46 protein-coding genes (2 of these 46 cut by a window edge) are annotated in these 57,177 nt (G+C 71.3%); 10 read left to right on the top strand and 36 right to left on the bottom strand.

Annotated features, from left to right (window positions below; all coding sequences use genetic code 11):
- Together CBQ26_RS16470 and kamA are read right to left on the bottom strand one after the other, a co-directional pair.
- Nucleotides 1–1,000, bottom strand: partial view of an acetyl ornithine aminotransferase family protein gene (locus CBQ26_RS16470; protein WP_088249717.1) — the 5' portion only. Its footprint begins 362 nt before the window's first position; 1,000 of the gene's 1,362 nt are visible here — the first part of the coding sequence; it begins with the start codon at nucleotides 998–1,000; its stop codon lies off the left edge, out of view.
- Between the two features lie 158 nt (nucleotides 1,001–1,158).
- The gene (kamA, locus tag CBQ26_RS16465; RefSeq protein ID WP_088249716.1) at nucleotides 1,159–2,577 is read right to left on the bottom strand and encodes a lysine 2,3-aminomutase; all 1,419 of its coding nucleotides are present in this window, start codon (nucleotides 2,575–2,577) and stop codon (nucleotides 1,159–1,161) included.
- 166 nt (nucleotides 2,578–2,743) lie between these two features.
- On the opposite strand from kamA, the gene CBQ26_RS16460 reads away from it, so the two are divergent.
- Together CBQ26_RS16460 and CBQ26_RS16455 are read left to right on the top strand one after the other, a co-directional pair.
- Nucleotides 2,744–3,205 carry an Lrp/AsnC family transcriptional regulator gene (locus tag CBQ26_RS16460; protein WP_143342178.1) on the top strand — a complete coding sequence of 154 codons (462 nt, stop codon included), beginning with the start codon at nucleotides 2,744–2,746 and terminating at the stop codon, nucleotides 3,203–3,205.
- A 27-nt stretch (nucleotides 3,206–3,232) separates the two neighbouring features.
- Nucleotides 3,233–3,676 carry a DinB family protein gene (locus CBQ26_RS16455; protein ID WP_088249715.1) on the top strand — a complete coding sequence of 148 codons (444 nt, stop codon included), beginning with the start codon at nucleotides 3,233–3,235 and terminating at the stop codon, nucleotides 3,674–3,676.
- 200 nt (nucleotides 3,677–3,876) lie between these two features.
- Here CBQ26_RS16455 and trpD read toward each other — a convergent pair whose 3' ends face one another.
- From trpD to CBQ26_RS16405, 10 genes are all read right to left on the bottom strand, one after another.
- Nucleotides 3,877–4,881, bottom strand: coding sequence for an anthranilate phosphoribosyltransferase (gene trpD, locus CBQ26_RS16450; RefSeq protein WP_088249714.1), 1,005 nt, complete (start codon nucleotides 4,879–4,881; stop codon nucleotides 3,877–3,879).
- Nucleotides 4,878–5,531, bottom strand: coding sequence for an anthranilate synthase component II (locus CBQ26_RS16445; protein ID WP_088249713.1), 654 nt, complete (start codon nucleotides 5,529–5,531; stop codon nucleotides 4,878–4,880). Before CBQ26_RS16445 ends, trpD begins: the two co-directional genes overlap by 4 nt.
- Before the next feature lie 154 nt (nucleotides 5,532–5,685).
- Nucleotides 5,686–7,131 carry an anthranilate synthase component I gene (gene trpE, locus CBQ26_RS16440; protein WP_088249712.1) on the bottom strand — a complete coding sequence of 482 codons (1,446 nt, stop codon included), beginning with the start codon at nucleotides 7,129–7,131 and terminating at the stop codon, nucleotides 5,686–5,688.
- A gap of 233 nt (nucleotides 7,132–7,364) precedes the next feature.
- Complete coding sequence (locus tag CBQ26_RS16435; protein ID WP_244898063.1) at nucleotides 7,365–11,795, bottom strand: SNF2-related protein; 4,431 nt, start codon at nucleotides 11,793–11,795, stop codon at nucleotides 7,365–7,367.
- A 174-nt stretch (nucleotides 11,796–11,969) separates the two neighbouring features.
- Nucleotides 11,970–12,251: a YiaA/YiaB family inner membrane protein gene (locus tag CBQ26_RS16430; RefSeq protein ID WP_055362347.1), complete on the bottom strand. Its 282-nt coding sequence runs from the start codon at nucleotides 12,249–12,251 to the stop codon at nucleotides 11,970–11,972.
- 314 nt (nucleotides 12,252–12,565) lie between these two features.
- Nucleotides 12,566–13,891: a 3-phosphoshikimate 1-carboxyvinyltransferase gene (aroA, locus tag CBQ26_RS16425; protein ID WP_088249711.1), complete on the bottom strand. Its 1,326-nt coding sequence runs from the start codon at nucleotides 13,889–13,891 to the stop codon at nucleotides 12,566–12,568.
- A 401-nt stretch (nucleotides 13,892–14,292) separates the two neighbouring features.
- Nucleotides 14,293–15,291, bottom strand: a complete 999-nt coding sequence (locus tag CBQ26_RS16420; protein ID WP_088249710.1) for a 3-oxoacyl-ACP synthase III family protein — start codon at nucleotides 15,289–15,291, stop codon at nucleotides 14,293–14,295.
- Nucleotides 15,288–16,592 (bottom strand): F390 synthetase-related protein, encoded by a 1,305-nt coding sequence (locus CBQ26_RS16415; protein WP_088249709.1) that lies wholly within the window; start codon nucleotides 16,590–16,592, stop codon nucleotides 15,288–15,290. Before CBQ26_RS16415 ends, CBQ26_RS16420 begins: the two co-directional genes overlap by 4 nt.
- A complete protein-coding gene (locus tag CBQ26_RS16410; RefSeq protein WP_088249708.1) occupies nucleotides 16,589–17,401 on the bottom strand; it encodes an MBL fold metallo-hydrolase in 813 nt (270 codons plus the stop codon). The genes CBQ26_RS16415 and CBQ26_RS16410 overlap by 4 nt, the downstream gene beginning before the upstream one ends.
- A complete protein-coding gene (locus tag CBQ26_RS16405) occupies nucleotides 17,398–18,366 on the bottom strand; it encodes an NAD-dependent epimerase/dehydratase family protein (RefSeq protein WP_088249707.1) in 969 nt (322 codons plus the stop codon). The genes CBQ26_RS16410 and CBQ26_RS16405 overlap by 4 nt, the downstream gene beginning before the upstream one ends.
- Before the next feature lie 131 nt (nucleotides 18,367–18,497).
- Here CBQ26_RS16405 and CBQ26_RS22020 point away from each other — a divergent pair, with 131 nt between their 5' ends.
- Nucleotides 18,498–18,923, top strand: a complete 426-nt coding sequence (locus CBQ26_RS22020) for a hypothetical protein (RefSeq protein WP_088249706.1) — start codon at nucleotides 18,498–18,500, stop codon at nucleotides 18,921–18,923.
- Between the two features lie 273 nt (nucleotides 18,924–19,196).
- Complete coding sequence (locus CBQ26_RS16395; RefSeq protein ID WP_088249705.1) at nucleotides 19,197–21,680, top strand: glycoside hydrolase family 3 C-terminal domain-containing protein; 2,484 nt, start codon at nucleotides 19,197–19,199, stop codon at nucleotides 21,678–21,680.
- Between the two features lie 185 nt (nucleotides 21,681–21,865).
- Here CBQ26_RS16395 and CBQ26_RS16390 read toward each other — a convergent pair whose 3' ends face one another.
- The 7 genes from CBQ26_RS16390 to CBQ26_RS16360 form a co-directional block, all read right to left on the bottom strand.
- On the bottom strand, nucleotides 21,866–22,555 hold the full coding sequence (locus tag CBQ26_RS16390) for an HAD family hydrolase (RefSeq protein ID WP_088249704.1): 690 nt from the start codon (nucleotides 22,553–22,555) through the stop codon (nucleotides 21,866–21,868).
- A 100-nt stretch (nucleotides 22,556–22,655) separates the two neighbouring features.
- On the bottom strand, nucleotides 22,656–23,783 hold the full coding sequence (locus tag CBQ26_RS16385) for an XdhC family protein (protein WP_088249703.1): 1,128 nt from the start codon (nucleotides 23,781–23,783) through the stop codon (nucleotides 22,656–22,658).
- A 188-nt stretch (nucleotides 23,784–23,971) separates the two neighbouring features.
- On the bottom strand, nucleotides 23,972–26,350 hold the full coding sequence (locus CBQ26_RS16380; RefSeq protein WP_216360379.1) for an aerobic carbon-monoxide dehydrogenase large subunit: 2,379 nt from the start codon (nucleotides 26,348–26,350) through the stop codon (nucleotides 23,972–23,974).
- Entirely contained in the window at nucleotides 26,347–26,922 is a 576-nt protein-coding gene (locus CBQ26_RS16375) for a (2Fe-2S)-binding protein (protein WP_088249702.1), read from the bottom strand. Before CBQ26_RS16375 ends, CBQ26_RS16380 begins: the two co-directional genes overlap by 4 nt.
- Nucleotides 26,919–27,800 (bottom strand): FAD binding domain-containing protein, encoded by an 882-nt coding sequence (locus tag CBQ26_RS16370; RefSeq protein WP_088249701.1) that lies wholly within the window; start codon nucleotides 27,798–27,800, stop codon nucleotides 26,919–26,921. Before CBQ26_RS16370 ends, CBQ26_RS16375 begins: the two co-directional genes overlap by 4 nt.
- 421 nt (nucleotides 27,801–28,221) lie before the next feature.
- Nucleotides 28,222–29,841, bottom strand: a complete 1,620-nt coding sequence (locus tag CBQ26_RS16365; RefSeq protein ID WP_088249700.1) for a catalase — start codon at nucleotides 29,839–29,841, stop codon at nucleotides 28,222–28,224.
- A gap of 160 nt (nucleotides 29,842–30,001) precedes the next feature.
- Entirely contained in the window at nucleotides 30,002–30,499 is a 498-nt protein-coding gene (locus CBQ26_RS16360) for a hypothetical protein (protein WP_229843942.1), read from the bottom strand.
- 55 nt (nucleotides 30,500–30,554) lie between these two features.
- Here CBQ26_RS16360 and CBQ26_RS16355 point away from each other — a divergent pair, with 55 nt between their 5' ends.
- A complete protein-coding gene (locus CBQ26_RS16355; protein WP_088249699.1) occupies nucleotides 30,555–31,772 on the top strand; it encodes a saccharopine dehydrogenase family protein in 1,218 nt (405 codons plus the stop codon).
- A gap of 79 nt (nucleotides 31,773–31,851) precedes the next feature.
- On the opposite strand, the gene CBQ26_RS16350 is transcribed toward CBQ26_RS16355, so the two are convergent.
- Complete coding sequence (locus CBQ26_RS16350) at nucleotides 31,852–33,537, bottom strand: GMC family oxidoreductase (protein ID WP_088249698.1); 1,686 nt, start codon at nucleotides 33,535–33,537, stop codon at nucleotides 31,852–31,854.
- A 210-nt stretch (nucleotides 33,538–33,747) separates the two neighbouring features.
- On the opposite strand from CBQ26_RS16350, the gene CBQ26_RS16345 reads away from it, so the two are divergent.
- The gene (locus tag CBQ26_RS16345) at nucleotides 33,748–34,479 is read left to right on the top strand and encodes a class I SAM-dependent methyltransferase (RefSeq protein ID WP_088249697.1); all 732 of its coding nucleotides are present in this window, start codon (nucleotides 33,748–33,750) and stop codon (nucleotides 34,477–34,479) included.
- Between the two features lie 36 nt (nucleotides 34,480–34,515).
- Nucleotides 34,516–34,812, top strand: coding sequence for a YciI-like protein (locus CBQ26_RS16340; RefSeq protein WP_088249696.1), 297 nt, complete (start codon nucleotides 34,516–34,518; stop codon nucleotides 34,810–34,812).
- Between the two features lie 3 nt (nucleotides 34,813–34,815).
- Here the strand turns inward: CBQ26_RS16340 and CBQ26_RS16335 are convergent, their stop codons facing one another.
- From CBQ26_RS16335 to CBQ26_RS16305, 7 genes are all read right to left on the bottom strand, one after another.
- The gene (locus CBQ26_RS16335) at nucleotides 34,816–36,507 is read right to left on the bottom strand and encodes a putative ABC transporter permease subunit (protein ID WP_229843941.1); all 1,692 of its coding nucleotides are present in this window, start codon (nucleotides 36,505–36,507) and stop codon (nucleotides 34,816–34,818) included.
- Nucleotides 36,504–37,292, bottom strand: coding sequence for an ABC transporter ATP-binding protein (locus CBQ26_RS16330; protein ID WP_088249695.1), 789 nt, complete (start codon nucleotides 37,290–37,292; stop codon nucleotides 36,504–36,506). The genes CBQ26_RS16335 and CBQ26_RS16330 overlap by 4 nt, the downstream gene beginning before the upstream one ends.
- A 74-nt stretch (nucleotides 37,293–37,366) precedes the next feature.
- The gene (locus CBQ26_RS16325; protein ID WP_088249694.1) at nucleotides 37,367–38,653 is read right to left on the bottom strand and encodes a glucose-1-phosphate adenylyltransferase family protein; all 1,287 of its coding nucleotides are present in this window, start codon (nucleotides 38,651–38,653) and stop codon (nucleotides 37,367–37,369) included.
- Between the two features lie 72 nt (nucleotides 38,654–38,725).
- Nucleotides 38,726–39,454, bottom strand: coding sequence for a nucleotidyltransferase domain-containing protein (locus CBQ26_RS22605; protein WP_229843940.1), 729 nt, complete (start codon nucleotides 39,452–39,454; stop codon nucleotides 38,726–38,728).
- Between the two features lie 62 nt (nucleotides 39,455–39,516).
- Nucleotides 39,517–40,038, bottom strand: a complete 522-nt coding sequence (locus tag CBQ26_RS16315) for a DUF402 domain-containing protein (RefSeq protein WP_088249693.1) — start codon at nucleotides 40,036–40,038, stop codon at nucleotides 39,517–39,519.
- Between the two features lie 304 nt (nucleotides 40,039–40,342).
- Nucleotides 40,343–42,961, bottom strand: a complete 2,619-nt coding sequence (locus CBQ26_RS16310; protein ID WP_229843938.1) for a U32 family peptidase — start codon at nucleotides 42,959–42,961, stop codon at nucleotides 40,343–40,345.
- A gap of 77 nt (nucleotides 42,962–43,038) precedes the next feature.
- The gene (locus tag CBQ26_RS16305) at nucleotides 43,039–43,530 is read right to left on the bottom strand and encodes a universal stress protein (RefSeq protein ID WP_088249692.1); all 492 of its coding nucleotides are present in this window, start codon (nucleotides 43,528–43,530) and stop codon (nucleotides 43,039–43,041) included.
- 107 nt (nucleotides 43,531–43,637) lie between these two features.
- Between CBQ26_RS16305 and CBQ26_RS16300 the strand changes: the two genes are divergently transcribed.
- The 3 genes from CBQ26_RS16300 (at nucleotide 43,638) to CBQ26_RS16290 (ending at nucleotide 48,554) form a co-directional block, all read left to right on the top strand.
- Nucleotides 43,638–44,426, top strand: a complete 789-nt coding sequence (locus CBQ26_RS16300) for a TIGR00282 family metallophosphoesterase (RefSeq protein ID WP_088249691.1) — start codon at nucleotides 43,638–43,640, stop codon at nucleotides 44,424–44,426.
- A gap of 50 nt (nucleotides 44,427–44,476) precedes the next feature.
- Nucleotides 44,477–46,969, top strand: a complete 2,493-nt coding sequence (locus tag CBQ26_RS16295; protein WP_088249690.1) for a phosphoenolpyruvate carboxylase — start codon at nucleotides 44,477–44,479, stop codon at nucleotides 46,967–46,969.
- Nucleotides 46,970–47,099: 130 nt separating this feature from the next.
- Entirely contained in the window at nucleotides 47,100–48,554 is a 1,455-nt protein-coding gene (locus tag CBQ26_RS16290) for an alpha-amylase family glycosyl hydrolase (protein ID WP_088249689.1), read from the top strand.
- Between the two features lie 202 nt (nucleotides 48,555–48,756).
- Here CBQ26_RS16290 and CBQ26_RS16285 read toward each other — a convergent pair whose 3' ends face one another.
- From CBQ26_RS16285 to CBQ26_RS16245, 9 genes are all read right to left on the bottom strand, one after another.
- On the bottom strand, nucleotides 48,757–49,158 hold the full coding sequence (locus CBQ26_RS16285) for a hypothetical protein (RefSeq protein WP_088249688.1): 402 nt from the start codon (nucleotides 49,156–49,158) through the stop codon (nucleotides 48,757–48,759).
- Nucleotides 49,159–49,548: 390 nt separating this feature from the next.
- The gene (locus tag CBQ26_RS16280; RefSeq protein WP_088249687.1) at nucleotides 49,549–49,899 is read right to left on the bottom strand and encodes a hypothetical protein; all 351 of its coding nucleotides are present in this window, start codon (nucleotides 49,897–49,899) and stop codon (nucleotides 49,549–49,551) included.
- Between the two features lie 49 nt (nucleotides 49,900–49,948).
- Nucleotides 49,949–53,260 (bottom strand): AAA family ATPase, encoded by a 3,312-nt coding sequence (locus CBQ26_RS16275; protein ID WP_088249686.1) that lies wholly within the window; start codon nucleotides 53,258–53,260, stop codon nucleotides 49,949–49,951.
- A gap of 83 nt (nucleotides 53,261–53,343) precedes the next feature.
- Nucleotides 53,344–53,895 carry a GerMN domain-containing protein gene (locus CBQ26_RS16270; RefSeq protein ID WP_308430578.1) on the bottom strand — a complete coding sequence of 184 codons (552 nt, stop codon included), beginning with the start codon at nucleotides 53,893–53,895 and terminating at the stop codon, nucleotides 53,344–53,346.
- Entirely contained in the window at nucleotides 53,892–55,268 is a 1,377-nt protein-coding gene (locus CBQ26_RS16265; protein ID WP_088249685.1) for an N-acetylmuramoyl-L-alanine amidase, read from the bottom strand. Before CBQ26_RS16265 ends, CBQ26_RS16270 begins: the two co-directional genes overlap by 4 nt.
- A complete protein-coding gene (gene smpB / locus CBQ26_RS16260; RefSeq protein ID WP_088249684.1) occupies nucleotides 55,265–55,687 on the bottom strand; it encodes an SsrA-binding protein SmpB in 423 nt (140 codons plus the stop codon). Before smpB ends, CBQ26_RS16265 begins: the two co-directional genes overlap by 4 nt.
- A gap of 103 nt (nucleotides 55,688–55,790) precedes the next feature.
- Entirely contained in the window at nucleotides 55,791–56,519 is a 729-nt protein-coding gene (locus tag CBQ26_RS16255) for an SDR family oxidoreductase (protein WP_088249683.1), read from the bottom strand.
- Between the two features lie 75 nt (nucleotides 56,520–56,594).
- On the bottom strand, nucleotides 56,595–56,867 hold the full coding sequence (locus tag CBQ26_RS16250; RefSeq protein WP_143342176.1) for a hypothetical protein: 273 nt from the start codon (nucleotides 56,865–56,867) through the stop codon (nucleotides 56,595–56,597).
- 226 nt (nucleotides 56,868–57,093) lie between these two features.
- Nucleotides 57,094–57,177, bottom strand: partial view of a hypothetical protein gene (locus tag CBQ26_RS16245; RefSeq protein ID WP_229843937.1) — the end only. Its footprint extends 435 nt past the window's final position; only the last 84 of its 519 coding nucleotides appear in the window; its start codon lies beyond the right edge, outside the window; its stop codon occupies nucleotides 57,094–57,096.

Here is a 57,177-nt window from a genome sequence, read left to right as displayed (position 1 = left end):
CGTGCGCGGCGGCGGCCGCCACGGGGTTCCCGCCGTACGTGCTGCCGTGCGACCCGACCGGCCACGTCATCACGCTCTCCCTGGCCAGCATCGCGCTGATCGGCATGCCGGACGCGATGCCCTTGGCGACCGTGATGATGTCCGGCTGCACGTCCGAGTGCTGGAACGAATACATCTTCCCCGTGCGCCCCATACCGGCCTGCACCTCGTCGAAGATCAGCATGATGCCGTGCCGGTCGCACAGGGCGCGCAGCCCCGGCAGGAAATCGGCGGGCGGCACGATGTACCCGCCCTCGCCCTGCATCGGCTCGATGATGATGGCCGCCACCTCGTCCGCCGGGATGACCGTCTGGAACAGGCCCTCGATGTGATCCAGGACCGCCTGACCGCAGGTTTCCGGCGTGCTGCCCAGCGGCGGACGGAACGGGTTCGGGTACGGCACGTGCGACACGTTCGGCAGCAGCGGCCCGAAGCCCCGCTTGTACTTCGTCTTGCTGCCCGTCAGCGTGATCGCCCCGTACGTGCGCCCGTGGAACGACCCGATGGTGCTGATGATATGCGACCGCCCCGTGTGGTTCCGGGCCAGCTTCACGGCCGCCTCGACGGCCTCCGCACCGCTGTTCCCGAAGAACACCCGCCACTTCTCACCGGGCTTCTCGACGTGCCTGACCATGCGCTCGGCGAGGCTGGTCGTGATCTCCTGCGGGTAATCCGTGAGACACACGTGCGTAAATTTCGTGATCTGCTCCTGCACGGCCTTCACCACATGCGGATGCGCGTGCCCGGTCGTGCTGACCGCGATGCCCGCAAAGAAATCCAGCATGGTGTTGCCGTCCACGTCGGTCAGCCACACGCCCTCCCCGTGATCCGGCACGAACGGGTAAGGCCGCATGTAGGACGTGGAGAGGTGTAAGGCGTCGCGGGCCATGATCGCGGCGGTCTTGGGGCCGGGAAGGGAGGTCTTGAGGTCGGGCTGACGGGGTTTGGGAAGGGTGGTCATGGATGTTCTCCTGGGGGTGGGACGGCAGAGTCGCGGGCGACCCCTCCGCCCCTTCGGGGCACCTCCCCTCAAGGGGAGGCTGGTGATTCCTGGCTCCCCTCAAGGGGAGATGGCCGCGCAGCGGACTGGCTGGCACAGCTGAGGGGTTGCCCTTGCGTTCAGTCGCCGCTGACGGGTTGCGCGGCCTGCAGCATGCCGTCGGGCGCGGTGTCGGTCACGGCCACATCCAGGCCGATGCCGTGGGCGGCCCATTTGTCTTCGCGGCTGTTCAGGCGGTGTTTGGTCGCGCCGGGGCGGTTGCGGCTCTCGCTGAATTCCTTGGGCTCGATGGAGATGCGTTCGCCTTCCATGAGGCCGTAGATGCCGCTCTGGCCGGGTTCCTTGCGTTGCCACTCGCTGGGCACAGCCATGTCGGGGCCGGTGTAGTCGGTGGGTTCGCTGTACGCGGCGATGTAGCCTTCAAAGTTCCGGAGGATGAGTTTTTCGGGGCTGTGGCTCAGGACGTAGTTGGGCGCGACGGGGATCTTGCCGCCGCCGCCGGGCGCGTCGACGACGTAGGTGGGCACCGAGTAGCCGCTGGTGTGGCCGCGCAGGCTTTCCATGATTTCCAGGCCCTTGGACACGGTGGTGCGCAGGTGCCCGGCGCCGTGGACGAGGTCGCACTGGTAGATGTAGTAGGGGCGCACGCGGATCTTGACGAGTTCCCGCACGAGTTTCTGCATGATAACGGGGTGGTCGTTCACGCCGCGCAGCAGCACGCTCTGGTTGCCCAGCGGCACGCCGGCGCGCGTCAGGCGGTCGCAGGCGTCAGCGACTTCGGGGGTGATCTCGCGGGGGTGGTTGACGTGGATGTTCATCCAGACGGGGTGGTTCTCGGCGAGGACGTCGCAGAGTTCCTGCGTGACGCGCATGGGCATGAACACGGGCACGCGCGTGCCGATGCGGATGATCTCGATGTGTTCGATCTTGCGGAGTTCCGCGAGCAGGCGGCCCAGGACTTTCGGGGCGAGCGTGAGGGGGTCGCCGCCACTGAGCAGCACGTCGCGCACCTGGGGAGTGTTGCGCAGGTAGTTCAGTTGCGCCTCGTACTCGGCGGGGTTGAAGGTCTCGCTGGGGTCGCCGACGATGCGGCTGCGGGTGCAGTAGCGGCAGTAGCTGGCGCACTGGGTGGTGACCAGCATCAGCACCCGGTCCGGGTAGCGGTGCACGAGGCCGGGTACGGGGCTGTGCTTGTCCTCGGCCAGGGAGTCTTCCATCATGGACGTGAACGGTTCGAGTTCGTGGTGGGTGGGGATCACCTGTCGCCGGACGGGGCAGGTGGGGTCGGTGGGGTGCATCAGGGACGCGAAGTACGGCGTGATGTCCAGGCGGAAGATGCCCTTGGCACTGGCGCCCTGGCGTTCGCTGTCGGTCAGGCGGATGACGGATTCGAGTTCCTCGACGGTGTTGATGCGGTTCTTCAGCTGCCATTTCCAGTCGTACCACTGTTCGTCGGGCACGTCGGCCCAGCGGGGCGCGCGGTGGTTGCGGGGAAGCATGGTCTGGCTGTCGGTGGTGGCGTTCGGGTGAATGGGCATGGCAGCCTCCGGGATGCTGGGGGGCGAAGCGTGAATTGGGTGCCCGCCTATTGTCCTTGCCGGACGGCCCACTTTGGAATGCCCGCGCACCTCGCCTGCGGGCAGATTTTGCCCACACAAAACTCTCAAACGCCACCCCGGACCTTCCAAATGCTAGGCTGGGGGCATGAGACAGTCCGGCGGCCACCTCGACCCCCTCGACCACAGCATCCTTCAGGAACTCCAGACCGACTCGCGCCTCAGCATGCGCGAACTCGGCCGCCGCGTCGGCCTGAGTGCCCCCGCCGTCACGGAACGCGTGCGCCGCCTCGAGGACGCCGGCGTGATCCTCGGCTACGGCGTGCGCGTCGCCAGCAAACCCCTGGGCCGCACCATCACCGCGTTCATCGGCGTGCAGGACAGCGGCCGCAACGACCCCACCCTGGTCCGCTGGGCCACCAGGCACGACGGCGTGCTGGAATGCCACTCCGTCACCGGCGACAACTCCTGCATCCTGAAAGTCGCTGTCCCCGACGTGGGCGCCCTGGAAAACATGCTGACCGAACTGATCAACATGGGCTTCACCTGCGACACCAGCATCGTCCTGAGCACCCCACTGGAAGGCAAACTCCTCCTGCCACCCCGGTGACCGTTGCCGCCCCGGTAAGCTGCGTGCATGCTGCCTGAATTGCGGGATCTGTTCGTGCGGGACTTAGAGAAGCTGGCCGTGGAACTGGAGGCGTACCCGGACGAGGCGTCGGTGTGGGCCGTGCCGGACGGCGTGCTGAATTCGGGTGGGACGCTGGCGCTGCACCTGATCGGGAACCTGTCGCAGTTCGTGGGCGCGGATCTGGGGGGCGTGGCGTTCGTGCGGGACCGCCCGGCGGAGTTCGCGCGGCGGGACGTGCCGCGCGCGGAGTTGGTCGCGGGCGTGCGGGGGGTGTCGGCGCTGGTGGCCGGGACGCTGGACCGGCTGGACCCGGCCCGGCTGGACGCGCCGCACCCGACGCAACTGCCGGGCTTTCCGGAGGGCATGAGCACGCGCTTTTTCCTGATTCACCTGTACGGGCACCTGAACTGGCACCTGGGGCAGCTGAACTACCACCGCCGACTGCTGTGACGGTCAGCGGCAGTCGGCGGTGGCAGCAGACTGATACGGACTCCGATTGAACGGGCTGCAAAGCCCGCTGGGTCCGAGCGGATGCGACTCGTAGAGCTGCCCCGCAGAGTAGGAGGGAAACGGGTTCCGGACGTGGAGCCGGCAATCCGGTGCGGTTCCGGATTGTTGGCGCAACAAACGGCAGTCCGTATGGGGGATGGTCAGCGGCGGGTGTGGGCGGCGTAGCGTTCCAGGGTGCTCCAGCCGGCGCCGCTGCTCATGACCTCGCGGGCCAGTTCCACCCCGGCGCGGATGGAGTCGGCGGCGCCCGCCGTGCGCAGGGCCGCCCCGGCGTTCAGCGCCACGATGTCCCGCTGGGCGGGCGTGCCGCCGCCGGTCAGCAGGGCGCGGGTGATCCCGGCGTTCTCGGCGGGTGTGCCGCCCACGATCGCTTCTCTGGGGTGCAGGTCCACGCCGACCTCCTCGGGGTGCAGGGTCCGGTCGATGATCTGACCGTCCCGCAGGCCGGAGACGGTGTTCACGCCGCTCACGGTGAATTCGTCGAGGCCGTCGCCGTACACGACGGTCGCGCCGCCCGCGCCGAGCAGGCGCAGCACCTCGGCCAGCGTGCGCGTCAGTTCCGGCTTGAACACGCCCACCACGAGGTGCGTGGCGCCCGCCGGGTTGCTGAGCGGCCCCAGGATGTTGAACACCGTCCTGGCGGCCAGGTCCGACCGGACGGCTGCCGCATGTCGCAGGGCCGGGTGGTAGTTGCGGGCGAACATGAACCCGATGCCCAGGGAGTTCACGGCGTCCGCCACGACCTCCGGGGGGGCGTCCAAGTTCACGCCCAGCGCCTCGAGCACGTCGGCACTGCCAGCGCGGCTGCTCGCGGCGCGGTTGCCGTGCTTGGCGACCGGCACGCCCGCCCCCGCCACCACGAACGCCGTCGTGGTGCTGATGTTGAAGGTGTGCGCGCCGTCGCCGCCGGTGCCGACCACGTCCAGCAGCACCGGGCGGGGCGTGACGTTCACGCGCACCGCGTTCTCCCGCATGGCCTGCGCGAAGCCCGCGATCTCCTCGGGCGTCTCGCCGCGTACCCGCAGGGCCGCCAGGGCCGCCGCGAGCCGCACGCCGCTCATGTCGCCCTCCATGACCTCGCGCATGAACGCCGCTGCGTCCTCCTGTGAGAGCCGTTCGCCGTTCATCAGTCTGGCGTGCATCATGCGCCGCCCCCCGCCAGCGCGGCCCGCGCCGAGTGGAACGCGCGCACCTCCGCCAGGAAATTCCCGATCATCTCCATGCCTCCCTCCGTGGCGATGCTCTCCGGGTGGAACTGCACGCCGAACACGGGGTAGTCGCGGTGCCGCAGCGCCATCACCACCTCCTCGTCCGGGTCGGTCGTCCAGGCGGTCGCCACCAGTTCCGGCGGCAGGTCCCGCACCACCAGCGAGTGGTACCGCGTGACCGTCACGCCGTCCCGCAGGCCCGCGAACAGCCCGGACCCGTCGTGCCGCACCGGGCTGGTCTTGCCGTGGACCGGCAGGACCGCGCGGCCCACCCGCGCCCCGAACGCCTCCCCGATACTCTGGTGGCCCAGGCACACGCCCAGCGTCGGCACGCTCGGGCCCAGTTCGCGGATCACGGCCACGCTCTGCCCCGCCTCGGTGGGCGTGCAGGGTCCCGGCGACACCACGATCGCGTCCGGGTTCAGGGTGCGCACGTCGTCCAGCGTGAAGGCGTCGTTGCGCCACACGGTCAGGTCCGCGCCCAGCTCCCCGAAGTACTGCACGAGGTTGTACGTGAACGAATCGTAGTTGTCGATCAGGAGGATGCGGGGCGCGGGCTGCGGGGTGGGAACAGCGGGGGTGGTCATCGTGGGTGTCCTTTCATGCACGCGGAGCGGGGGTCCGGGTAGGTGACGGCACGGGAGTCTCGGGACTGGAGTTTCGGCACGGGAGATCAGGCCGTTCGGGACGGTGCGAGCCTGAACGGCCGGGCCGGGTGGTGGGCCACTCCCGACTCTGCACTTACAGGCCCCCGGCGGCGAGTTCGACGGCGCGCATGAGGGCGGCGGCCTTGTTGCGGGTTTCGAGTTCCTCGCTGGCGGGGTCGCTGTCGGCGACGACGCCCGCGCCCGCCTGGATGTGGACGTGGCCGCCCGTGATGACCATGGTGCGCAGCGTGAGGGCCATGTCCATGCTGCCGTCGTGGGCGATGTAGCCGAAACTGCCGCCGTACGGGCCGCGCCGGGTGGGTTCGAGTTCGTCGATGATTTCCATGGCACGGATCTTGGGAGCGCCGCTGACGGTGCCCATGGGCTGCACGCTGGCCAGCGCGTGCAGGGGCGTCCGGTCGTCGCGGAGGGTGCCGGTGACGCTGGACACGATGTGCATGACGTGGCTGTAGCGTTCGATGGTGAAGGCGTCGTGGACGCGGACACTGCCGTAGCGGCTGACCCGGCCGAGGTCGTTGCGGCCCAGGTCGACGAGCATGAGGTGTTCGGCGCGTTCCTTCTCGTCGGCCAGGAGTTCGGCGGCCTGGGCGTTGTCGTGTTCGGGGGTGGTGCCGCGCGTGCGGGTGCCGGCGATGGGGCGGGTGGTGACGGTACGGCCGTCGCTGGCGAGCAGGCTCTCGGGGCTGCTGGCGACCAGCGTGACCGGCCCGAGTTGCAGGTACCCGAGGTACGGGCTGGGGTTCACGCGGCGCAGCGCGCGGTACAGCGCGAAGGGGTGCAGGTCGCCCAGGGGCGCGCTGAAGCGCTGGCTGGGCACCACCTGGAAGATGTCTCCGGCGCGGATGTAGTCCAGGGCGCGGTTCACGGCGTCACGGAAGGTGTCGGGCGTGAAGTTGCTGGTGAAGGCGGGGGCGGGGACGGGGTGCTGGCCGGGCACGTCGGGCAGCGGGCCGCGCAGGCGCTGCACGAGCATGGCGACCTCGGCGTCGGCGTCGGCCTGCTGCGGGGCGGTGGCCACGGCGATCAGGCGGTGCTTGAGGTGGTCGAAGATGACCATGCCGCGCGGCGCGATGAAGCACGCGTCAGGCACGCCCAGTTCGTCCGGGTTGCTGTCCGGCAGGGTCTCGTAGGCGCGGATCAGGTCGTACGCGGCGTACCCGACGGCCCCGCCGATCAGGGCGGGCAGCCCGGCCGGGGCGGGGGCGGGGCGGGTGGCGGCGGCGTACAGGTGCGCCAGCGGATCGGGCACGGGGCCGTCGTGCGTGCCGAAGGTGCCGCTGCTGGTCACGTGCGTGCCGCGCGCCTCCAGACGGCCCTGTTCGCCCACCCCGATGAAGGAGTACCGGCCGAGCGTCTCGCCCGCCTCGACGCTCTCGAGGAGGAAGGCGACGGGCTCGCCCTGTGCGGCTTTCAGGTACGCGGTGACGGGCGTGTCGAGGTCGGCGTTCAGTTCGCGGGTGGCGACGGCCAGCGGGGCGGGGCTGGGCTGGGGGGTGGCGGGTGGGGTGCGCTGCGTCATGGGTCTCCTGTGGGCGGGGCATGAAAAAACGCCCGGGTGGGAAGTTCCACCTGGGCGCGTCCGGTCAGGGTACGGCGGGATCAGACCCAGGCGAGACTGGGCCACCACCACGCACCGTGAACGGTCATACCGGGCAGGATAGCGCGCGGCGGGCGGGGCGAGTGGGCGTGTCTACACAGTGCGCCCTCACGGCGCGGCTGCACGGTGCTGCACAGTGCGGGCGGGCGGGGGCGTCACGGGGCCAGGACCATCTCGCCTTCGGGTTCGTCTTCCAGCGGCGCGAACAGCCGGTCCAGGTCGGCCGAGGTGAGCTGCGTGGCATCACTCAGGCCCCCGTCCAGGATGCCGCGCGCCAGACTGGCCTTGCGGGCCTGAAGGTCCAGGATGCGTTCCTCGACGCTGCCCGCCGCGATCAGCTTGTACACGAACACCGGTTTGTCCTGCCCGATGCGGTAGGCGCGGTCGGTGGCCTGCTCCTCTGCGGCCGGGTTCCACCACGGGTCGTAGTGAATGACCGTGTCGGCCGCCGTGAGGTTCAGGCCGACGCCCCCGGCCTTCAGCGTGATCAGGAACACGTGCGTCCGGCCGTTCTGGAACGCGTCGATCTGACTCTGGCGGTCCTGGGTGCTGCCCGTGATCATGGAGTACGGAATGCGCTGCTCGCGCAGCCAGTCCTCCAGGTGCCCCAGCAGCGTGGCGAACCCGCTGAAGATCAGGACGCGGCGGCCCTCCTCGACCATCTGCGGCAGGTGCGTGCTGAGCCACTCGAACTTCGCGTTGCCTTCCACGCTGCGCGCCGCGTCCAGCTTCACGAGGCGCGGGTCCGTGACCGCCTGCCGCAGCTTCAGCAGCGCGTCGAGGATAGCGATGGTGCTGCGCGACAGGCCACGGGCGCGCAGTTCCTCGCGCACGCGGGTCTCGGTCGTGACGCGCACCGTCTCGTACAGGTCCCGCTGATCGCCGTCCAGCGTGACCCGCACCGGAATCTCGGTCTTGGGCGGCAATTCGCGGGCCACGTCACGCTTCTCGCGCCGCAGGATGAACGGCCGGACCCGCGCAGCCAGGGCCTGCCGGCGGCCCGCCTCGCCCCGCTTCTCGATGGGCGTGCGGTACAGCTCCCGGAAGGTCTTCTCGTCATGCAGCAGGCCCGGCGCCAGGAAGTTGAACTGCGACCACAGTTCCCCCAGGTGGTTCTCCAGCGGCGTGCCGGTCAGCGCCAGGCGGTGGCGGGCGCCCAGCGCCCCGGCCGCCTTGGCAGCGGCCGTGCGGGCATTCTTGATGTTCTGCGCCTCGTCCAGAATCACCAGGTGGTACCCGAACGCCCCCAGGTCGTCGATGTCACGCGGCAGCAGCGGGTACGTCGTCAGGATCAGGTCGTGGTCCGGAATGCGCGCAAAGTGCGCGCGGCGGTCCTTGCCGTGCAGGGTCAGGACCCGCAGGTCCGGCGCGAACTTCGCCGCCTCCGCCTGCCAGTTCCCGATGACACTGGTGGGCGCCACGACCAGACTGGGCCGGTCGGCGCGGCCGGATTCCTTCTCCAGCAGCAGGTGCGCCAGGGTCTGGACCGTGTTGTGAGTGACGATGTAGTGGTCGGTGACGTACAGGTGGTCAGCGGCGGCCACGGCGATGCACTGCGCGGGCTTGCGGCCCACGTACTCGACATGCCGGACGCCGCGGCTGGGCGGGTACTTGGTCGGGCGGGTGTAGGCGGCCAGCTTGGCCGGCAACCGGAACGGGTCAAGGTGCGCCGGGAGTTTCAGGGTGACACGCCACGCCTGCCCCGTCCGACGCTCTCCCTGATGCGTGTGGGCGGTGACCTTCTGTTTCAGCCGCGCCGTGCCGCCCAGCGACTGCACGAGTTCGACCACGCCGAGTGCCAGTACCCTGGACACGCTGGTGTACTCCACGACCGTCCCTGCGTGCCCGTCGGTATCAAGCAGGCCCTGAAGGAGCGCGAGGCGCTGCGCCGGGCTGGCCAGCAGGTACGCCGGGGGAATGAACTTGGAGTGGCTGTTGGTGCCGTGGAGTTCCAGTGTCCGCAGGGCGTCCTTGAGCGGATTGGGCGTCCACTGGCCCGGCGTGGCGAGGCGGTACGTGCTGACCTGCGGGGTCAGGCGCACCGCGTGGTGTGCCGCAACCGGTTCGGGCAGCTTGAGGGCCGACACGATCTCGTCCTCGGTCGTGATGCCGAGGCTGTGACTGAGGTGACCGTCACCCAGCAGGGCGCCCAGGGTGTAGGGGTCGACCGGCAGGTCACGGGGCGCGAACTGCACCGCCTCGACCACTGGCAGGTAGTGCCTCAGGTTGCCCGCCGCGTCGGTCAGACTGTCGCGGATCTGCGCGGTGGTGAACACCTGTTCGGGCAGGCCGCGTTTCTTGCGGACCGGGGTGTTCACAGCCCACAGGTGGTCCTCGTCGACCTCGACACTGGCTCCGTCGGTCAGCGTCACGCGATAGATGTCGCGCTCACCCTGGGGGTACACGCCGGTGATCTGGGTGGGGCGACCGTCCCGACCGATCACATGATCCCCGACCTGCAGCTCACCCATGGTGCGCCAGCCCAGCGGGGTCAGGATGCGGGCGTCGAGCGGCTGCGCCTTGCCCAGTCCCATGTCGTCGGCGAGGATGCCGCCCATGCCGTACTCGCGCAGGAATTGCAGCCAGGAGACGCCCTGGCGCTGGTAGGGGCGCAGGTCGGCGTGCAGTCCGGTGGGGGGCGTGACGTCTTGCACGCCGCTGAAGTCGCGGAGTTTCCGGCCGAGTTCGAGCAGGCGTTCGGCGCCCAGCCAGCGGGCCTGCACGGCTTCCTCGAGTTGCGCGACGCGGGCGGCGTCCAGCAGGGGCAGTCGCAGCGGGCCGGGCGGCAGGTCGCGGAGGTTGAGTTCGACCAGCACGCCCAGGATGGCGCGGATGCGGCCGGCGGGCAGGGCGACGCGGCGGCCGTCGTCGAGGGTGGCGTGCAGCGTCTCGTCGTCGGTGAGGTCGGCCAGAGCCTCGGGGGTGAACAGGCCGGGTTGGCGGGCGATCAGGTCGGCCAGGATGGGGATCAGGCTGATGCGGGTGCCGTCCACGACGATGCCGAGGTCCAGCGTGAACCAGCCGCCGAAGGCGTCGTTCGTCTCGCCGTACCAGTCGGTGATCTCGGCGTAGTTCAGGGGGAAGTCCGGGAGGACCTGCACGGTCACGCCCTGCGCTTCGAGATCGGCGCGGCCGTGGCGCATGAAGTCCATCCAGGCGTCCTCTTCGCCCAGGGTGAGCAGGCTGGCCGGTTCGGGGGTGGTGACGTGGTAGTCGTCACCGAAGGCTTCCTCGAGCGGCATGAAGCCGGCCAGGGCGACGGCGTGTTCGGCGTCCCGTTCAGCGTCCCGGTCGCGGGCGACGCGGGTCAGGACGCCGTCGCGGTACACGGTGGGGCCGGCGCTGCCGTCCAGGTGGGTGTCCGGGACGGTCAGGCCGGCGTAGGCGTGGCGCAGTTGCGCGGTGGGCAGCGTCACCGTTTCCGGCCGGGCGGCCCAGCCGTGGCGGGTGGCGGTGCGGGCCGTGAGTTGCAGTTGCGGGGTGTACGGCAGGCGTTCCTCGCGCACCCGGACGGTCTGCGGGATGGGGAGGTTCAGCCCCGAGGCGGTGATGGCGTGCGCCAGCGCGACGGCCTGCGCGGGCGGCAGAACCGGTCCGGTCAGGAACCGCGCGACCTGTTCGGCCGGCGAGTCGGTCTGCACGCGGCTCAGCAGGGTCTGGCCGCCCGGCGCGGGGGGCTGCACGGCCCAGGGGCGCGGGGTGGGCAGCACGGTCGCGCCGGGAGCGTCCGGGAGGTGCAGGGTGGGGGCCTGCGCGCCGCGCGCGTCGGACATCCAGGCGAGGTGGCCGTGCAGGTCCGGGCCGCGCGTGAGGGCCGCTTCCGGGCGTTCCCAGCACAGGCGGCCGGATTCGAGCATGCTCTCGATCAGCAGGTCGGCGGCCGGGTGGTCGCCCAGGACGTGCAGTTCGTCCTGCCAGCGGCCGGGTTCGTGCGTGGCGGTCGTGGCGACGTCCAGCAGGCGCAGCAGGTGCGTGTCGCGCCGCACGAAGGCGGGCGCGCTCGCGAGGTTGCGGGGCAGCGAGTACCGTTCGGCGGCCGACAGGTCCGGCTGCTCGGCGCGCAGCGGCACGCGCGTCAGTTGCACGGCCACGCGGCGCGTCCCGCCGACGCTGGTGCCGGGCGGCAGGAAGCGCAGCACGTACCGCAGCTCGAACTGCCGGCCACGGGCGGCCGAGCGGGTCTCGGTGAACGACGCCAGCCACTGCTGCGTGCGGGCGTCCAGGGGTTCCTCGGTGGGGGCGTCGTCCGGCGCCGCCTCGGTCTGCGCGGGCCGGGGGCCGTCGGGCGGGTCGGTCGCCAGGACCAGCGCCGCGACGTGCCGGCAGCGGTAGCGGCCGCAGGTGCAGCTGCTGCCGCGCAGTTGCGGGTCCGGGGGGGGCAGCAGGTCCACGGTGGCGTGGTAGGGCTGCCCGGCGTCCATGACGGTCGCCTCGGCGTGCCAGCCCGCGTCGGTCCAGTGGCGCGTGACGTTCTGCACGCTCTCCTCCCGCAGCGCGAGGCCCTGCGCGGCCGTGTCGAGCGCGAACCCCGGCGGCAGGCGGCTGAGTTTCACGCGGTCACCCGGCCGGCCGCGCGGACGCGCCATGCAGGCGTCCGGCCGGTCGAGCAGGACGGGAAGGACGGAACGCCAGTAACAAACACGCCCTGGAGTCTAGCGCGCCTCTGCCCTGCGCGAAGCTGCACACCGACACGAACGGGCGCGCCCCGGACGGAGGGCCCGCCCCCCCTCTTCCCGCTGCCGGTCCGGGCGCTGCGGGCTTCAGCTCTCGAATTTGCTGAGGACCTGCTCGGTCCGGGCGCTCTTGACGCGGTTGACGAGGCGTTCGTACTCGTGCTTGTCGCGCAGGCTCTTGCTGAGGGTCAGGGTGCTGGCGGTCAGGAACAGGGTGCCCATGTACAGGTAGCCCTTGACCCACCAGTCGACGGGAATGAAGAAGATGCCCAGCAGCATCAGGCTGATGCTGACCAGGAACGCGATCCAGATGAAGCTGAGCCACGCGGGGGAATCACCGACGAGATCCGGGGTATTGAACTGCGTCATGGTTGGAACCTCCTGTGATGGTCGCGGCCGCGAACGGCGGGCGTCGTCGCTGCGGCCACCGCTGCGGATTCTGCCGCGGGCGGCCACCGCCGCGCCGCGCAGTTGCCCTTGCGCCGGTCCGACCGGGCGTGCTAGTGACCCGCCGCCCAGCTCGGACGGTCCGGCGCGGTCCACTCCAGCATAGGAGCGGGACAGACGTCCCGTGCGGGCCTCGGAACGCACTCCAGCAAGACGCCCCCGACACTCTCCAGGAAGAAAAAAAGGCCGCCCCGGACTGGAGGCGGCCCCAAGGTGAGCACCTGACGGGCAAGGCGTCAGGCGCGCGTGGCTTCCGGGTACTCGAACCTCGCCCCGAGGGATTCGAGGTGGCGGAAGAACATCGGGTAGCTCTTGCGGATGTGATGCGCGCCCGTGATGCGGATGGGGGCCTGCGCGCTGAGGCCCAGCACGGTCAGCAGCATGATCATGCGGTGGTCGCCGTGCCCGTCCGCCGTGACGCCCCCGGCGAGACTGGGCGTGCCGGTGACGGTCAGGCTGTCCTGCGTCTCCGTGACGGTCAGGCCCAGCGCCTCCAGTTCGCGGCGCGTGTCGCTGATGCGGTCGCATTCCTTCAGGCGCAACGTGTACACGTTCTCCCAAGTCGTTGTGCCGTCTGCCAGGGCCGCCGCCGCCGTCAGGGCCTGCACGGCGTCCGTGAAGCCGTCCCCGTCGCGCGTGACCGCGTGCAGGGGCCGCCCGCCCCGCACGACCACCGTGTCGCCCTCGCGGGTCAGGTCGGCGCCCATCTCGCGCAGCACGTTCAGCGCCTCGCGTTCGCCCTGCAGGTCGTGCTCGCGCAGGTTCGACAGGCGCAACTCGCCGGGCCGGGTGGCGGCCGCCGCGAGGATCGCCGCGCTGCCCGGATAATCCCCCGGCACGAGCACGCGCCCCGCCCGGAACGCCTGCCCACCCGGAATGGAGATGCGGCTCAGGTCGTCACTCGCGGACGCCTGCACCCCGAACGCCGCCAGCGTATCCAGCGTCTGCCGCAGTGGCGCGTGACTCTTGATGTCCCCCGTCAGCCGCAACTCCAGCCCGTCCGGCAGCAGCGGCCCCAGGAACATCAGCGCGCTGGCGTACTGACTGCTGCGCTCCGCACTGACCTCCACCACCCCACCCCGCACCGGCCCCGAGATGGACAGCGGGAACATCCCATCCCGGCTCTGCACCCGCGCGCCCAGGCGCGACAGGGCCTCCAGCAGATCCCCCTGCGGCCGCCGCCCCAGCGAATCCGGGTAGTCCGTCACGAACGCCGTCCCCGTCGTCAGGGCCGCCACGCCCATCAGGAACCGCGCCACCGCCCCCGCATTCCCCGGATTCAACGTCACACCCGCACGCGGCCCCGACCCGAACCCCCGGATCACCGCGTCCCCACCCACCAGCTCCACACCCGCACCCCAGTCCCCCAGGCAACGCAACATCGCCCCGGCATCCTCACTGGTCGCCACGCCCACCACCCGCGACTCCCCATCCGCCAGCGCCGCCGCCAGCAGGTACCGCGTCGTGTAATTCTTACTCGGCTGCGCCCGCAACACCCCCCGCAACTCCGCCGCAGGGTGCACGATCACATCAAACGTCTCCGGCAGGCCATCCGCACTCATGACGCCAGCCTAGCCCGCACACCCCCACGACGCCGGGCCGCTGTACAGGAAGGGAAGTGGGAAGGGAGGCTGCTGCGCAGCGGGACCCCTCAGTCGCCTACGGCGACAGCTCCCCTCAAGGGGAGCCTTGAACAAATGCTTCTGCCGAAGCGAAAAAAGTAGAACCTCACGGCACGCATCAGGACACCCGGCCACTCTGTTGTCACGGCAACCCAGCCCGTCGTGCGCGCAGCGCGCGGGGCGAACGGCGCGGGGACGAAGGATGGCGTGTGAGACGTGACCGTCCCCGCCCGACACCCGCCACCAACCTCAGAGAAATACCTGCCCAGTGCCAACGAAAGCTCCCCCGTCCCCCCTGGGGATGGGGGCTGGGGGGTGGGGAAACCGCAGCCGGACAACCTCTACAACTCCCAGATCACGCCCCCCGCGATCAGCCCCGCCCCGGTCCCGACGAGCAGCGCCGTGTCCCCCTCCTTCAGCCGCCCGGCCTCCACGGCCTGATGCAGCGTGAGCGGGAGGCTGGCGGCGATAACGTTGCCCAGGGTGCGCAGGGTGACTTCGACCTGTTCCTCGGGCCAGCCGTAGCGGCGCAGCAGGTCGAGGCCCGCCTGACTGGCCTGATGCGGGATGACGCGGGTGATGCCGGGCAGGCCGTGACTCAGGCCGGGGCGGAGGCGTTCGAGGAAGGGCGGGACGACGCGGCTGGCGAGTTTGAGGACCTGGAGGCCCTGCATGTCGAAAGTGAAGTCGGTGGGGGCGGCGGCTGGGTGGTTGGGGTGCCGGAGGGTGCCGCCGCCGCTGATGCGGGTGTGGTCGGCTCCGGCGGGGTGGGTTTCGGTGCGGGTGGCGTGCAGGCCCTGGCCGGGGCGGGTGGGGGGGCCGAGGAGGACGGCGGCGGCGCCGTCGCCGATCAGGAGGGTGCTCTCGGGCTGGTGGGGGTTGAGGCCGACGCTGCCGCCCTCGCTGCTGATGATCAGAACGTGCCGCGCCCGGCCGGTGTGGATGAGCAGCGCGGCGTGCTGGAGGGCGAGCAGGAAGCTGAGGCAGGTGCCGTGCAGCGAGTAGGTGGCGGCGCCGGTAAGGCCGAGTTCGCGGGCGTAGAGGGCGGCGCCGTCGGGGATGGGTTGCAGCTGGCTGCCGCTGGCGTTCAGGAGGACGTCCACGTCGCTGAGGTCCAGGCCCGCGCGATTCAGGGCTTCGCGGGCGGCCTGCGTGCCGAGGGTCAGGGCGGTTTCCGTGCCGGACAGCCAGCGGCGCTCGTGGACGCCGCTGCGTTTCAGGGCGACGGCTTCGGGCACGCCGCACAGCCGGGCGACCTCGGCGGTGGGGACGCGGCGTGCGGGGAGGGCCTGCGCGGTGGCGAGGAGGCGCACGCCGAGGACGGTGTCGGGTGGGGTCACGTGGGCCTCCAGGTTCGGGTGACGCGGCGGCGTTTGGTGCCGGGCGGGGTGGGGTCGAGGGGTCGGGTGTCGAGGGTGAGGCGCTCCGGGTCGGCATGGCTGCGGCGCAGAGCGTCCCGGACGGCGCGCAGGGCGTGCGCCTGGGTGTCCGGGGTGTGCGGGTCGAGGTGCAGCGTGATCTGGTGGGGGCCGGTCTGGTCGGCGCGGTACTCGCGCAGGCCCGGCACGGTAGCGAGGGCGCCGCGCAGGAAGTCCGGCCAGACGGTGACGCTCTCCCCTGCCAATCCGGGCAGGTGCAGGGCGTCGTCCTGGCGACCCGCGATGCTGTGGACGCGGCGCGCGGCCTGCCCGCAGGGGCACGGGTCGGGGTGCAGGCGCAGGGCGTCGTCGAGGCGGTGGCGGATGAACGGCTGCGCGCGGCGGCGCAGGTCGGTGATGACGGGGCAGTGCAGACCATTGCCGAGCGGTTCGAGGTCGAAGTGGACGTGCGCCTCGTTCAGGTGCAGCGCTCCGTGCGGGCAGGGCAGGGCCAGGAGGCCCTCGGTGGCCTGATAGACCTGCACGACGTCCCCCCAGCTCCGCAGGGCGGCCTCGTCGTCAGGGTCGAGGACCTCCGCGACGCTGATCACGCGGGCATTCAGCCGGATGCCGGTGCGGTGCAGGGCGCGCAGCACACCGGGCGGCCCGACGATCAGGGTGGGCGCGTAGGCCTGGGCCTCGGCGGCGAGGTCCGGGAGGGGGCGCAGCAGGTCGAAGAAGCGGAACTCCAGCCGCCGGCGGCGGACGCTGCGGTACAGGGGGCTGTCGGCCCGCAGGAAGAACGCGACCCGCTGCGGGCGTAGCAGCCCCCACAGGCCGCCGGGCAGCAGGTGGCGCAGGACGGTCCCGGCCCAGCGGGCCTGCTCGGCGCGGCTGACGAGGAAGACGCCCTGGGTGCCGCTCGTGCCGGTGGACAGGCCGACGGTGACGGGTCCGGCAGGCGTGGCGAGGGTGGGCGTGAAGTCGCGGGTGCGTTCCGCCTGCCGCCCGACCGCCAGCGCGCGCTCCAGCGTGACACCCACGGTGTTCAGTGTGTCGAACGTGGCGAGCATGGCGGCCTTTTCGGTGGGGGGCAGCTCGCGCCAGCGGCCCAGCGGGAGCCCGGCGGCGCGGAAGCGGGCGGCGACGACGGGGCTGTGCGCGGCCACCCAGCGCAGGTGATCGTGCGCGAGGCGGTCCTGGTGCCGCTCCAGCGCCGCGCGGCTGCGGAAGGTCAGGCGGGCGTCGTCCAGCGCACCCAGCAGGGTCAGGACGGCGCTCAAGTCCAGCCTTCGGGCGCGTCGTGGCTGACGTGCAGCCTCGCAGCGGGGTTCGCGTGCAGGAAGGCACGCAGGGCGGCGCCGCTGGTGGCCTCCAGGGCGGGGTCGTGGAAGGCCACGCGGGCCAGCGGGTGCACCGGACGTTCCTCGCGGCCCGCGCGGACGCTCCAGGCGGCGTCGGCGGCCAGGACGGTCAGGCCGGCCCCCTCCTGCGCCAGGAGGCCCACCATGCCCGGCGCGTGACCGGGCAGCGGCACGGCGCGCAGCAGGCCATCCCCGAACACGTCCGCGACCTCCGCGAAGGGGTGCAGGGCGTCCCCTGCCTCCGTGAAGTCCAGCCACGCGCAGCGGTCCTCGAAGTCGTCCGGGAGGAGTTCCGGCATGAAGGCCCGGCGCACCGCCCGCACGCCCCGCAGCGCCCGCAGGGGCTCCCAGGCGCGGCGGTCGAGGTGAAAGGTCGCGTGCGGGAAGTCGCGCAGGCCGCCCACGTGGTCGGCGTGCAGGTGCGAGACGATCACGTGCCTCACCTCCTCCGGGGGGAAGCCCAGCACGCGCAGCTGCTCGCGGGCGGAGTCGTGCGGGCCGAACTGCACGGGCGTGATCAGGCCGTAGATCAGGCCCGGCCAGCGGCGCATGGCGGTCACGACGTCCGCGCCGTAGCCGGTGTCGAACAGCACGGGGCCGCGCGTGGGGTGCAGGATCAGCGTGAAGCCCGCCGGGTACGCCTGCACCCGCCAGGGCGCGCCGCGTTCGGTGATCGCCGCGAGGTTCAGGCACGACCCGGCCCGCAGCGGCACGACCCGGACGGTCACGCTGCCCCTCCCCGCAGGGCGGCGAACACGTCCGCGAAACCCTGATCCGGCGTGACGACCGGCGCGTACCCCAGCCGCTCGCGGGCACGGGTCAGGTCCAGCGTCATGGGCCGCGTCAGGAGGCGCACGCCGCTGGCCGTCAGGGGCGGCTCGGGCCGGTCGGGGTGCAGGCGCGCGCCGAGTTCCAGCGCCGCCGCCACCCCCTCCAGCAGCCGCGCGGGTACCCGGCGGGTCGGTCTGGGCACGCCCAACGTGTCGGCCAGCCGGTCCAGCGTCGCCCACAGCGGGATGACCTGCCCGTCGGTCACGTTGAACACGCCGGGCGCGGGGCGGGCCAGCGCCAGCGTGATCGCGTGGGCGACGTTGCGCACGTCGGTCAGGTCGGTCCAGACCTCCTGCCCCGTCAGGCGCGGCAGGCGCCCGGCGCGCAGCGCGGCGGCCAGCCGGGGCACGATGCTCGTATCCCCCACGCCGTAGATCCCGCGTGGGCGCAGGATCGTCGCGTCAGGCAGCGCGGCGCGCACCGCCTGTTCCGCCTGCCATTTGCTGCGGGCGTAGGGGCTGTCGAAGCGCGGGCCGACCGGGGTGTCCTCCCGCACCTGTTCGGTGAATCCGGTCGCGTTGTACACGCTGGGCGTGCTGACATGCACCAGCCGCACGCCCCGCACAGCGCACGCACGGGCCAGCGCGGCGCTGGGGGCCACGTTGTCCGCGTGGAAGTCCGCCGCGTGCCCCCACAGCGTCGAGCGGGCCGCCGCGTGCACCACCCCCTCCACCCCAACCAGCAGGGCGTCCCAGTCCGCGCCGCGCAGGTCGGCGGCCACGAAGCGCACGCCGTCCCGTTCCAGCGCCGCGCCCCTGCGTGTGTCCCGGCCCAGGCCGCGCACCGTCCATCCGTCGGCGGCCAGGGTCCGCGCGGTCACCCCGCCCAGGAACCCGGTCGCGCCCGTCACCAGAATGCTCATCGCCCGTGATTATGGACGTCCCGCCCGCACGGCGCCGCCAGATCTGAACGGCGTTCAGGCCATGCGGCGCACAGGACCCTGCGCCGTTCGGCCGAGGCGCAGGCCAGGAACCGCCCGGTACGCTGCGTCCCATGACGACTTCCGATGTTCAGATCGACTTTCAGGCCGGTCAGCGCTGGACGTACCGCACCCGCCCCGGCGAGGACACGAGCACCGTGCTGATCCTGCGCCGCGACGACGAAGCGACCGAGCCGGTCCTGCACATCGCGCTGGACGGCCTCCGGCTGGGGAACCCGCACCTGCCGGGCGGCGTGCAGACCGAACTGGGTCACGCCCCGATCGCGGCGGACGCGCTGCGCGCCAGCGTGCTGGACCTGATCGAGGTGAACGCTCCTCTGCCCGCCGACGAGGGCGGCTACCGCCAGTGGCGCGAGGCGGCCGACCGGGGCGAGGCGGGCGTGTTCACCCTGACCCTCGCGGAGCTGCTGGACCTGATCGGGCGGGCGGTGGCGCCGGCACCCATGGGAGGCCTGTTCGGGAATTCGAACCGCCGCTGACAGCGGGGACCAGTTCCACCCCGGAGCGAGGGCTGCGCGGTCCGGACAGGTCCTTCCGTGAAAACGGTTTCGGGTGTACGCTGCCGGACATCACTGATACGGATTCCGTTTGTTTCGCCGACAATCCGGAACGTCACCGGATTGCCGGCTCCACGTCCGGAACCCGTTTCTCTCCTTCTCGCATCCGCTCGGATTGAACGGGCTTTGCAGCCCATTCAATCGGAGTCCGTATGAACCGTTTCAGCGTTCCGCCCTGCTCTCCCGAGGTGCCTCATGAACCAGACCCCGACCCTGACCGACCCCGACGCCCTGCTCGACCAGCTGACGCTGGAGGAACAGGTGGCCCTGCTGTCCGGCGCGGACGCGTGGCGCACCGCTGCCGTGCCGCGCCTGAACATTCCGCCGCTGAAGGTGAGTGACGGCCCGGCGGGCGTGCGGGGCGGCGGGCCGCTGATCGGGGGGCGGCGCACCGCGGCGTACCCGGTGGGGATCGCGCTGGGCGCGACGTGGAACCCGGACCTGCTGCGCGAGGTCGGGGAGTCGCTGGCACGCGAGGCGAAGGACAAGGGCGCGACCGTGCTGCTGGCGCCCACCATCAACGTGTTCCGCTCGGCGCTGAACGGCCGGAACTTCGAGAACTACGCCGAGGACCCCATCCTGACCGGGCGGCTCGCGGCGGCGTACGTGCAGGGCCTGCAGGCGGGCGGGGTGGGGGCCACGCCGAAGCACTTCGCGGGGAACGAGTCGGAATTCCAGCGCGGCACCATCGATTCCGTGATCGACGAGCGGACGCTGCGGGAACTGTACCTGCGGCCCTTCGAGATCGTGGTGAAGGAAGCGCAGCCCTGGGCGATCATGACGGCGTACAACCGCCTGAACGGCCCGTACTGCTCGCAGCACCCCTGGCTGCTCCAGAAGGTGCTGCGGCGCGAGTGGGGCTTCACGGGGCTGGTCATGAGCGACTGGGGCGGCACGCACTCGGCGGCCGAGGGGGTCCTGGCGGGCCTGGACCTGGAGATGCCCGGCCCGGCGGTGGCCCGCAGGCCGCTGCTGGAGCAGGCGCAGGCGGACCCGGAGGTGCGCGCGGGCGTGCGTGAGCGGGCGCGGGCGGTGCTGCACCTGCTCGCGCGCGCGGGCACCCTCACCGAACCGCTGGACGTCGCGGACGACCACGAACGCGACACCGAGTACCCGGAGACGCGCGCCCTGATCCGCCGCGCCGGGGCCGAGGGGCTGGTGCTGCTGAAGAACAGCGGCGGCGCGCTGCCGCTGCCCGCCGGGGCGCGGGTGGCGGTGATCGGCCCGAACGCCGAGGCCGCGCAGGTGATGGGCGGCGGCAGCGCGCAGATGAACGCCCACCGCCGCGTCTCCCCAGCCGAGGGCCTGCGCGAGGGGGGCCGCGTGAGCGTGGTCGGCAGTGCTGAGGGGACCGAGCACGAGCGGTACCTGCCGGTGCCGCAGGTGGAAACGCGCATCGAGTACCGCGCTCAGGCGGGCGGCCCGGTGATCGGGCAGGACACGCGCCCGCAGGCGGAGGTGATGTTCTTCGGCCTGCCGGACGGCGTGAACCCGGACGCGTTCCACGCGACCCTGACCGTCACGGTGGACGCCCCGCAGGACGGCGAGTACGAGGTGAGCCTGGGCAGCGCGGGCCTCAGCCGCCTGTCGGTGGACGGCCAGCCGGCCGTGAACAACTGGGAGGACTGGCAGGTCGGGGAACTGTACTTCTCGTTCGGCTCCGGCGAGCGCCGCGCGCCCGTCCACCTGAGTGCCGGGCGGCACACGCTCATGGTGGAGTACACGCCGCACGTCATGGACATCGGCATCACGCCGTTCAACGCGGTGCGGGTGGGCTTCCGCGCCCGTCCCGACGGGGACCGGCTGGCCCGCGCCGCAGCCCTGGCCGCGCAGGCGGACTGGGTGGTGCTGTGCGTCGGCACGACCGGCGAGTGGGAAACCGAGGGCGTGGACCGCGCAGGCCTCACGCTGCCCGGCGATCAGGACGCGCTGGTGGAGGCCGTGCTGGACGTCAACCCGAACGTCGTGGTGGTCCTGCAGACGGGTGGCCCGGTCGAGATGCCGTGGCTCAGCCGCGTGCCCGCCGTGATGCAGGCGTGGTTCGCGGGGCAGGAGGTCGGGCACGCCGTCGCGGACGTCCTGACCGGGCTGGCCGAACCCGGCGGGCGCCTCCCGCAGACGTTCCCGCACTCCCTGGCGGACGACCCCACCCACCCGCTGACCCCGGACGTGCAGTACCCCGGCGAGGACGGCCGCGTCGAGTACCGCGAGGGCCTGTACACCGGGTACCGCCACGTGGACCGCTCGGGCGTGACGCCGCTGTTCCCGTTCGGCTTCGGCCTGAGCTTCACGACCTTCACGCTGGGCGCCGCGCAGCTGCACGCCCCGGCCTTCCCGCAAGGCGCGGCGACCGTGACGGTCCCGGTCACGAACACCGGAGAACGGCCCGGCAGCACCGTCGCGCAGCTGTACGTGCAGCCCCCGCAGGGCCGCGTGGACCGCCCCCAGAAGGAACTGTGCGCCTTCGCGAAGGTGCACCTGAACTCCGGCCAGACCGACGACGCCGTGCTGACCGTCACCCCGCGCGACCTCGCGTACTTCGACGTGGCGACTCAGGCATGGGTGGCCGAACCCGGCGAGTACGTCCTGCACGTCGGGCAGAGCAGCGCCGACCTGACCACGCAGGTCACGCTCACCCTGGCGCAGGAGTGGCGCGAGGCGCTGCCCGACACCGACTGATACGGACTCCGGTTGAAAGGTTTGCAAAATCTTTCAACCCGAGCGGAGCGAGTAGGAGAGAAACGGGTTCCGGGCGTGGAGTTGACAATCCGGTGTCCTTCCGGGTTGTCAACGAAACAGACGGAATCCGTATGACGGTCACAGCAGGGGGGCGCGGCAGCTACACCGGCCGCGTCCCCTCTCGCTTATTCCTCGTCATCCCGTTCGGCCGGTGCGGGGTCGAGGAGGTCCGCGCTGCCCGGCACCATCGCGTAGTCGCACAGCGCCAGGAACGCCGCGTCGCCCGGCAGGGCGCTGACGCCCAGCGTGAACTCGGCGTCCAGCTGCGACAGCAGGTAGTTCACGGCGAGTTCCGGGCGCAGGTCACGCGGCAGCAGCCGCAGCGCGTCCGGGGTGCGTTCCAGTCGCAGGGTGTCGCGCAGCGGCCCATCGGTCAGCCAGTCGCGCAGGTCCCGCTCGGCCTGATCGAGCGGGCGGGGCAGGCCGTACGGGTGGCGCAGTTCCACGCGCAGCAGCCGCCCGTGCCGCTCGGTGCGGGTCAGGTCCAGGTCCAGCTGCGCCAGGGCGCTGACGTGCCCGGCGGCCTGCGCGGCCAGTTCCAGCGCGCCCTGCGCGGCGTCCAGCGTCTCGACCGTCAGGCGGCGCCACGCGGGGTCCTCCACGCCATCCGGGTCGAGCAGCACCGCGCCGTGCAGCAGCACCTGCCAGGACGTGAACGCGGCGGGCACGTTCAGCAGCGCCTCCTCGTCCAGCGCCGTCACGGGAATCAGTTCCGCGGCGCGCAGCAGGCTCGACAGGCCCGACGCGACGCGGTCCAGCTCGTCGGACCCCGCGTGCAGCAGGGTCCCCTCGGGATTCAGGAAAGCGGCGATCATGCCCGCCACTGTACGGCCCCCGACGCGTCCCCCTGCACAGGAAGGCGCGGCCCCCCTGGCTCCCCTCGAGGGGAGCTGGCCGCGCAGCGGACTGAGGGGTTCAGCCGGGCGTGAGGTACCGGGCGGGGTCTTTCAGGAAGCGGGCCTTGCAGTGCGGGCAGCAGAAGGCGTAGGTCACGCCGGCGTGGTCCGCCGTGTGCCTGGCGGGCAGGGTGACGGTCATGCCGCACACCGGGTCCACCGCGCTGCCCGCGTCGGCGGGTTCGGCGTTCAGGACGGTCAGGTCCATCACCTGTGCCAGCAGCGCGGACGGCATGGGGGACGGGTCGGCGGGGGTCGGAACGGGCGCGGCCGGTGCCTGTTCAGCGGCAGGAACGGGTCGGGTGGGGCTGGCCTCCTGCCGGTCGAGCTGCACGAGTTCCGCCAGGACGCTCAGCGCCACCTCGTGCGGGGTGCGGGCGCCCACGTTCAGGCCGACGGGCGCGCGGACGCGGCCCAGGTCCGCCTCGCCGAAGCCGCTGAGCATGGCGAGCGTCTCGCGGACGTTCGCGGCGCGTTTCGGGCTGGCGAGCAGGCCCACCGGGTTCGGCTGGGCGCGCAGCAGCGCCTCGATGGCGGTTTCGTCGTAGTGCCCCTGGGACGCCACGACGCTCCGCACGCGGGCGCGCTGCGCGGCGGGCAGGGCCGACAGGCGGGCCGTCAGGGCACCCAGCGGCACGGCGTCCGGTTCGCCCGGCACCTCGTCGTCGTCCAGCACGCGCCACACGCGGTCGCCCATCAGGGCGGCGTGCGCGGCGATGGCCCGCGCGACCGGAGTGCGGCCCACCACGACCAGCAGGCGTGGGGGCAGCAGCGGTTCCAGGAACACCTCGCTCTCCCCTTCCGACGCGCAGTTCATGGGCACCGTGACCCGCTCGGCAAACGCGTGCTCGGCGTCCGGTGCGGCGCCCGGCACGATCCGCACCAGCCGCGCCTGCCCACCCTGGAGTGCCAGGAGCGCCTGACGCCGCACGATCTCGCGGGAGCACGCGCCACCCACGAAGCCCTCCATGCGGCCGTCCGCGTGAATCAGGGCCTTGTCACCCACCTGCGCGGACACCGGCGCGCGGCGCGACACGACGGTCGCCACGACCACCGCCGCGCCCTCGCGCGCCAGCCCCGCCAGCCGCTCCGGCAGGTCCGGAATGAATTCGGTGTCCCCGGTGGGACGCTGGGGATCAGGGGTCATACGGTCTCCGATTGATACACCCGCCCGGTGAGGGGCGGGGAAGCAAGTTGATGCCGGGGGCAACCCCCCAGTCACCTGCGGTGACAGCTCCCCTTAAAGGGGAGCCACTTCAGGTTCAGCCTCCCCTCTAAGGGGAGGTGGCCCGCAGGGTCGGACTCGCAGAGCCGCGAAGCGGAGGGGTCAGTTGGTCAGTCGCTCGCGGCGGCGGCCTGCGCGTCGCGGATGGCGCGCCAGACTTTCTCTCGGGTCAGGGGCATGTCGATGTGCGTGACGCCCAGGGGCGCGAGGGCGTCCATGACGGCGTTCACGAACGCGGCGGGGCTGCCGACGTTGGGGCTCTCGCCGACGCCCTTGGCGCCGATGGGGTGGTGGGGGCTGGGGGTGACGGTGCTGCCGGTCTCCCAGACGGGCGCCTCGACGCTGGTGGGGATCAGGTACTCCATGAAGTTCGGGGCCATGTTGTTGCCCTGTTCGTCGTAGGGGATTTCCTGCATGAAGGCGATGGCAAAACCCTCGGTGAGGCCGCCGTGGACCTGTCCCTCGACGATCATGGGGTTGATGACGGTGCCGCAGTCGTCGATGGCGAGGAAGCGGCGGACCTTGACCTCGCCGGTCTCGGCGTCGACGTCCACGACGGCGATGTACGCGCCGTGCGGGAAGGTCATGTTGGGCGGGTCGTAGTACAGGCTGGCTTCCAGGCCGGGTTCGTTGCCCTCGCCGGGGTTGGTGTACGCGGCGAACGCGACTTCTTTCATGGTGACGCTGCGGCTGGGGGCGCCCATCACCTGGAATTTATGGTCGACCCATTCGATGTCCTCGGCGGCAGCTTCGAGCAGGTGCGCGGCGACCTTGCGGGCCTTCTCGCGCACGCGGCGCGCGGCGAGGGCCAGCGCGGCTCCGGCGACCGGGGTGCTGCGGCTGGCGTAGGTGCCCAGGCCGTAGGGGGCGGTGTCGGTGTCGCCTTCCTCGACGAGCAGGTTCTGGGGGTCCAGGCCGAGTTCCTCGGCGACGATCTGCGCCCAGGTGGTTTCGTGGCCCTGGCCCTGGCTTTTCGTGCCGGTGCGGATGATGCCGGTCCCGGTGGGGTGGATGCGGATCTCGGCGGAGTCGAACATCTTGATGCCCAGGATGTCGAAGTGCTTGCTGGGTCCGGCGCCGACGACCTCGGTGAAGGTGCTGATGCCGATGCCCATGTACTCGCCACGGGCGCGTTTCTCGGCCTGCTCCCGGCGCAGTTCGGCGTACCCGATCTGGTTCAGGGCCTTGTCCATGGTGCCTTCGTAGTCGCCGCTGTCGTACGTGAAGCCCAGGGCGCTGTCGTAGGGGAACTGGTCCTTGCGCACGAAGTTCTTGCGGCGCAGTTCGGCGGGGTCCATGGTGAGTTTCTGCGCCAGGATGTCCATGCCGCGTTCGATGGCGTAGCTGGCCTCGGTCACGCGGAACGAGCAGCGGTACGCCACACCCCCCGGCGCCTTGTTCGTGAAGTACGCGTCGAGTTCCGCGAACGCGACCGGGAACTGGTAACTGCCGGTCACGACGCCGAACATCCCGGCCGGGTACTTGCTGGGGTCGGCGGCGGCGTCGAACGCGCCGTGGTCGGCGACGGTCTTGACTTTCAGGGCGGTGACGGTGCCGTCCTTCTTCGCGCCGATGGTGACGTCCATGTGGTAGTCGCGGGCGAAGCCGGTGGTGGTGAGGTTCTCGGTGCGCGTCTCGATCCACTTGACCGGGGTCTTGAGGATCAGGGCGCCGACGATGGCGCACACGTAGCCGGGGTACACCGGGACCTTGTTGCCGAAGCCCCCGCCGATGTCCGGGGAGATCACGCGGATCTTGTCCTCGGGGATGCCGGTCACGAGCGAGATGGCGGTGCGGTACACGTGGGGCGCCTGACTGGTCACCCAGAAGTGCAGGCGGCCCATGGCGTCGAACTGCGCGACGCAGCCGCAGGGTTCCAGCGGGGCGGGGTGGCAGCGGGGCGCGTAGATGCGCTCGGTGACGACGACCTCGGAGTCGTCCAGCGCGGCCTGGGTGCCGTCCCGGTCGCCGCTGTCCCAGTGGTAGATGTGGTTGGTCTTATCTTCGCGGTCGTCGCGCAGGATGACCTCGTCCTTCATGGAGTCGAAGGGACTGATGACCGGGTCGAGGGGTTCGTAGTCCACGTCCACCAGTTCGGCGGCGTCGCGGGCGGCCTCGCGGGTCTCGGCGAACACGGCCGCGACCTCCTGATGCTGGAAGAGGACCTTGCCGACGGCCAGGACCATCTGCTTGTCGAAGCCGTGGAAGGTGGGCAGCCACGCCAGCGACGCGGCCACGAGGTCCTCGCCGGTGATGACGGCCTTCACACCCGGCACGGCCAGCGCGGCCGCCTTGTCGATGCCCTTGATGTTCGCGTGCGGGTAGGGGCTGTGCACGATGGCCATGTACAGCATGCCGGGCAGGCGCATGTCGTCCACGTAGTTGCCGTTCCCGGTCAGGAAGCGGGGGTCTTCCTTGCGTTTCATGCCCTTGCCCATGGTCAGGGTCTGCGGGCCGGCGTTGTTGGTGGCGTCGGTTTCGATGCTCACTGCGCTCCTCCTCCGGCGGTGCCGGTGCTGGGGTCGGTGCCGGGGACCATGCCGGCCAGGGCCTGCGCCTGCGCCTCGTCACGCATGACGCGCGCGGCCTGCTGCACGGCCTTGACGATGTTGTTGTAGCCGGTGCAGCGGCACAGGTTGCCGCTCAGGAACTCGCGGACCTCCTGGTCGGTGGGGTCCGGGTTGTGTTCCAGCATGGCCTTGGCGGTCATGAGCATGCCGGGCGTGCAGTACCCGCACTGCAACCCATGCTGGTCCCAGAACGCCTGTTGCAGGGGGTGCAGGTTGCCGGGCCCGCCGAGGCCCTCGACGGTGGTGATCTGGTGGCCCTCGGCCTGCACGGCGAACATGGTGCAGGACTTGGCAGGCGTGTCCCCGTCGAGCAGCACGACGCAGCAGCCGCACGAGGAGGTGTCGCAGCCGACGTGCGTGCCTTTCAGGCCGGCGTCGCGCAGGGCGTAGGCGAGCAGGGTGCGGGGTTCGACCTGCTGGTGGAGGGTCTGCCCGTTCACGTTCAGGGTGACGGTGCGCAGGGTGGTGTCGGTGGTGTCGGTGGCGGTCATGCGGTCACTCCCGTGCCCAGGCGGGCGGCGCTGGCGCGAAGGCCACGCGCGACGAGCACGCGGGCCATGTCTTTCTTGTACTCCACGCTGCCGCGCGTGTCCGCGAAGGGGTCGCTGACGATGCGGGCCTCCTCGCTGGCGGCGCGGATGACGTCCTCGGTCAGCAGCTGGCCCAGCAGCAGTTTCTCGGCGGCGTCCACCCGGACCGGGCGGGGGCCGGCGGCGGTCAGGGCGACCCCGGCGTGCGTGACGCGGCCGTCGTCGCCCAGCGTGATCTGCACGGCGGCGGCGGCGGTGGCGTAATCCCCGACCTTGCGTTCGATCTTCTGGTACGAGCCGTGCGTGCGGCCGTCCGGGGTGGGGAAACGCACCTCGACGGCCAGTTCACCCTCCTCCAGCGAGGTCTGGAAGGAGTCCACCAGGAACTCGTCGATGGGGATCAGGCGTTCGCCGCTGGCGCTGCGGGCGACCATCACGGCGCGCGAGGCGAGCGCCGCCGCGCCCCAGTCGCCGCTGGGGTCGCCGTGGCACAGGCTGCCCACGACCGTGCCCAGGCAGCGCACGACCGGGTCCGCGATGACGGCGCCCGTGTCGGTCAGGAGGCTGTAGCGGGCGCGGACGTTCGCGTCGCGTTCCAGGGTCACGTCGCGGGTCATGGCGCCGACGCGCAGGTCGCCGCCTTCCTCGCGCAGGTAGCCCAGGTCCTTCACGCCGCCCAGGTCGACCAGGACGGCCGGGCGGGCCAGTCGCAGGCGCATGGCGGGGATCAGGCTCTGCCCGCCGGCCAGGATGCGGGCCTCGGCGCCGTGCTGCGCGAGCGCGGCCAGGGCCTCCTCTGCGGAATGGGCGCGGATGTAATCGAATGCAGCTGGAAACACGTTCTCCCCCTCGCCGGACGTGGCCCGGCACGTGAAACTTCCCTGGTGGGTGGTCCTGAACGCCGTTCAGGTGAGCGGATACGGGATGAATTGAACCTGATTCACCACAGTATGAAGCCTTTCTGAAGATCTGCAAAGCGAGAATGACCACAGGACCGGGCGCCCGGCAGCACTGGGAGAAAGAAAAACCCGCCCACCCCCGCATGGGGAGTGGACGGGCCGCGTGAATCACGCGCTCATGTTGTCCGGGCAGGGCTGTTCAGCCCGTCACCGCGCGCAGTGGATCATAGGGGTTCCGTTTGTTTCGCCGACAACCCGGAACATCGCCGGGTTGTCGGCTTCACGTCCGGAACCCGTTTTGCTCCTTCTCGCATCCGCTCGGATTGAACGGGCTTTACAGCCCATTCAATCGGAGTCCGTATCAGTCGTCGGCGCCGACCGCGACGCTCTGGCGGGGCTTCTGGTCGCCGCCGGCCGCGTGGGTGTGCGTCTCGGTGAGCAGGTCCGTGAGCTCCGGGTGCCCCTCGGCCTTCTTCTGCGCGATGCCGGCGCGGACGTTGGCGGCCAGTTCGCCGGAAACCTGTTCCAGGTGCCCGATGAAACGGTCGGCGATGAAGGCGGGCACGTCGGCCAGCGCGCCGGCGAAGTTCATGGCGAGGCGGCCGCGTTCATCGGGCTGCATGACGGCGTACAGGTCGCGCGGCTGGCCGTACAGGTCGGCGTCGTCCTCGGGCCAGCCGAAACGGTCGGCGAGGCTGCCCAGCGGCATGGGGGGTTCCTGCGGGGTGCCGTCCGCCACGGCGGGGCCGCCGTACGAGTTGGGTTCGTACACGGGCGTGCCGCCGAAGTTGCCGTCGAAGCGGGTCTGGCCGTCGCGGTGGTAGGTCATGACCGGGCAGGCGGCCTTGTTCACCGGCAGCGCGGCGTAGTTGATGCCGATGCGGTAGCGGTGCGCGTCGGCGTAGCTCATCAGGCGCGCCTGGAGCATCTTGTCGGGGCTGGCGCCGAAGCCGCGCGGCAGGTTGCTGGGCTCGAAGGCGGCCTGCTCGATCTCGGCGAAGTAGTTCTGGGGGTTCTCGTTCAGTTCGAACTCACCGACCTGCATCAGCGGGTAGTCGGCGTGCGGCCAGACCTTGGTGAGGTCGAAGGGGTTGATGTGGTACGTCTCGGCGTCCTTCTCGGGCATGACCTGGATGCTGACCGTCCACTTGGGGTGCTCGCCGCGCTCGATGGCGTCGAACAGGTCCTGGAAGTGGTAGTCGGGGTTCGCGGCGGCGATCTTCGCGGCGACCTCCTCGGTCAGGTTCTGCACGCCCTGCTGGCTGTGGAAGTGCCACTTGACGTAGAAGCGTTCGCCCTGCTCGTTCCAGAGGCTGTACGTGTGGCTGGAATAGCCGTTCATGAAGCGGTAGGAGCGCGGCAGGCCACGGTCGCCGAACAGGTACATGACCTGGTGCAGGCTCTCGGGGCGCAGGCCCCAGAAGTCGAACTGCATGGCGGCGCTGCGGCGGCCCGTGACCGGGTGGCGCTTCTGGCTGTGGATGAAGTCCTGGAACTTGATGGGGTCACGCACGAAGAAGATCGGGGTGTTGTTGCCGACCAAGTCCCAGTTGCCGTCCTCGGTGTAGAACTTCAGCGCGAAGCCGCGCGGGTCGCGGACGGTGTCGGCGAAGCCCTTCTCGCCGGCGACGGTGCTGAAGCGGGCCAGCATGCGGCACTCGTTGCCTTCCTGCTGGAAGATCTTGGCGACGGTCAGTTCCGGGATGGCGCGCGTGACGCGGAAGGTGCCGAAGGCGCCGCTGCCCTTGGCGTGCACGACGCGCTCGGGGACACGTTCGCGGTTGAAGTGCGCCATGCGTTCGAGCAGGTGCCAGTCCTGAAGCAGGACGGGGCCGCGCTCGCCGGCGGTCAGGCTGTTGGTGTTGCTGGGCGCGAGGTTGCCGGAGTGGTTGGTCAGGCGTCCCTGGGGGGCCTGGGGGGCGGTGGTCTGCATGTCGGCGGATTCGGTGGGCGCGTAGGCGGTATCTTTCTGGTCGGGCATGCGGGTTCTCCTGGGCAGGGCCGGGTGGGGGCGGAGTGACGGAGACGGAACCCCCCTACCTTAATAGGAAGGCTTCTCAATAGCGTGAGGGAAGAGTAAGCCCCAGGTCAAGGGGTCACTCATCCGCCAGCAGTACCTGCCCGGTGACGAACCCCGCCAGTTACCTCTCAGCGCCGCGCGCCGGCAGACGGAACTGCCGTTCCCGCTCCAGCTGCATCAGCACCGACACTTGACCACCCTCCACCTGCACGTCACACGACAGCACCCCGGACGGCAACGCCCCCGGCAGCGCGTCCACGCACGGCTGCCCGTACGACACGTTCACGGACGGCCCGGTCGCCAGCACCGCCGACTGGACCCGCACCGCGTACTCCCGCAGCGCCCGCCCCTGCGCCGACAGGACCGCCACCATCAGGGCGATCCCCGCCACGAAACCCAGCACCACCAGCCCGAACGTGCGGGCCGTGCGCGCCCGCAACTCCGGCGTGACCTCCCGCACCCCGCCCGGCGCGGCCGACACGACCTTCCGGGATGAGGACTGCTGCCCGGCCGACGGCTGAGCCTGCCGGCCTCTCTGTTGGGGCTGGGCTTTCTGCTGGGACTGGGCTTTGTGCTGGGGTTGGGCTTTCTGACTGCGCTGGCCGGGACGCTTGCTCACGCCCCACACCCTACCCTGACCAGCGGGCCGCACCCGGCACGGTAAGATGCCCCCCATGAGCAAGGTCATCATCATCGGAGCGGGCGGCGTCGCCAACGTCGTCGCCAAGAAATGCGCCCAGAACGACAGCGTCTTCACCGAAGTCCTGATCGCCACGCGCACCGTCGCCAAGGCCGACAAGATCGTCGCCGAGATCAAGGAGCACATGCCCGACAGCCGGGCCGTGTTCACCACCGCCACCGTCGACGCAGACAACGTGCCCGAACTGGTCAAACTGATCAACGACTTCGGACCCAAGATGGTCATCAACGTCGCCCTGCCCTACCAGGACCTGACCATCATGGACGCCTGCCTGGAAACCGGCGTGCACTACCTCGACACCGCCAACTACGAACCCAAGGACGTCGCCAAGTTCGAGTACTCCTGGCAGTGGGCGTACCAGGACCGCTTCAAGGAAAAGGGCCTGATGGCGCTGCTCGGCTGCGGCTTCGACCCCGGCGCCACCCAGGCCTTCACCGCGCACCACGCCAAGCATCACTTCCAGGAAATCCACTACCTGGACATCGTGGACTGCAACAACGGCAACCACGGCAAGGCGTTCGCCACGAACTTCAACCCGGAAATCAACATCCGCGAGATCACCGCCAACGGCCGCTACTGGGAAAACGGCGAGTGGGTCGAAACCCAGCCCCTGGAGATCAGCCAGGACATCTACTATCCCAAGGTCGCCACCCGTAAGAGCTTCGTGCTGTACCACGAGGAACTCGAGTCGCTCGTCAAGCACTTCCCGACCATCAAGCGCGCCCGCTTCTGGATGACCTTCGGTGAGGCGTACATCAAGCACCTGAACGTCCTCGAGGGCATCGGCATGACCTCCATCGAACCCATCGACTTCCGCGGCATGAAGGTCGCCCCGATCGAGTTCCTGAAAGCCGTGCTGCCCGCCCCCGAATCCCTGGCCGCCGGGTACAGCGGGCAGACCTGCATCGGCGTGCAGGCCAAGGGCATCGGCAAGGACGGCCAGCCCAAGGTGCACTTCGTGTACAACGTCAAGGACCACGCCGACTGCTACCGCGAGGTGCAGGCGCAGGGCGTCAGCTACACCACTGGCGTGCCCGCCATGATCGGCGCCATGCTGATGCTGAACGGGGACTGGATGCAGCCCGGCGTCTGGAACGTCGAACAGCTCGACCCCGATCCCTTCTTCGACGCGATGAACAAGTGGGGCCTGCCCATCAGCGAACTCGCCGACATCGAACTCGTCAAGGACTGAACCGAACCGTCAGGAACCTGCGCCGCCCCATCTCCGGGCGGCGCACTCCTATTTTCACTGGCCTGACGGGAAGGCCGCGTCAGTCGGTGGCGGCGTGCGCGGCGACCTGAGAGTCGCCGACCGGCAGCAGTGGTTGCCCCAGGATGAAGTCGGCGACCTTCTCGGCGATCATGAGGGTGGGGGCGTTCGTGTTGCCGCGCGTGATGGTGGGCATGACGCTGGCATCGGCAACCCACAGGCGGCTGATCCCGTGGACGCGCAACTGGTCGTCCACGACCGCCAGGTCGTCGTGGCCCATGCGGCAGGTACCGACCGGGTGGTAGATGGTCATGGCTTCCTGCCGGATGTACTCCTCCAGATCAGCACGCTCCATGACGTTCGGGCCGGGCATCACCTCGTCCAGCCGGTACCGGGCCAGGGCCGCCGTGTCACCCACCTGCCGGGCCAGTTGCACGCCGCGCACCAGAACGTCCAGGTCATGCGGGTCCGAGAGGTAATTGGGTTCGATGCTCGGGCGGGCCTGCGGGTCGGCGCTGGTCACGCGGATCTCCCCCCGGCTGCGGGGCGCGACCAGGGACGGCAGCAGCGTGTAGTGATGGCCGTCCAGTTCCCGGAAGCCGTGATCCACGAACAGGGCCGCGCCGTTATGGAATTGCAGGTCGGGGGCGGGCAGTGACGGGTCTGTTTTCATGAATCCGCCCGTCTCGCCGACGTTGCTGCACAGCATGCCGCGCTGCTCGCTCATGTACAGGCTCATCTGGGCCTCGCTGGTGGCGTCTTTCAGGCCGGGCGTCTCGGTGGCGTACACGACCGGCACGAACAGGTGATCTTGCAGGTTCTTACCGACGCCGGGCAGGTCGTGCAGGACCGGGATGCCGGCGGCTTCCAGTTGCGCCCGCTCTCCGATGCCGGAGAGCATCAGCAAGTGCGGGCTGGTGATCGCGCCCGCCGCGAGGATGACGCCCCGGCTGGCCGGGACCTGCCGCATGCCGGCGCTGTCCTGGTACTCCACGCCCGTCGCCTCCTGGCCGTCCAGCAGGATGCGGGTCACGTGCGCGCCCGTCCGGGCTTCCAGCGTGCCGGGGCCGGAACGGGCCAGGGCGGGGCGCAGGTACGCCACGGCGGCCGAGTGCCGCGCGCCGCCCTTCTGCGTGACGTGGTAACGGCCCACGCCCTCCATCTGCGGGCCGTTGAAATCGTCGTTGGCGGGGTGGCCCAGTTCCTCGAAACCGGCGGTGATCGCGTCGCAGATTTCATGCGTGTAACGGCGGTTCTCGACGTGCAGCGGGCCGCCCGCGCCGTGATACTCGCTCTGGCCGCCCTCGAAATCCTCGCCCCGCCGGAAGTACGGCAGCACGTCGTCGTACCCCCAGCCCCGGTTGCCAGCGGCGGCCCAGGCGTCGAAATCGGCGCGGTGACCGCGAATGTAGATCATCGCGTTGATGGAACTGCTGCCGCCCAGCATCTTGCCGCGCGGCCAGTACAGGCGGCGGCCGTTCAGGTGCTCCTGGGCCTCGGTCTCGTAGTTCCAGTCGAGGGGCGACTTGAACAGTTTCGGGAAGGCCGCCGGAATGTGAATCTCGGGCGTCTCGTCCGGCACTCCGGCCTCCAGCAGCAGCACCTGCGCGCCGCCTTCCTGCAACCGGGCCGCGACGGCGCACCCGCCGGAACCCGCGCCGATCACCACGTACTCGAACTGCTCTTCCCCGGCGGCATGCGCGGGCTGTTCCTGGCTGACACTGACCTGCTGATCGTGGGTTGACATGACTGACCTCCCTGATGCAAAGCGAGCAGCGAGCGCAGCCGGGCCTCCCGGGTGGGCCGGGCCTGGGTCGCCTGTTTGTGTGTGCAGGCCAGTATAGGACGCCGGAGGTTGGCGTCAGGCTGGCGTGCAGGCAGAGGGGGAGAACATCGGGTACCCGGGTCCGGCGCAGGTTCGCTGCCGCGCGGAACCGGGAGAAGGTAGGGTCAGGGCATGACACCCGCCTACGATCAGGCCGCCGACGGGTACGTGACCCTGGTGGACCGCCTGCTGGCCGACCCGGACAGTTTCTGGCAGCCGCTGCTGGCGCGGCATGAGGCGGTCGCGGCCCCGCACCTGCCGGGCGCGCGGGTGCTGGACCTCGCGTGCGGCGAGGGGCACCTGTCGCGCCGCCTGTGCGCCCACAATCCCGCCCGGGTGCTGGGCGTGGACCTCTCAGGGCCTCTGATCCGCCACGCGCAGGCCAGGGCCACCGACCCGCGCCTGACCTACCGCGTGGACAACGCGCACACGCTGAGCAGCGTGCCGGATCACTCGGCCGACGTGATCGTCTCGAAACTCGCGCTGATGGACATCACCGACCACCGCGCCCTGTACCGCGCCGCCCGCCGCGTCCTGGTCACAGGAGGACACTTCAGCTTCTCCGTCCTGCACCCCTGCTTCGAGACGCCCTTCCATGAAGTGGACGCCCCACGGTTCATCCTGGACGCTCACGGGGAACGCCTCGCCTACCGCGTGCAGCAGTATGCGCGCGAAGGCCACTGGCAGTCCGGCGGCAGCGGCATCCGAGGACAGCTCGGCGCGCAACACCGCACCCTGAGCACACTGACTGGCGACCTGATCACCAGCGGCTTTACCCTGCGGGGCCTGCACGAGATCTACGGCGCACACGGCCTGCACGCCCAGGTGCCGCAGACGCTGCTCATTGAGGCGCAGGCCGGGTGAGACGCGGCGCACGGATGGCGCCGGTACACTGCCCTTATGCACTTTCTGCTGCTGTACCGCGATCTTGTTCCCGACTACGTCGCGCGGCGTGAGTCGCTGCGGGGGGCACACCTCGCTCACGCGCAGGCGGCCGCCGACCGGGGCGAGCTGCTGCTGGGGGGCGCGCTGGCTGACCCGGTGGACGGCGCGGCGCTGCTGTTCGAGGGTGACGCGCCGGACGCCGCCGAGCTGTTCGCCCGCACGGACCCGTACGTGCTGGCCGGGCTGGTGGGCAGCTGGGAGGTGCGGCGCTGGCACACGGTGGTCGGGGCGGGCGCGGCGCACCGGCCCTGACAGCTATTCCAGCCGGTCGAGGCGCCTCCAGCCGGTGCGGAGGCTAAAGTACGTGCCGAGGACGGTGGCGAGCAGCAGGCCGATCAGTCCGAGGATGCCTTCGGTGGTGCCCAGGGCGCTGTAGCCGGGGTACAGGTCGGGGCGCAGGACGCTGCCGGCGGCGGGCCGGGCGAGCAGCAGCAGGCACAGGACGGAGTACGCGAGGCTGAGGCCCATGAAGGCGAGGCCGCCGGGGCTGACGCCGATCTCGGCGGGGTTGTCCGCGTCGAATTTGGGGGCGGCGGCGCCCAGGCCGACGCCGAGCGCGGTGATGACGAGGGCGTTGCTGAGGCTGACGAGCACGCTGAGGAGCAGCAGGGTGGGGCCGAGGCTCATGCTCAGGGCGCTGGCGACGCCCATGACGAGGCCCACAGTCAGGGTGACGGGCAGCACGCCCAGGAACTTGCTGAGCACGATCTGGCGCGGCTGGATGGGCGCGGTGCGCAGCAGCCAGTAGCCGCGCGCCTCGGTGCTGACGGCGGGGAACGCGAGGCGGACGGCGATGCCCGCGATGATGAAGCCCTGGAAGGCCAGCTGGATGTACCCGAGGATGCCCCGGAACTGCGGCACCGGGATGGGGACGGCCCTGACGCTCACGAGGTACACGCCTGCTAGGGCGACGACCACGAGGAGCTGGCTCCACTGGGTGGGGTCGCGCAGGGTGACGCGCAGGTCCTTGGCGGCCAGCGCGCCGCCGGGGCCGAGGCGGTTCAGCAGGCGTTCGCTGAATCCGGCGCGGCGGGGGCGCGGATCGAGTTTCGGGGTGCTGGAGTCCAGCGCGCGGGCCCAGCCGTCCTGGTAGGCTTTCGCGGCCAGCAGGGTCGCGCCGAGCAGCAGCGTGACGGTCAGCAGCAGCAGGGGCAGCAGCGGCGCGGCGAGCTGGCCCTGCGCGGCCTGCCAGATGCCCTGCGCCGCCCAGGAGGGCGGGAGGAGGGGGCTGCCGGGTCCGGCGAAGTCGCGCAGCAACGCCTCGACCTTGGTGGGGTCCTGGAGTTTCTGCACGAGGACCTCGGGGCGCAGGGCGCGGATGGCGTACACCAGTCCGGCGCTGATCAGCACGCCCAGCGCGGTGCTGACCTCGCGCACGCGGCCGACCGGGGCGACCCGCATGAGCAGCACGGCCAGCAGCGCGCCCAGGCCCACGGGTGCGGCGAACACCAGCAGCGCAGCCAGGATCATGACCGGGTACGCCCAGACGGGCGCGTGGAAGTACGCGGCGACCGTCAGCAGCAGCGGCACGGTCAGGAACACCGGCACCAGCGCGGCGTTCAGGAACGTCTCGGTGACCTTCAGCGCGAACACGCGGGTGGTCCTGATGGGCTGGGTCAGGAGGAAGTTCAGGTCGTCGCTGAGGTACAGCGTGCTGATGGCGGCGGTGGTGGCGCTGAACGTCACGCCACTGGCGAGGGTGATCAGGCCGATCTCCAGCACACGCGCGAACACGTTCAGGCCGATGTCCCCGAAGCGGCCCAGGAACGTCAGGGCCCTCCAGGTGCCGACCACCTCGCCCACCACGAGCAGCAGGGCCAGCGTGCCGACCAGCGCGTAGCCCCATTTCGGGCCGCGCCGTAGGGTGTGCCGCAGCGCGCGGAGTTTCAGGCCGCTCAGGCTGGGCTGGGCGGTACGCGCGGGTTGGGGGGCGGGCGTGACGGTCAAGCGCCCACCCCGGCCACCCCGGCTTCCTCGCGGACGCGGCGTTGTTCTTCCAGTTCGTCCTCCAGCAGGCGGAAGAAGATGCGTTCCAGGCTGTCGCCGTGTACGCCCCCCGCCTCGGTGCCGGTGCGGGCGCGCAGGTCGTCCATGCTGCCCTCCCCGAGGACCTTGCCGCGGTCCAGGACGACCAGCCGGTCGCAGACGGCCTCCGCGACGGGCAGCGAGTGGGTCGTCAGCAGCACCGTGCGGCCCCGGTCGGCGTGCGAGCGGAACAGGTCGCGCACCTGCCGCGCCGCGTGCGGGTCGAGGCCCACCATGGGTTCGTCCACGATCAGCACGGGCGGGTCGGGCAGCAGCGCGGCGATGATCGCCACCTTCTGCCGCATGCCGTGCGAGTACGTCTCGATCAGCTCGTTGCCGAAGTCGGTCAGGCGGAAAAATTCCAGCCAGCGGTCGATCTCGCTGTCCGCGTCCGGCACCTGATACAGCTGTCCCACGAAGCGCAGCAGCTCACGGGCGGTCAGTTTGCCGTACAGGTACGGGCGGTCCGGGATGTACCCGAACGCCGCCTTGGCCTTCACCGGGTCGCGCCACACGTCGAAGCCCGCCACGCGCACTGTGCCGCTGGTCGGGCGGGTCAGGCCGACCAGCGCGCGGATGGTGGTGGTCTTCCCCGCCCCGTTGCTGCCCAGCAGGCCGAACACCGCGCCGGGCTGCACCGTGAACGACAGGTTGCTGACGGCCTCGTGCCGCCCGTAGCGCTTGGTGTACCCACTGACCTCGATCATGAGAGGCAGCGTACGCCCGCGCGTCTGACGGAACGGTCACCGGACACCCGGTCGGGGGCAGCGGGAGGGGCCGCTCAGTTGCCCGCCGCGTCCGGGGTGCGGGGGCGGGAGCCCCGGCGCCAGCGGCGGCCCGGTTCGACCTGCGTGTCGTCCCGCACGGGGGCCGTGACGTGGGCGCGCGCGCCGATCACGGCCACGCCATCCCGGCCGTCCACGCGGGCGGCGATCACGGCCTCCTCGTCCACGATGGCGCGCCGCACGTGCGCCCCGGCGCGGATGACGGCGTCGCGCAGGATCACGGCGTCCTCGACGACCGCGCCCGCCTCGACGGTCACGCCGGGCGACAGGACCGAGCGGGTCACGCGCCCGGCCACCCGGCAACCGTACGAGATCAGGCTGCCTTCGACGCGCGCCCCGGCGTCCAGGCGGGCGGGCATCCGCGGAATGCTGCTGCTCAGGACCGGCCAGTCCGGCGCGTCCAGCGGCACCGAGCGGCCCGCAAGCAGGTCCTCGTGCGCCCGGAAGTACGCTTCGGGCAGGCCCACGTCCAGCCAGTACCCGCCGAAGGGGTAGGCGCGCGCGGTCTTGGCCTTCACGAACGCCGGGATCAGCGCGTGCCCGAAGTCGCCCAGGCCCTTCCCGGCGGGTGTCCCGGCGCGCAGGTCGTCCAGGGTTCGCAGCAGGGCGGGCGCGCCGTACACGAAGACCTCGGTGGTGATCTGCTCGCCGCGCGGGCGTTCAGGCTTGTACTCGAACTTCTTGACGCGCCCGCCGCGCGTGAGGGTCACGTTCCCGAAGCGCGAGGCGTCCTCGCCCGGCGGGAGGTCCGTGGTGACCATCGTGACCTCCGCGCCGGTCCGCAGGTGCTCGCGGATGACCTCGGCGTAATCCAGGGTGTACACGTGATCGGCCGACAGGACCACGACCACGTCCGCCCCGAACGCGCGGATCAGGTGCGCGTGCGCGTGCAGGGCGTCGGCGTTCCCGGCGTCCTCCAGGCTGCCGGTCAGGGTGTCGGGGCTGGGCGGCAGGACCTGCAGGCCGCCGTGCGTGCGGTCCAGGTCCCAGGGACGGCCGTTCGTCAGGTGGTCGTTCAGGGTGTGCAGCTGGTATTCCTCCAGCACCCAGACGTCCGACAGGCCGCTGTGCATGCAGTTGCTGAGCGCGAAGTCGATCAGGCGGTACGTGCCGCCGAAGGTCAGGGCGGGCTTGGCACGCTCGTGGGTCAGCACACCCAGCCGCTGCCCCTTGCCGCCCGCCAGGATCAGGACCAGCACCCGCTGACCGCCGATGCGGGTGCCGCGACCGGCGGGGCCACTGCTGAGACTGCGCGGGGAAAGGCGGCCGGAGGTTCGTGTCATCTGAGGGGCAGTCTGACGGCCCTCCCCCCACCCCGGCTGAGGCGAAGCTCAAGGGCGTTCAGAATCAGCAGCTCAGGGCACGCTGACCGGTTCGCTGCCGCCCTCCTGGTACGTCAGGTCGCCGGTCACGCGGACGGCCAGTGCCTCCAGCGCCGCCTGCCGCGCGCGGGCGTCCGTCGCGGTCAGGAGGGCGTGGAAGTCGCGGGCAGCGTCCGGGTCGCGTGCCTGCAACGTGGGCAGCCAGCGCTGGGGCTTGACCCGCCACCAGCCACGCACGCCGAACAGACCGTCCAGGGCCAATTCCGCCGCGCGGCACGCCAGCAGGACGTGCAGCGGGTCGCCCGCGTCGGCCAGGGCGCGGGCGTCCATGACCTCCTCGATCAGCCGGAAGCGGTCCTGGCCCGTCAGGGAGCGCCGGGCAGGACCGGCGGCGTGCAGGGCGCGGGCCTCGGCGGTCAGGGCGTCCAGTTCCGGGTGCGGCAGCAGGACGCGGCCCTCGGCGAACATGGTGATGGTATCCCCCTGCCCGGCGGCGAACATCGCGCGGACCTTGCGGACCGGGTTGTGAAATGCCTCGACCGGCATGCCGTCCACGACGTAGTTGGCACGCCAGCGCCGGTCGCCATCGACCAGCACATGGAAGTCCAGGTCGCTGTGCGCGGTTCCCTCGCCGCGCGCGGCGCTGCCGCACCACAGCACGCCCAGCACGCCGGGCGTCTCCCGGATGCGCCGGAGGGCGGCGGGCACCGTGGCGGCCAGCCGCGCCTGGGCTTCGGACAGGGCGGGGCGGTCGGTGGCCATGCCCCGGAAGATACACCTCCCGGATGGGACGGGCTGCACAGCCCCTTCAATCGGAGTCCGTATCAGGCGAGGGCGGCCGCGTCGCACCAGTGCAGGTGCAGGTCGCGGCGGGCCAGCCAGTCGGGCAGCACGTACCGGGCGCGGCCCAGCCCGGACAGCGCCGCGTGCGCGATGGCGACGGCGCGGTGCATCTCGGCCTCGGTCAGGTAGCCGGCCTTGCGCGCAGCGAGCAGTTCGTCCGTGTCGGCGATCTCGGCCATCAGGCCGTCGTGGACGATCAGGTCCAGGTACAGGTCCCGCACCTGCCACACGTCCCCGTGCCGGGTGATGTCCGCCACGTCCAGGTAGTAGTCGTGTTCGCGCCGCCCGTGAAAGTCGTAGCGGCACACGACCAGATTCAGCGCCGGGATCAGGTGCGCCTGCCAGTGTCGTACGCGCGGGTGAGCGTGGAACTCGCGGGCCACGAACAGGCCGAAGGGCGTTTCGCGGTAGGTGTGGACGGGGCGCGCTCCCGTGTTGGTGTAATGGCAACGTGCGGCCACGTCGTGTCTCTCCACCTTCACCGGATGCGCCTGTCGGGTCATGACCCAGCGTACAGAACTGCCCGCAGCGCAGATGAGATCCGAGGTGAGAAGTCCTCCCCCTCCACCCGCGCCTGTGGGAGCACTGGATTCGCTCTGCGCCGCTGCCCGCGCCGTTTCCGCCCGGCATTCACCGTTTCTGAAGCGTCGCGGACCGTCAGATTCACGTCAGACGGCTCGATTGAACGCACTGCGAAGGCCCCTCCATCCGGGCGGGGCGAGGGGGTGCGACGGACCCTGTCTGCCTCGTGGGCAACCGGGAAGGCGTTCTACCCCCAGCCGCCCTGCCCGGACGACAGCGACCGGATCACAGCACCGGCAGGGCGTCCAGGGTGCCGAAGTCGTGCGGGACGAACAGGCTGCCCTCGGTCACGCCGGACCCGGCGGACAGGTCGTCCAGGGTGACCTGCAGGTCGGCGGCCGACAGGTCACCGGCCAGGAAGGCGCGGTGCGCCGCGATGACGCCCGTGACCTGCTGCGGCGTCTCATGAACGAATTCCAGGCGCAGGTCGCGGATCCCGGCGCGCAGCCACGCGCCCAGGTGCGGCGCGGCCACCTGCGGGCGGCCCTCGAACACGGTGTTGCGGCAGCCGACGTCCGCCATGACCGGGTGGGTGTGGCCGCGTTCGTCGCGCAGGGCGACCCGGTGCGTCTCGCAGGGGTGCCCGCAGTTGGTGTAGTCGGTGCCGCTGCTCAGGAAGCGGCAGAACACGCAGTGTTCGGTGTGGAAGACCGGCAGGTGCCCGTACGCGATGACTTCCAGATGGTCGCCGCCGACCAGTCCGGCGAGTTCCGTGATCTGCTGCGCGTTCAGGTCGTGGGTGGGCGTCAGGCGGGTCAGGCCCAGGTCCAGCAGGGCGCGGGTGGTCAGGACGTTCGCGGCGTTCAGGCTGAAATCCCCGGTCAGTTCCGCCCCGCCCGATTCCTGCCCGCCCGATTCCTGTCCACGCTGCTCCTGCAGGCCCTCAAGCAGGCCGCCGCTACGGACCAGGATGCCGGCGTTCAGGGATTGCAGGAACTTCTGGAGGTTCTGCTCGGTGGGTTTCAGGATGCGGGGGCTGGCGACCCGCACGGGCAGCCCGGCGGCCCGCACGCGCTCCACGCTGGGTTTCAGGCCGTACAGTTCCAGGTAGTCCAGCGTGACCGAGTCCGGGCGGGCCTCCAGCGCGGCGTCCAGCTGTTCGGGCGTGCGGACCAGCACGTGCAGTCTCGGGGCGGCGGGGGCCGGGGCGCGGTCCGCGCGGGGCAGGGCGGCCAGGGTGCCGTCCAGGCGGGGCGCCGTGCGGCGCTCGGGCGCCTGGGCGCGCAGGGCGGTCAGTTGCGCGGTCGCGTCGCGGCGCAGGGCGTTCAGGGCGCTGACCGGCAGGAACCCCGCGCCGCGCAGGTCGGTGGTCAGGTCCTGCAGGTGGAACGGCGTGCCGCCCAGCTTGCCCAGCTGCTCGCGCAGACCCGCCTCGTCCAGCGCGCGGTTGCGGGCCTCGCCCAGCGGGTCGGGCAGGGTCGCGGTGACGCTGTGGCCCTGCCCGTCGGTCAGGGTCAGGGCGGGCGGGAAGCCCACGTGCCCCATGAAGTGCGCCGTGACCGGGCGGGTGTACACCGGGTCGGCCGCCTCGACGAGCGGTTTCACGCGAGCCGCCAGGGTGGGGTCCTGGGTGCGCCAGACCGGGTCGCCCTCGCGCACGCGGCGGCCATCGACGGCGCCGCGCCCGAAGCGCAGTTCGTACACGCCGCCCGCCCGGACGCGGGCCAGCGCCGCGTCGTCCAGCTGCCGGCCGTCCTGCCACAGGCCGTACAGGAACCCGCCCTCCTCGCGGCCCTCGGGGGCGCGCCAGTTGGCCGGGTCGAACACCAGTCCGTCGCCGGGTTTCAGGGGTTCGCTCAGTTCGACCAGCACGCCGCGCTCGGTCACGCCGCGCACGGTGCCCACGCGCACGCCCCGGTGCCTGGGCGCGCGGCCCCGCACGACCGTCTGGTGGTTCGTGCCCGCCATGAAGTGCGGCGCCAGCCCGCGCGAGTACACCTGTTCCAGGTCCTGCTCCTCCTGCCGGGTGACGCTCAGCGGCAGGCCCGCCCAGGCTTCATCCACGGCCTTGCGGTACGCGGCGGTCGTCAGGGCGACGAACTCGGCGTCCTTGTAGCGGCCCTCGATCTTCAGGCAGTCCACGCCGATCCGCACCAGCTCGGGCACCTGATGCAGCGCGTACAGGTCGCCGGGCGACAGCAGGTAACGGGCGTCGCCCAGGTCGCGCTGCACGCCGTCCACGAACAGGTCGTACGGCAGGCGGCAGGCCTGCGCGCACTGCCCACGGTTCGCGCTGCGCCCACCCCAGGCTTCACTGGAGAAACACTGCCCCGAGTAACTGACACACAGCGCCCCGTGCACGAAGGTCTCCAGTTCGATGTCCGTCTGCCCCGCAATGCGTTCGATGTCCCGCAGGCTCAGTTCGCGGCCCAGCACCACGCGGCTCGCCCCGAAGCGCCGCGCGAGTTCGGCCCCCTCGGCGGACGTGATGCTCATCTGGGTGCTGCCGTGAATGGGCAGGTCCGGGCAGATCTCGTGCGCCAGGCGCGCCACGCCGTGATCCTGCACGATCAGTGCGTCCACGCCCGCCTCGGCCAGCGCGATCAGCTGCCGCTCGGCCTGCCGCAACTCCCGGTCGAACACCAGCACGTTGAACGTCACGAAGCCCTGCACCCCCCGCGCGTGCAGGCCGCTCATGATCTCCGGCAGGGCCTCCAGTTCGAAGCCCACCTTGGCGCGTGCGTGAAACCCCGCCCCGTCGGCCCGGCCGGCGCGGCCCGCCTGATCACGGGCCGGGTTCACGCCGAAGAACACGGCGTCCGCGCCGGCCTCCACGGCGGCACGCAACTGCGCCTCACCGCCCACGGGGCTCATCACTTCAGGTTTCACGGGAACACGCGGCATAACGCGCCAGTGTACCGAACGCCCGCGCGGGCAACGGTGAGCTGACACCGGAGGGGGTGCCGCCCCCTCCCGGCCCGCTACGCGGTGGGCGTGTGCGCCGCCGCCGGACGGTCCGGTTCCGTCACCCCCCACACCGCCGGCACCTGCCCCGCCCGGACCAGCATCACCGGCACCGGCGCGTGGTGCGCGACCGCCTCGGCCACGCTGCCCAGCAGCGCCCGCCCCAGCCCGCTGCGCCCATGCGTGCTCATGACGATCAGCGCGGCGTCCTCGTCATGCACCACGTCCAGAATCGCCCGCAGCAACGTCCGGCCCGCCGCCGGCTCCACCCGCACGCGCGCCCCCGGCGCCAGCGTCTGCAACTCGGCCCGCAACGCCTGGGCCTGCGCCGCGAACGCCTCGGGATCCACCGGCGGCACGTACGCGAACTCACCCACCAGCACCGCCGGGTCCGCCTGCACGCACAGCACCGTCAACGCCGCGTGCGCCGCCCCCGCCAGCGCCTGCGCGTGCGCCAACGCCCCGTGACCCAGCTCGCTGCCGTCCGTCGTGACCAGGATTCTCGTCATCGTTACCGCCTCCTGCCCGCAGCGTGCGCCCCCCGCATTACCGGGGCGTTACGGGAGTCCGGGCGGCCCTGACCGGATGACCGGCAAAGCGCGGTAGCCTGCGCGTCATGATCCGGTTGTTGTTTGTGGGGGATGTGTTCGCGGCGGCGGGACGGCGGGTGCTGGGGTCGCACCTGCCGTCCCTGCGTTCCAGGGCGGATTTCATCGTGGTGAACATGGAGAACGCGGCGGGGGGTTTCGGCCTTCACCGTGAGGGGGCGGACGGGGCCTTGAAGGCCGGGGCGCACTGCATGACGCTGGGGAATCACGCGTGGCATCACAAGGACGTGTACGTGCTGATGCAGGACGAGGGCACGTATCCGATCGTGCGGCCCCTGAATTACAGCGATCCGGGTACGCCGGGCGTGGGCTGGCGCAGCTTCGACGTGAAGACCGCGCAGGGCACGGAGCGGCTGACGGTCGTGAACCTGCTGGGGCGGGTGTTCATGGAGGCGGTGGACAATCCGTTCCGGGCGATGGACACGCTGCTGGAACGCGACGATCTGGGCAGCGTGTTCGTGGATTTCCATGCCGAGGCGACCAGCGAGAAGCAGGGCATGGCGCGGTACCTGGACGGGCGGGTGGCGGCCGTGATCGGCACGCACACGCACGTGCCCACGGCGGACACGCGGATCCTGCCGGGCGGCACGGCGTTCCAGGCGGACGCGGGGTTCACGGGGCCTTACGAGTCGATCATCGGGAGCGATCCGCACGGTCCGATCGAGCGGTTCGTGACGGAGCGTCCGCACCGGTACGGCGCGGCGGACGGCCCGGCGGAGCTGAATGGTGTCTTTGTCCAGATAGAGGCGGGGCGCGCGGTGGGCGTTGAACGGTACCGTTACGTGGAAGAGGCGTGACCGGCCCCGCCGGGGTGGGGTCACGTCCACCCACTCTCCCGAGGTAACCCATGAGCATTCGAAGTGACGTGAACCTGCTGGGCCGCACGCTCGGTCAGGTTCTGAAAGAGCAGGAAGGCGAGGCGTTCTTCGATCTGGTCGAGCGGACGCGGGCGCTGGTCCGGGAGGTCCGGGCCGGCGGTGACGACCGGGAGTTGCAGGCGATGCTGGCCGGCCTGTCCGGCGAGGACGCCGGGAATCTGGCGCGGGCGTTCACGTGGTACTTCCAGCTGGTGAACCTGGCCGAGGAGTACGAGCGGGTGCGGGTCCTGCAGGGCGCGACGGGCGTGCGGCCGCAGAGTCTGGAGCAGGCGGTGCTGGACCTGAAGGCTCAGGGCCTGGGGGCCGAGGAGGTCGAGTCTCTCCTGGCGCGACTGGATCTGGGCCTGACGTTCACGGCGCACCCGACCGAGATGCGCCGCCGGACCATCCGGAACCATCTGGTGCAGGTGGCGCAGGCCATGCCGGGCCTGAGTGCCGGCGGGATTGACGGGCCGGAGGCGCAGCGGATCACGGCGCACGTGGAGGCCATGTGGAGCACGCCGGAGTTGCGGCGCCTGAAACCGACGGTGCTGGACGAGGTCAAGGGCGGCCTGCACTACGTGACGAACATCGCGCGGGCGCTGCCGGAGTTGCAGCGGGACCTGCGTGGGGCGTTCCAGGCGGCGTTCGGGCGGGACACCGAGGCGACGTTGCCGCTGAGTTTCTCGTCCTGGATGGGCGGGGACCGCGACGGGAACCCGTTCGTGACGCCGGACGCGACCCGCGAGGCGCTGGCGCTGCACCGCGAGCGGGCGCGCGAGGTGCTGCTGGGCGGGATTCGCGCGGCGTTCGCGGACCTCAGCCAGGAGGACGAGGGCCAGGAGGCGTACCGCGCGGAGTTGCAGGCGCTGCACAACGCCGTGCGGGACGGCGAGCGGGTGGACCTCGTGCCCCGTCTGGAGGCGCTGTCGGCGCGGCTGGTCGCGGACGGGCAGCGCCGCACCGCCGAGCAGCTGCTCTCGCCGCTGCTGACGGTCGCGCGGGTGTTCGGGCAGCATCTGGTCAGCCTGGATGTGCGGGAGCACAGCGGGCAGACCGGCGCGGCCGTCGCGGAGCTGCTGCGCGCCTCGGGCGTGGAGGCCGATTACCTGGGCCTGCCGGAGCACGCCCGCCTGGAACTGCTGACCCGCGAGTTGCGGTCGCGCCGTCCGCTGTGGCCGGCCGGGGAGGCCCTGACCGACGCGCTGGAAACGGCGGTCGGGCCGATCCGGGAGGTGCAGCGGGCCGTGGCGCTGGCCGGGCCGCGCGCGTTCGGGCGGTACGTGATCAGCATGGCCGAGAGTGTCAGTGACGTTCTGGAGCCGCTGCTGCTGGCGCGCGAGGTCGGGCTGCGCATCCTGCCGGTGCCGCTGTTCGAGACGCTGGACGACCTGACCCGCGCGCCGCAGGTGGTGTGGGAACTGCTGTCGCTGCCCGAGTACCGCGCGGTGCTGGGCGACAGCGTGCAGGAGATCATGCTGGGCTACAGCGACAGCAACAAGGACGCCGGGTTCCTCGCGGCGAACTGGGCGCTGCACGAGGCGCAGCGGAATATCAGCGACGTGTGCCGCCGCGCGGGCGTGCGCTGGCGGTTCTTCCACGGGCGGGGCACCAGCATCGGGCGTGGGGGTGGTCCGGCCAGCCGCGCGATCCTGGGCCAGCCGGCCGGGACCATCGACGCGGGCCTGCGCATCACCGAGCAGGGCGAGGCGCTGGCCGACAAGTACAGCCACCCGGTCCTGGCCCGCCGGAACCTGGAGCAGGCGCTGTACGGCCTGCTGCTGTCGGCCGCGCGTCCGGCCGCGCCGCTCCCGGACGAGTGGACGGACGCCATGGCCCGCGCCGCGCGCCGCAGCGCCGCCGCGTACCGGGAACTGGTGGACAGCGAGGATTTCCTACCGTTCTTCGAGCAGGTGACGCCCATCCACGAGATCGCGCGGCTGAACATCGCCTCGCGCCCGGTCCGGCGTCCCGGCGCGCCCACCCTGGGGAACCTGCGCGCCATTCCGTGGGTGATGAGCTGGACGCAGAACCGCGCGAACCTGCCCGGCTGGTTCGGCCTGAAAGACGGCCTGGACGAGATCGGCGTGGACCGCGCCCGCGAGATGTACGCCGCGTGGCCGTTCTTCCGCACCGTGCTGGACAACGCGCAGATGAGTCTCGCCAAGAGCGACCCGCTGATCTTCGACGAGTACCTGCGCCTGAACGGCCAGGAGGACCACCGCCTCGCGCGGATGCTGCGGCAGGCGTACCGGGACACGGTGGCGCTCGTGCAGGACATCGTCGGGGCGGAGCTGCTGGCGAACGAACCGCGCCTGAAGGAAAGCATCAGCCTGCGCAACCCGTACATCGATCCCATTCACCGCATCCAGGTGGAACTGCTGCGCCGCAGTCGCGCCACAGAGGGCGGCCTCGACGAGTTCGAGCGTCCCCTGCTCCTGAGCATCCAGGGCATCGCGGCGGGCGTCCGCAACACCGGCTGAAGCTGCGTGGCGGGTTATGGGGGAGGGGGCGACCTCTCCCCCTTCCCGTGCGTGGGACCGGGGGGACATCCTCCATCAACCATCACCTATCCTCCATCAACCCCTACCCTGGAAGCGATACCATGCAGTCATGCGACACCTCGCCCTGCTGGGCGCGCTGCTGACCTCCCTGGCGGGCGGGTCGGGCGCGCAGACGGCCCTTCCCCTGTCCTCGTTCGAGGGGCAGGTGATCTATCAGGTCATGCCGGACCGCTTCTTCGACGGGAACGCCGCCAACAACGCCGGGGTGAACCGCGCCGATCCGCGCGCGTGGCACGGCGGGGACCTCGTGGGCCTCACGCAGAAACTGCCGTACATCCAGAAGCTGGGCGCGACCGCCGTGTGGCTGACGCCGGTGTACGCGCAGCAGACCGTGAACTCGTTCGGGACCGCGCCGTACCACGGGTACTGGCCGGCGGATTTCCGGTCGGTGGACCCCCACTTCGGGACGCTGGCGGACTTCCGGGCGTTCGTGGACGGCGCGCAGAAGGCCGGGATGCGCGTGGTCCTCGATCAGGTCATCAACCATTACGGGTACGAGGCGGCCGCCGTGAAACTCCGCCCGGCGTGGTTCAACACGCAGGCGCAGTGCGACGCCAGCAGGGACAAGGACGTGGACTGCGCCCTGGCGGGCCTGCCGGACCTGCGGCAGAGCGACCCGCAGGTGCGTGAGCTGCTGCTGGACAACGCGGACTTCTGGCGCGAGCAGGGCGTGAACGCCTTCCGGTACGACGCCATCAAGCACGTCGAGGGGCCGTTCCTGCGGGACCTGCTGGACAGCGACCGGCAGGCGGGCACCTGGACGCTCGGCGAGTGGTTCGACGCGGATACCGGCACCGTCGCCGACTGGCAGAAGGCGGGCTTCGACAGCCTGTTCCTGTTCAGCCTTCAGGACGCCATGAAACGCAGCGTGATGGGCGGCCAGAGCCTCGGCGCGGTGCGGGCCGTGCTGGAACGCCAGAACGAACTGCCGCGCCCCGGCGAGGTCGCGCTGTTCCTCGACAACCACGACGTGCCCCGGTTCGCGCAGGGCAGCCTGTTCGAGGACGAGGGCCGCGCCCGCACCCGCTACGGCCTGCGCGCCCTGATGACGCTGCGCGGCGTGCCCGTCGTCTGGCAGGGCACCGAGATCGCCATGCGCGGCGGTCCCGACCCCGAGAACCGCCGCGACATGCGCTTCGAGGACCAGTGGACGCCCGAGGAACGCGAGGTCTTCGAGGCCACCCGCGCCGCCATCGCCGCCCGCCGGGCCAGCCCCGCCCTGAGTCGCGGCGCGCAGACGCTGCTGCCCACCCCCGACCGCCTGAGCGGCGACCTGCTGCTGTTCACCCGCCAGCTGAACGGCCAGACCGTCCTGGCCGCGTGGCACGGCGGCCGCGAACGCCGCACGTACTCCCTGAAACTCGCCTCGCTGGGCGTGAACTGGAAGGCGCTGGCCGCCACCCCTTCCCTGTTCGCCGGGCAGGACGCCCGCGTCAGCGTCAGCGGCGGCTACCTGCACCTGAGCCTCCCCGCGCGGGACGCCGCCGCCTTCCGGGTCGAGTAGTAAGCAGGGCGCATGACGGCGCAGAGGGGACGGGCCGCGCAGACCCGTCCCCTCTGCGCCGTCCGCTCATACGGATTCCGTTTGTTTCGCCAACAATCCGGAACTTCACCGGATTGCTGGCTCCACGTCCGGAACCCGTCTTGCTCCCACTCGCTGCGCTCGGATTGAATGGGCTTTGCAGCCCATTCAATCGGAGTCCGTATCAGGCCCTCAGGGGCCGGGGGACGGGCAGGGCGTACGTCGCGAACGGTTTCCACACGCCCCCCTCGTGGTGCCGGGCGATGGGCTGGTCGTGCTCGTTCACGTACACCATGCGGTAGCGCACCCGCCCCAGTTCCAGCCCGCCACGCTGCCGCCACAGCATCTGCACGTCGATGTTCGTGGCGGCCGGATCCGTGTCACGCGCCGCGAGGATACTGAACTCACGCAGGCTGCCGGGGTACGTGCGGCGCACCTGCCGCACGCTGCGACGCCCGCCCGGAAACACCCGCGCGGGCATGGCGAGCGCCATGGCGCGGTACTCCTGACCCTGCCAGTGCGTCAGGAACGCCTGCAGCGCCTGCTGGGGCGAAGGGTTCACCACGCTGGTCGGCATGTCGTTCATGCCACGCAGCATGGCACGCCCCGCCCCCCCCGCACCACTGCCCGAATGGCGCAGCCCGCCGGGGGCGACCCCTCCCCCATCTGGCGGATGCAGACGCATGGTGAGCAGAGTCCGGGTCATCAATGGTGCGGACACTGTTCAAAGGCTAGAGGGGACAAGCATGGAACACGTCTTCTGTCACGCCATTCCTGCTCACCCCCTCCCAGCCTCCCCCCTCAAGGGGGAGGAGCAAAAACGGCGTGTTCATCGCTGGTCTACCCGGAAGGGATGAACCTGTCCGCACCATTGCTCATACGGACTGCCGTTTCTCTCCTGCTCTGCGGGGCAGCTCTCCGAGTCGCATCCGCTCGGACCCAGCGGGCTTTACAGCCCCTTCAATCGGAGTCCGGGTCAGTTCAGGGCGAACACGATGGCCGACAGGACGCCCGCTCCGATCAGGGGGATCAGGATCTGCGGCCAGGGCAGGCCCGGCGCGCGGTAGCTCTCGCCCAGGCGGGCGCGCATCTCGCCCTCGATGCGGCCCTGACCGGACTGCGAGTACGCGACCGCGCCGGACAGGAACCCCAGGATCAGCGCGCCCCAGCCGAGCGCGTCGGCGGCCCCGGCGCGGGTCAGGCCGCCGTTCAGGACGGCACTGACGATCAGGGTCAGCAGCCCGGCCACAGCGGCGGCCGCCACGCCGTACAGCGCGATCTGCGCGAGGCGGGCCGGGGCGGACTGGGGCGCGCGGGCGGGGTTCATGCCGTGACTGTAGCGGGCGCGGCGGGGGCTTTCCAGCAGATCTGAGCGTTCAGCCGGCCCGGACCTCGCCGGGCTGCTTGATACTCAGGACGCGGCTGGCGCCGGTCTGGTCGGTGGTGACGCCCCACAGGGCGTGCGCGATTTCCATGGTGGCTTTCTGGTGCGTGACGAGCAGGAACTGCGCGCCGCGTTCGCTGAACAGTTTCAGGAAGGCGGTGAAGCGGCGGATGTTCGCCTCGTCCAGCGGGGCGTCCACCTCGTCCAGCACGGCCAGGGGGAGGCCGCCGGCGCTGCCCTCGCCGCCCGCGTGGTTCAGGGCGAACAGGAAGCCCAGGCCCGCCATGGTGCGTTCCCCGGCCGAGAGCAGCGTCATGGAGCGGGTGCGTTTCCCGCGTGGCTGCACGGCGAGGCGCAGGCCGCGCAGGCGGCCCTGGTCGTCGAGTTCGCGTTCCAGTTCGCCGGTCCCGCCGAGCAGTTCGGCGCTGTACTCGCGGAACGCGGTGTTCACGCGGTCGAAGGCGGCGGCGGTGGCGAGCCCCTCGGCGGTTTCGAGGTCGTGCAGGTGGGCACGCAGTTCGGCGGCGGCGCTGTCGGCGTCGTTCAGTTCGGCCTGCTGGGCGTCCAGGGCGGCCTGTTCGGCGTGCAGGTCGGCCTCGGCGCGGGCGTTGACGGGTCCCAGGGCGTCCAGGGCGGCGCGGGCGCGGGTCAGTTCGGCGGTCCATTCGCGGGGCGTGCCGGGCGGCAGGCAGCCGTCGGGGATGGGTTCCAGGCTGCCCTCGCGCCGGGCGATCAGGACGCGCAGGTCTTCCAGGCGGGTGCGGGCGCGGTTCTGCGTGGCGATCAGGTTGCTGTACGTCTGCGCGGCCTGTTCGCGGGCGTAGTCGGCGCGGGCGGCCTCGTGTTCGTCGAGCGTGCCCAGCGCGGCCTCGCGGCGGGCGACCTCGGCGGCGGCGGCGTGCAGGTGGGCGTCCTGCGCGGCGATGGCCTGCGCGCTGGCGGTCAGGCGCTCGCGCAGTTCGCCGGCGCGGGCGCGTCCGGCGCGGTAGGCGCGCCACGCGGCGTCCGTCTCGCGGGCCAGCGCGAGGGCCTCGGCGGCAGCGCGTTCGGCGGCGCGGTGCGTCTCGGCGGCGGCGCGCTGGGCGTGCAGGTCGGTTTCCAGGGCGTTCAGGTCCGGCAGGGGCGCGCCGGGGGGAGGCAGGTCGGCGTCCGCCAGTTCCGGCCCGAGGCGCGCGGCGAGGCGGTCGCGGTTGGCTTCCAGGCTGCGTTCCTGCGCGGCGAGTTCCGTGACGCGCCGCTCGGCGGCCTGTTCCTCGCGGGTGGCGTCGTCCAGCGCGCGGCGCAGCGTGGCGTGGCGTTCGTCGCTGCCGGCCAGGGTGGCCTGCACCTTCTTCAGTTCGGCGTTCAGGCGCGCGCCCTGCCGGTCTGCGTCCTCCAGTTCCGCGTCGAGTTCCTGAAAGCGGCGCTGGTCGGCCAGAACGCCGCTGCCCGTATCGCGGGCGCGGCCCCCGGTGATGGCCCCGCCGGGTTCGACGAGTTCGCCGTCCAGCGTCACGAGGCGCGGGCGGCTGGCGTGCGTGCGGGCGATGCGGTTCGCGGCGCGCAGGTCCCGCACGACCAGCGTGTCGGCCAGGATGCTCTCGGCGACCAGGGGCGGGTCGCTGGGGCACAGGTCCGCGAGGTTGCCGATCACGCCGTCCTCGCGCAGCAGGGCCGCGTCGCGGCGGGGGCGAGCGCGGATCAGGTCCAGCGGCAGGAAGGTGGCGCGGCCGCCCGTGCGTTTCAGTTCGTCGATGATCTCGCGGGCGTCGTCCGCGCGGTTCACGACGACCTGTTCCAGGCGGCGGCCCAGGGCGGCGCCCACCGCGACCTCGTACTCGGCGGGGACGGTCAGCAGGTCCGCGACGGACCCGACGATGCCCGGATGGTCGAGGCGCAGGGCGTTGCGGGCGCCCTCGCCGTAGCGGGCGTAGGAGTTCAGGGCGGCTTCCAGGCGTTCGCGTTCGCGGCGCAGCGGGGCGACGCTGGCGTTCACGCGGGCCAGTTCGGCGTTCAGGTGCCGTTCGTGCGCGGTGGCGGCCTCGCGCTCGGTGTGCAGCGCGGCGTACCCCTGCGCGGCGTGCGCGTGGGCGGTGCGGGCGGCCTCCAGGCGTTCGCGGGCCGCCGCGAGGTTCTCCAGCGTGACTTCCAGGTTGCCCTGCGCGCGGTCCAGTTCGGCGCGCAGCGTCTCGCGGCTGGCGTCCTGGCGGGCGTGGGCCTCGGCGGCGCGGGCGACCAGGGTGCGGGCGCGGGTCAGGTCGGCGTCCAGGCGGCGGGCGCGGGCCTCGGCGGCGGTGGCGGCCTCGCGGGCGGCGTGCAGCGCGGCGTCCAGCGCGCCCAGGTCCGGGGCGGCCTGCTCGGGCATGCGGGTGGGCAGCGCGGCCAGTTCGGCGTTCAGACTGGCCTGCTCGCGGTCCAGGTGGTCGCGGTAACGGGCGGCCTGTTCGTGCGCGGCGCGGGCGGCCCGCAGGGTTTCCAGCGCGCCGGCGTGCGCGTCGCGGCGGGCGCGGGCGGCCTGCGCGGCCTCGCGGGCGGCCTCGACGGCGGCGGCGGCGGCCTGCACCTCGCCGCCCAGCGCGGCGCTGCGGGCTTCCAGTTCGGCGGCCTCGGCGCGGGCGGCGGCGATCTCGCGGGCCAGCGCGGCCTGCCGCTCGCGTTTCAGGGCGTCCTGCAGGGTCAGGGTGCGCAGGGTCAGGTCGTGCCAGGTGCGGGCGTCCTGCGCGGCCCGTTCCAGGCGGGCCAGGGTCGCGGCGCGTTCCTGCAATACCAGCCGCAGCGCGTCCAGGTGGGTGTCGGCCTCGCGCAGCCGCGCCTCGGTGTCCTGGCGGGCGGTGACGGCACGGGACAGTCCGGCGGCCTCCTGCACGTAGCCCAGCAGGGTCTTCCCTTCAGCCTGCACGACGCCGCTGACCTCGCCCTGCCCGATCACGGCCAGTCCGCCCGGGCCCAGGCCGGTGCCGCGCAGCGCTCCGTGAACGTCGCGCACGCGGGCGGCGCGGCCGTTCAGGTCCTGTTCGGCCGTGCCGTCGCGGTAGATGCGCCGCGCGAGGTTCACGCGCTCGCCGTCCGGCGTGCGGAGTTCCAGCTGCACTTCCGCCAGTCCCAGCGGGGCCTTGCCGCCGCTGCCGTGGAAGATCAGTTCCTGGGCGCGCGCGGCCCGCAGTTCACGCGCGCGGGCCTGATGCGTGGCCCAGCGGATCGCCTCGACCACGTTGCTCTTGCCGCTGCCGTTCGGACCGATGACGGCGCTGACGCCGGGACCGAAGTCCAGGCGGGTGCGCTCGGCGAAGGATTTGAAGCCCTGAAGGGTGACGCTCTGAAGCATGATCGGGAACCGGCAGGAAGGCACTCGGGCGGGGGCCGAGGCTCAGGCCGCACCTCCTGGGGTGGCGGGACGGGCGGCGCGGGTCACTGGTCGGCGCAGTCCTGCCGCGTGAACGGCTCGCGCAGGTCGATGTGGCCCAGGCTGTCCACGTTCTGCCCGGCCAGCAGGAACGTGACGTCCTGACCGCGTTCCTCCAGCAGCGTGCGGGTGATGGTGCAGGCCAGCATCCGCTCGCCGCTGCTGCCGTAACGCAGGTTCGCGTACTCGGCCGGCAGGTCCACGAAGAAATGCTGTCCGCGCAGGTACACCTTCGGCGCGGCGGTCCTGGCGGGCACCACGCCCAGCAGCGCCCGGTCGAAGGGACCCTGCGCCCAGATGTTCAGGGCGGCCTGCGCGACCATGCGGGCGTTCGTCTGCGTGACCTGCACGGTCCGCGTCTCGGGTTTCAGGGTCTGCACCTGCGGGTCCGTGAAGTACACCTTGACCTTCAGCGGCGTGCGTTCCGCCAGTTGGAGTTGCGGCGGGGTGGGCGCCTCCGGGGGTTTCTGCACGGCCTGGAGGGCCAGGAACGCCGCGACCAGCAGCGCCGCCGCGACGACGTTGAACAGCGACATCAGGCGGCGCAGGGCGTTCACTGGGCCGCTCCCTGCGCCGAGATGTTCGCGTTGTTGTTCGCGCGGGCGGTCAGGTACGTGGCGACCGAGCGGGCCACGGCGACCGCCATGACCTGCAGGCGGTCGTCGACGGTCAGGTTCGCGAGGTCCTTGGCGTTGCTGCTCCAGCCGAGTTCCAGCAGCAGCGCCGCCTGCGGGGCCTCGCCGAGCGTCAGCAGGCGCGAGGTCGTCTCCTGCCGGGCGGTCACGCCGCCGCCCTTGAGTTCCCCGCGCAGCAGTTCACTCAGGCGGCGGGTGCTGCCGGTGCCGGCCACGACCAGCCCGCCGTAGGGGGCGGGCGTGCCGGTCCGCAGGGCGTTCACGATCTGCGTGGCCGAGCGGCCCGTCTGCTCGTAGACGGTCACGCCGCCGCGCGGCGAGCCGGGAAAGCGGCCCAGGTCCAGGCCCAGGTACACGTCGCTCTGGCGGGTCAGTTGCAGCGCCTGCTCGCGCGGCAGGGCGGCGGCGCTGTCCCGCGTGACCCGCACCTGCCACCCGGCCTTGCTGAGCAGTTCCGCCGAGCGGCGCGCGACTTCCAGCGTCACGTCGCGGCCCACCCCGCTGACCTTCATGGGGTCCAGCACGATCAGCGGGCGGGTCACGCGCTCCAGCAGCTGCGGGCTGCGGCGCGTCACGCCAGGGCCGGCGTCCACGACGACGCGCACGTTGCCGGGCCGCACGACCTTGAACACCCGGTAGCCGCTGCTGGCGTTCACGGGAATCGTGAGGGTCAGGTCGCTGCCGGTGCGGGTCACCTCGGCGCTCGGCACGAACGCGCCTCGGGTGGTGTAGCGCCGGGCGTCGCCGCTCAGGCCGCGCAGCGTGATGACCACGCGGTCGCCGCGCTGCTCGTCGATGATGTCCACGTCGCGGCTCAGGTCCAGCACCAGGCGGTCGCTGTCCCGGCCGGCGCGGCTGCTGACCGACAGCAGCGCCGGGGACGGCACCCGGAAGTCCCCCTTCTGGTACTGGGCGCCCAGCCCGCTGGCCAGGGTATCCAGCGGCAGGTACAGGTTGCCGTTCACCAGGGTCGCGGCGCGGGCGTTCAGGCGGCGCGTGTCGAGCTGCACGGTGTTGAAGGTGGTGGTGGCCCGCTGCTGGTCCTCGTCGATGGGCAGCAGCAGCGTGTGGCCCAGCCCGGTCACGCGAACCAGTCCGCCGTCCCGCGCGACGGTCAGCAGGCCGCTCAGCGCCGACTGGCTGGCGTACTCGGCGCCGTACAGCTGGATGCTCTCGACCTGCTTACCGGCCAGATTCAGGCGGCTGAACGCGATCTGCGCGCCGGCCAGCCCGACCAGCAGGAGGCTGCCGGCCAGGACCGTCCAGGCGGCGCGGGTGCGGGTGCCGGCCTTCACAGTTCGCGCAGCTCCCGGCGCACGGTCTTGTCGGCCTCGGCGCGGCGTTTGTCGTGCAGTTTCTTACCGCGTGCCAGCGCCAGTTCCACCTTGAAGTACCGGCCCTTCTGGTACAGGCGGGTGGGGACCAGCGTCAGGCCCTTCTGTTCCAGGCCGCGTTTCATCTTGCTGATCTCGTCGCGGTTCAGCAGCAGGCGGCGGGTGCGGCGCGGCTCGTGGTTGTTGTAGGTCGCTTCCTTGTACGTGGGGATGTACAGGCCCTCGAGGTCCACGTTCCCGCCGCTCAGCCGCGCGAAGGCGTCCCGGAAATCCACGCCGCCGGCACGGATGCTCTTGACTTCACTGCCGGTCAGGCTGATGCCTGCCTCGAAGCGCTCCAGTAGTTCGTACTCGTAATGAGCGCGGCGGTTCGTGTACACCCGCGCATTCTAGCAGCACGGGGAAAAGCTGTTGATGGTCAATGGGTGATGGTTGATGGACCGGGCCAGCGCCCCTTTCCATCAACCATCAACCGTCACCCATTTACTTCTTCGGGGGTCGGCTGGGGCGCACTTCCACCCGGCTGGGCAGGGTGCGTTCCGGCATGTGCAGCAGGTCCACGGTCAGCTGCGCGAGGTCCTCGGGCTGGATCTTCCAGGCGTCCTTCTCGGCGTCCGGGGTGTGCCCGGCGAAGTGCGTGGCGACGCTGCCCGGCATGATCTGCGTGACCTTGATGCCCCGGTCGCGCAGGTCGAGGTTCATGACCTCCGACAGGCCGTTCAGGCCGAACTTGCTGGCGTTGTACGCGCCGCCGCCCGGCAGGGGGTTCTTCCCGGCGAGGCTGGACAGCGTGAAGATGTACCCGCCGCTCTTCGACAGGGCCGGAATGGCGGCCTTGACGGTGTAGAACGCGCCGCTGAGGTTGGTGTCGATCACGTCCTGCCACTGCTGGATGCTCAGGTCCGCGATGTTCCCGAAGTGCCCCACGCCGGCGTTCACGAACAGCACGTCCAGGCCGCCGAAGGCCTGCACGTGGGCGTCCACCTCGGCCTGCACGGCGGCCGGGTCCTTCACGTCGCAGGCCACGCCGCGCGTGCCCGCGCCCAGTTCGGTCGCCACCTGCGCGATCTCGGCGGCGTTGCGGCTGGTGATGGTCACGGCGTACCCGTCGGCGATCAGGGCACGCGCGACCGAGAGGCCGATGCCCTTGCTGGCGCCGGTGATGAAGGCGCTTTTCTTCGTGCTGCTTGTGGAATTACTGGAATCCGTCATGCCCGGACGTTAACACGGCCGCGCCGGGCCGCCCTGTGAGCGGGGTTCCGAATGAAGGTTCTCTCAGGGCGCGGGTCAGGACGGCGTGACGGAGTCGGGCAGCGTGACCGTGTCGGCCAGGGTAACCGGACCGGGCAGAACGTCGTCCGCGTGGCGTTGCCAGGACTGCGCGGCGATCCAGGCGGCCACGCCGAGCATTCCCAGCAGCAGTCCAGCGGCCGCCAGCGCGACCGGCAGGCCCAGGGCGGCGATCACGGCGCCCAGCAGCACGCCACTCAGGACCACGCGGCCCAGGCGGCGGCGCACGCTGATCAGTACGCAACGGGTCAGGTACTCTTTTCGGTTCATCTTGGCCCTCACCTCCACAGTGCGCCCGGTCGTTCAGTCGCGTGTCAGGGATCGTTCCGGTGGGCGTCGGTGGTGCCGGGACGGCGGGCGGCCCGTTCCGGCCTCCCCTGCTCTCTGACCGGCGGGTCAAATGAGAGGCTCGTCTGCCAGCGTACAGCAAAACGCCGGCCCGTTCCAGACGGACCGGCGCTCCGGCACCGGCCAGGAATGGACCGGGGCCGCGCCGTCAGGGCAGCCGCTGGGCCAGCACGTCGTACATGTAGTTGGCCGCCTCGGCCTGCTTCTGCCAGAGGGTCAGCACGCCGAAATC

The organism is Deinococcus indicus (assembly GCF_002198095.1).
GTDB lineage: Bacteria > Deinococcota > Deinococci > Deinococcales > Deinococcaceae > Deinococcus > Deinococcus caeni.
This window is presented reverse-complemented; position numbering and strand designations above follow the sequence as displayed.

Excerpts from the sequence above, each read along its gene's own strand:
- trpD (WP_088249714.1), bottom strand. The coding sequence starts at position 4,881 with ATGATGCACGCCAGACTGATGAACGGCGAACGGCTCTCACAGGAGGAC.
- CBQ26_RS16365 (WP_088249700.1), bottom strand. The coding sequence starts at position 29,841 with ATGCCCGACCAGAAAGATACCGCCTACGCGCCCACCGAATCCGCCGAC.
- CBQ26_RS16445 (WP_088249713.1), bottom strand. The coding sequence starts at position 5,531 with ATGACCACCCCCGCTGTTCCCACCCCGCAGCCCGCGCCCCGCATCCTC.
- CBQ26_RS22020 (WP_088249706.1), top strand. The coding sequence starts at position 18,498 with ATGACGACTTCCGATGTTCAGATCGACTTTCAGGCCGGTCAGCGCTGG.
- CBQ26_RS16355 (WP_088249699.1), top strand. The coding sequence starts at position 30,555 with ATGAGCAAGGTCATCATCATCGGAGCGGGCGGCGTCGCCAACGTCGTC.
- CBQ26_RS16315 (WP_088249693.1), bottom strand. The coding sequence starts at position 40,038 with ATGACCCGACAGGCGCATCCGGTGAAGGTGGAGAGACACGACGTGGCC.
- CBQ26_RS16435 (WP_244898063.1), bottom strand. The coding sequence starts at position 11,795 with ATGGCGCGTCCGCGCGGCCGGCCGGGTGACCGCGTGAAACTCAGCCGC.
- CBQ26_RS16350 (WP_088249698.1), bottom strand. The coding sequence starts at position 33,537 with ATGTCAACCCACGATCAGCAGGTCAGTGTCAGCCAGGAACAGCCCGCG.
- CBQ26_RS16385 (WP_088249703.1), bottom strand. The coding sequence starts at position 23,783 with ATGACCCCTGATCCCCAGCGTCCCACCGGGGACACCGAATTCATTCCG.
- CBQ26_RS16285 (WP_088249688.1), bottom strand. The coding sequence starts at position 49,158 with ATGAACGACATGCCGACCAGCGTGGTGAACCCTTCGCCCCAGCAGGCG.
- CBQ26_RS16250 (WP_143342176.1), bottom strand. The coding sequence starts at position 56,867 with ATGAACCGAAAAGAGTACCTGACCCGTTGCGTACTGATCAGCGTGCGC.
- CBQ26_RS16295 (WP_088249690.1), top strand. The coding sequence starts at position 44,477 with ATGAGCATTCGAAGTGACGTGAACCTGCTGGGCCGCACGCTCGGTCAG.
- CBQ26_RS16305 (WP_088249692.1), bottom strand. The coding sequence starts at position 43,530 with ATGACGAGAATCCTGGTCACGACGGACGGCAGCGAGCTGGGTCACGGG.
- CBQ26_RS16330 (WP_088249695.1), bottom strand. The coding sequence starts at position 37,292 with ATGATCGAGGTCAGTGGGTACACCAAGCGCTACGGGCGGCACGAGGCC.
- aroA (WP_088249711.1), bottom strand. The coding sequence starts at position 13,891 with ATGAGTGCGGATGGCCTGCCGGAGACGTTTGATGTGATCGTGCACCCT.
- CBQ26_RS16405 (WP_088249707.1), bottom strand. The coding sequence starts at position 18,366 with ATGAGCATTCTGGTGACGGGCGCGACCGGGTTCCTGGGCGGGGTGACC.
- CBQ26_RS16460 (WP_143342178.1), top strand. The coding sequence starts at position 2,744 with ATGAGACAGTCCGGCGGCCACCTCGACCCCCTCGACCACAGCATCCTT.
- CBQ26_RS16300 (WP_088249691.1), top strand. The coding sequence starts at position 43,638 with ATGATCCGGTTGTTGTTTGTGGGGGATGTGTTCGCGGCGGCGGGACGG.
- trpE (WP_088249712.1), bottom strand. The coding sequence starts at position 7,131 with ATGACGCAGCGCACCCCACCCGCCACCCCCCAGCCCAGCCCCGCCCCG.
- CBQ26_RS16395 (WP_088249705.1), top strand. The coding sequence starts at position 19,197 with ATGAACCAGACCCCGACCCTGACCGACCCCGACGCCCTGCTCGACCAG.
- CBQ26_RS16375 (WP_088249702.1), bottom strand. The coding sequence starts at position 26,922 with ATGACCGCCACCGACACCACCGACACCACCCTGCGCACCGTCACCCTG.
- CBQ26_RS16275 (WP_088249686.1), bottom strand. The coding sequence starts at position 53,260 with ATGCTTCAGAGCGTCACCCTTCAGGGCTTCAAATCCTTCGCCGAGCGC.
- CBQ26_RS16345 (WP_088249697.1), top strand. The coding sequence starts at position 33,748 with ATGACACCCGCCTACGATCAGGCCGCCGACGGGTACGTGACCCTGGTG.
- CBQ26_RS22605 (WP_229843940.1), bottom strand. The coding sequence starts at position 39,454 with ATGGCCACCGACCGCCCCGCCCTGTCCGAAGCCCAGGCGCGGCTGGCC.
- CBQ26_RS16280 (WP_088249687.1), bottom strand. The coding sequence starts at position 49,899 with ATGAACCCCGCCCGCGCGCCCCAGTCCGCCCCGGCCCGCCTCGCGCAG.
- CBQ26_RS16340 (WP_088249696.1), top strand. The coding sequence starts at position 34,516 with ATGCACTTTCTGCTGCTGTACCGCGATCTTGTTCCCGACTACGTCGCG.
- kamA (WP_088249716.1), bottom strand. The coding sequence starts at position 2,577 with ATGCCCATTCACCCGAACGCCACCACCGACAGCCAGACCATGCTTCCC.
- CBQ26_RS16430 (WP_055362347.1), bottom strand. The coding sequence starts at position 12,251 with ATGACGCAGTTCAATACCCCGGATCTCGTCGGTGATTCCCCCGCGTGG.
- CBQ26_RS16290 (WP_088249689.1), top strand. The coding sequence starts at position 47,100 with ATGCGACACCTCGCCCTGCTGGGCGCGCTGCTGACCTCCCTGGCGGGC.
- CBQ26_RS16390 (WP_088249704.1), bottom strand. The coding sequence starts at position 22,555 with ATGATCGCCGCTTTCCTGAATCCCGAGGGGACCCTGCTGCACGCGGGG.
- CBQ26_RS16255 (WP_088249683.1), bottom strand. The coding sequence starts at position 56,519 with ATGACGGATTCCAGTAATTCCACAAGCAGCACGAAGAAAAGCGCCTTC.
- CBQ26_RS16310 (WP_229843938.1), bottom strand. The coding sequence starts at position 42,961 with ATGCCGCGTGTTCCCGTGAAACCTGAAGTGATGAGCCCCGTGGGCGGT.
- CBQ26_RS16325 (WP_088249694.1), bottom strand. The coding sequence starts at position 38,653 with ATGACACGAACCTCCGGCCGCCTTTCCCCGCGCAGTCTCAGCAGTGGC.
- CBQ26_RS16455 (WP_088249715.1), top strand. The coding sequence starts at position 3,233 with ATGCTGCCTGAATTGCGGGATCTGTTCGTGCGGGACTTAGAGAAGCTG.